This is a genomic window from Stenotrophomonas sp. GbtcB23 (genome assembly GCF_019091045.1).
GTDB lineage: Bacteria > Pseudomonadota > Gammaproteobacteria > Xanthomonadales > Xanthomonadaceae > Stenotrophomonas > Stenotrophomonas rhizophila_A.
The window spans coordinates 1-51,836 of sequence record NZ_JAGXKC010000031.1; the positions used below are offsets into that span (position 1 = coordinate 1).

Genomic DNA, 51,836 nt, shown 5'->3' on the forward strand with positions numbered 1-51,836 from the left:
CCGAAGGCCTGAAGACCACGCTCAACGGCGTGCTGCTGCTCGGTTTCCCCAAGCTGTTCCTGGTACTGGCGGTGGCGATCATGGGCATGCCCGGCTTCGCCTTTCTGAAGTCGCTGATTGGCGCACGTCTGCGTCGGTTCGCGCCGCCGGCCTCGGTCAGTCCGGTGCGTTACCGGATCGGGCTGATCCTGTTCATCGCGGTCATCGTGCTCAGCTCGATAGGCCCGTACGTCGTGCCGGAGTCGGGGTCACTGCGCATGCAGCACCCGCACCTGATGGCGATGAGCGGCGACCTGCTGCTGATCGTCAGTCTGTTCATCCTGGGCGGCGACTTCTGGGACAAGCTGCGCGCCCTGTTCGTGCGCGACGCCAAGGCGGTGTTCCCGCCGGCGTGATCCGCACGGAAAAGTTCAGGGCTCGTCGGCGGGCGACATTCCGGGCGGGCGCGACAGCCACACCGGGCCTTCGCGGGCCCGGTCGTAGCCGACCTGGTAGAGCACGGTCATGCGCGCTGGATCGAAGCTGGCGGCGTCGGCCAGCGCAAGCCGCGAATCGATGGTGACCCAGGCAAAACGCGCACCGTCGCGCCGGGCGTAGGCGTACTCGCGGAACAGGTCGCCGATCATCCCGGCGCGGCCGGCGACGTCGATGGAACGGAAGGCAATGCCGCGCAGCGAACGCTCCGCCGGGTCCGACGCCGCAGCCAGCTGGCCGTTGTGGATCATGAAAGTATCGTAGGTGGCGGGTGCGCGCGACAGTCGGTTGTAAATCCGCTGCGGATCGATGATGCCCGCATGCAGGAAGATGTTGGCGGCGACGAACCCGTCCACGTGCATTTCGTCGTAGCGCTTGCCGAGCACGTCCACCTCGATCAGTACCGGCGGAAAGGCGATCGGGATCGAGGCCGACGCCAGCATCACCCGTCGGAACAGCCTCAGCGCCTCGGGCGATCCGCGCGTGGCGATCAGGCCCATGTTCCAGACCACGAACTGCCGCGAATCCAGGTCTGCCGTGCCCATGTAGAGACGACGCCCGGCGCGGTGTTCGGCGGCGATCCTGGCCAGCAGCGGCGCGTCGATGGCGCGTGCGATCAGAGCCTCCAGCGGCGCGGTGTTCGCCAGTGCATCGCGGCGCAGCAGCGCCATCAGCGGGTTTCCGGCGGCGAACACGTCGGCGTCGGAGGTGGTGGTGTAGAACCGTCGCAGCGCCTGGTCGTGGTCCGGGCCGAGAAACGCATAGGGCGCCATCAAGGCGCCGGTGGATACGCCGGTGACGATCTTGAAGGTGGGGCGGGTGCCGGTCGCGGTCCAACCGTTGAGGAAGCCCGCGCCGAAGGCACCATTCGCGCCTCCGCCGGACAGGGCCAGATGTGGATAGTGGATGCGCCCGTCGGCGGCCACTGGAAACTGATCCGCGCGCTCATCGCGGATGGACTGCTCGAAGTCGAGCTCCATGTCGCGGTTCGGCCGGCCGGCCCAGGCACGCACGTCCGGCATGCCGGGTACCACGGCCCAGGCGATCTGGTCGGCGGGCACCGGGGTGCGGGGCAGGGTGGCGCAGCCGCCGAGCAGCAGGCACACCGCCAGGACAGCGGCCAGAAGCGGGAGGCGGCGGTAGGCATGGATCGCATCCATGCGCCCAGCGTGGCATCCACCCGGACCCGGTTCCACAGTAATTCCCGCAGCGTCTCTACAGATCCCAGGCGGGTGGGGTGCCGAAGCCTTCCAGCAGGAAAGCGGTCACCTCGCGCACCTTGCGCGAGCGCAGCTTGTTCTCCGGTGACAGCAGCTGGATGTAGGAGGTCTCGGTCGAAACCGAGCCTTCCCACGCCCCGAGCAGCGGCACCAGCTGCTGCTTCGCAAAGCTTTCGCGGTGGTACAGCCAGCTGGGGAAGAGCACTACGCCGTGGCCTTCCAGGGCCGCGGCAAGCAGCACTTCGGCGTTGTTGCTGCAGAGCGGACCGCTTACGTTGATGCCTTCGAACGGCTGTGAAGGTGACTCGCGGAAGTACCAGCGTTGCCTGCCGAACTGTCCCTTGTAGAGCAGGCAGCGGTGGTCGAGCAGGTCGGCCGGTGTTTCGGGCGTGCCGTGCTCGGCCAGATAGGCGGGGCTGGCTGCGACGATCTGCTGCTGCGCGGCGAGGGTCCGGCCGATCAACCCGGAATCGACCCGCGGCCCTATCCGCACCGTGATATCCACGCCTTCCTGCACCGGGTCGATGTACGCATCGGTGAGCTGCAGCTCGACCTCCAGCGCCGGGTGCGCGGCCTGCAGCGCGTTGAGCAGTCGGGCCACGTGCAGCCGCCCGAAGGCTTCCGGCGCGTTGATCCGCAGCCGGCCACTCAACCCTCCGTCATCGCGCCCCAGGTCGTCCACGGCCGCATCCAGCAGCTCGATCGCCTCCCGCACCTGCTGGTGGAAGCGCTCGCCGTCCTCGGTGAGCCGCACCGCGCGGGTGCTGCGGTAGAACAGCTGGCGGCCCAGGTCTTTTTCCAGCGCGGCGATGAAGCGCGACACCGAGGAGGCCGGTACACGGAAATGCCGGGCGGTGGCCAGGAAGCTGCTGGTACTGGCCACCATCAGGAAGTAGCGCAGGGCCTTGAGCTGCATGGGTTTGCTCCATAAATGCCATTTGAGCAATTGTGATTTGCCCGTTGGCTGGATTGTAGCTGTATCGGCATCTGCCTAGCATGCAGACCTGCCCGCACTGGCGGGCCCCTCCCCAGGAACACCGCAATGACGTCCTTGTTCACCCCGTTCGATCTCGCCGGCACGCCGCTCCGCAACCGCGTGGTGATGGCCCCGCTGACCCGCGCCCGCGCGCCCAACGACATCGCCGACGAGCGCATCGCGCTCTACTATGCCCAGCGCGCCACCGCCGGCCTGATCGTCAGCGAAGGCACCCCCATCTCGCAGGAAGGGCAGGGTTACCTGTTCAACCCGGGCATCTTCCGCCCGGAACAGATCGAGGGCTGGCGCCTGGTGACCAACTCGGTACATGCCGTGGGCGGCCGCATCGTGGCCCAGCTCTGGCACGTGGGCCGGGTTTCGCACCCGACCATCCAGGCCGACGGCCGCCTGCCGGTGAGCGCCAGCTCCAAGCAGCCGGTGGGCGCGCAGGCGTTCGGCCTTGACGATGCCGGCAACCCCGCGCTGATCGCGCCGCCGGCGCCGCGCCAGCTGGCCACCGACGAGATCGCACGCATCGTGGGTGAGTTCGCGCAGGCGGCGGCCAATGCGATCGACGCCGGCTTCGACGGCGTGGAAATCCACGGCGCGAACGGCTACCTGTTCGAGCAGTTCATGAACCCGCTGGTCAACGACCGCACCGACCAGTACGCGGCAGACACCATGGAAAACCGCCTGCGCTTCACCCTGGAGGTGATCGACGCGGTGGTGGCCCGCATCGGTGCGGCGCGCACCGGCATCCGCCTGTCGCCCTACGGGCAGCTGTTCGACATGCCGTTGCACGACGGCATCGACGAAACCTACGGCGTGCTGAGCAAGGCCATCGGCGAGCGTGGGCTGGCCTTCGTCCACCTGATGGACCAGTCCGGGTTCAAGGTGGGCGATGTGGTGGTCGACCCCGGCGCCGAAGGTGGCTTCCAGGGCCTGCTGCGCACCATCAAGGGCAACCTGCCCAACACCGCGTTGATCCTCGCCGGCGGGCTGGACCGTGCACGCGCCGAGCAGTTGATCGACGCCGGCCTGATCGACCTCGCGGCCTTCGGCACGCCGTTCATCGCCAACCCGGACCTGGTGGCACGCCTGCAGAACGGCTGGCCGCTCAACACCCCGGACCGCACCACATTCTACGGCGGTGGCGCGAAGGGCTACACCGATTACCCGGCGTACGCCGCGGCCTGATCGGCGAACGCATCGGTGGCGCGCACCAGCGCGTCCACCGTGGCCGGCTCGGTCGCGCTGTGGCCGGAGAGCACCATCTCCAGCTTCGCTTCCGGCCATGCCTGGGACAGGTCCCAGGCACTGCGCGGCGGGCAGATGATGTCGTAGCGCCCCTGCACGATCACCCCGGGCAGGTGGCGGATGCGGTCGATGTCGCGCAGCAGCTGGCCGTGTTCGAGAAAGGCGTTGTGGCGGAAGTAGTGCGCCTCGATCCGCGCCTTGGCCAGGGTCTCCTGCGGGTCGGCGTCGGACACGGCATTGACCTCGTGCACCAGCGTGGCGGCGAAGTCTTCCCAGCCGAGCCAGGCCTGCGCGGCCGCGATGCGGGTGGCGCTGTCGTCGCTGTCCAGGCGTTGCCAATAGGCTTCAATCATGTTGCCGTGCGCTTCCTCCGGCAGATGGGCGGCATAGCGCGCCCAGCGCTCGGGAAACACCCAGCGCGCACCGCCATCGGCTTCATTGAACCAGCGGTTCTCTTCTGCACGGCCCAGGTAGACGCCGCGGACGATCACGCCGGTGGCACGGTCGGGGTGCGCCTGCGCATACGCCAGTGCCAGCGTGGAACCCCACGAGCCACCGAACACCAGCCAGCGTTCGATGCCCAGCCGGGCACGCACGGTTTCGATATCCGCCACCAGATGCGCGGTGGTGTTGTCGCGCAGTTCGCCGAACGGCGTGGAGCGGCCGCTGCCGCGCTGGTCGATCAGCACGATCCGGTAACGCGCCGGATCGAAGAAGCGCCGGTGCGTCGGCGATACGCCTGCGCCGGGGCCGCCATGCAGGAACACCACCGGGATGCCGCCTGGGGTTCCGCATTCCTCCACATACAGCGTATGCAGGTCATCGACCGGGAGGTGGTGCTCGCGGAACGGGGTGGTCGGCGGATAGAGCGTGCGCATGGCGAAAAACCTTGGGACGGGTGCCTGGCAAGGATAGCCCAGGCATCAGTCAGTCGCGGTCCACGTCGACATCGACATCCCGTGCGGTATCGCGCAGCAGTTCCACGGTAAAGCGCGGTGAGCCGCGCTGCGCCGTGATGACGACATCCTCACCGTCCACGACGACGGCCGCATAGCGTTCGCCAAGCCGGTTCGCCAGTGCATCGCGGGCGGCACGCGCGATCTCGCGGTCTGACTCGCCCTTGCGGATGGGAACATCGACGTGCATCGGCGACTCTTCCTGTACCCACAGGCGGAAGCTGATGATGCCGTCTGAATCGGCTGCGTCGTGGAACTCCAGCCGCCAGCGCTCGGCCGGCTCCGGCCGCGGTGCCTGGTTCGCGTTCGGCATGAGGAGCGGAGCAAACTGCGCATACGCAGGCGCATCCGGGGCAGGCAGCGCGCACAGGGCGATCAACACCACCGCCAGGGTGCTTCTGATCGCCTGCGGATTCATGCTGGACGCTCCGCTGTTGGCCGAGGGAACAACCCAGCGTGAGCCTTGCATGAAAAAGGGTCGGCCGCATCGGAAAATCTGCGCGGCCGTGATCGGTATTTCTACGCAGCGGCAGGTAAGGTGGGCAGCCATGACGCCTTCGCCCGCTGCCGCCCTGACGTTGTTCGAACCCGCCACCAGCGCCTGGTTCGCCTCGGCGTTTCCCACGCCCACCCCGGTACAGACCGCGGCGTGGCGCGCCATCGGTGCGGGCGAGCACACGCTGGTGATCGCGCCGACCGGATCGGGCAAGACCCTGGCGGCGTTCCTGCACGCCATCGACCAGCTATACCGCGCACGGCAGCAGGAGGCCGCGCGCGCCGGCGCGTCGAAGGCGGCGCCGCGCCGCACCCGTGTGCTCTACCTGTCGCCGATCAAAGCGCTTGGCGCCGATGTCCAGCGCAACCTGCAGGTGCCGTTGCAGGGCGTGGACGCCGAGCGGGAACGGCGGGGCGATCCCGCGGTAGCGCTGACGGTCGGCATCCGCACCGGCGACACTCCCGTGGCTGAACGTGCGCGAATGCTGCGGAGGCCGCCGGACATCCTGATCACGACGCCCGAATCGCTGTTCCTGATGCTGACCTCGAAGGCGCGCGAGACCCTGCGCGAAGTCGATACCGTGATCGTGGATGAAATCCATGCGGTGGCCGGCAGCAAACGCGGCACCCATCTGGCGCTCAGCCTGGAGCGGCTGGACGCATTGCTGCAGGTGCCCGCGCAGCGCATCGGCCTGTCGGCCACGGTGCGCCCGGTGGAGCAGGTGGCGGGGTTCCTGGGTGGCGACCGGCCGGTCACCGTGGTCGACCCGGCCAGCCCGCGCAAGCTGGACGTCAGCATCGTCGTGCCGGTGGAGGACATGGCGGACCTGCCACCGCACGCAGGGCCGGGCGCGGAACGCGAGCCGAGCGGACGGGTGGGCTCGATCTGGCCGCACGTGGAAGCAAGCATCCTCGACCAGGTGCTGGCGCGGCGCTCCACCATCGTGTTCGCCAACTCACGCGGGGTGGCCGAGAAGCTGACCGCGCGGCTCAACGAACTGCATGCCGAACGCACCGCACGCGCGGCCGGCCAGCCGCCTGCCGCGCCCGTACCCGAGCAGTACGGCTCGTTCACCGGCAGCACCGTGTCGCGGGTGGTGGCCAGCCCAGAGCTGATCGCGCGCTCCCACCACGGCTCGGTCTCCAAGGAACAGCGGCGCGACATCGAGCAGTCGCTCAAGGACGGTTCGCTGCGCTGCGTGGTGGCGACCTCCAGCCTGGAGCTGGGCATCGACATGGGGCTGGTGGACCTGGTGATCCAGGTCGCGGCGCCGCCGTCGGTGGCCAGTGCGCTGCAGCGGATCGGCCGGGCCAGCCACCAGGTCGGCGGTACCTCCACCGGGCTGGTCTACCCGCGCACGCGACGTGACCTGATCGACGCCACCGTGGCGATCGAGCGGATGCTGGAAGGGCGCATCGAAGCGGTGGATCCGCCGCGCAACCCGCTGGACGTGCTGGCCCAGCAGACCGTGGCGGCGGCCTCGATGGAGCCGCTGGATGTCGACGCCTGGTATGCGCGCGTGCGTCGCGCGGCGCCGTACCGCAGCCTGCCGCGCAGTGCGTTCGATGCCACCCTGGACATGCTGGCCGGGCGCTACCCGTCCGACGACTTCGCCGGCTTCCGCCCGCGCCTGGTGTGGAACCGGCAGAGCGGTGAACTGAGCGCACGGCCGGGGGCCAAGCAGCTGGCGGTGACCAGCGCCGGGACCATTCCCGACCGTGGCATGTACAGCGTGATGCTGCCCGAAGGCGAAGAACGTGCCGGCTCGCGCCGGGTCGGCGAGCTGGACGAGGAAATGGTCCACGAATCACGGGTGAATGACGTGATCACGCTGGGCGCCACTTCCTGGCGGATCGAGCGGATCACCCATGACCAGGTTGTGGTCACGCCCGCGCCCGGGCGCTCGGCACGGCTGCCGTTCTGGCGGGGCGAAGGCGTGGGCCGCCCGGCGGAACTGGGTGAGGCGGTGGGCGCGTTCCTGGCCGCGCTGGACGCCGAAGCGGGGAACGACACGCTTGCGCCGGCGTTGCTCACGCGGCTGCAGGGTGCGGGTCTGCAGCCCAATGCGATCGCCAACATCATTGGCCTGCTGGATGAGCAGCGCGCGGCAACCGGCGTGCTGCCGACCGACCGCCGGCTGGTGGTGGAACGGTGCCGTGACGAATCCGGCGATTGGCGGGTGATGCTGCATTCGCCCTATGGACGGCGCATCCACGATCCCTGGGCGCTGGCACTGGCAGGGCGCATCCAGGAGCGCTGGGGCGTGGACCCGGCGGTGGTGGCCAGCGATGACGGCATCATCGTGCGCATTCCCGATTCGTCTGGGCGGCTGCCCGGCGCCGAGCTGTTCCTGTTCGAGCCCGAACGGCTGCGCCGTGAGGTGACGCTGGCCGTGGGCGGTTCAGCGCTGTTTGCCGCACGGTTCCGCGAGTGCGCGGCGCGGGCCCTGTTGCTGCCGCGAAGCAAGCCGGGAAAGCGCTCACCGCTGTGGCAGCAGCGCCTGCGCGCCGCCGAGCTGCTCGCCATCGCGCAGCGCTATCCGGAATTCCCGATCCTGATCGAGGCGGCGCGCGAGTGCCTGCAGGATGTCTACGACCTGGATGCGCTGGACACGCTGATGCAGCGTCTGGCCGACGGCCGCATCGAGATTGCCGAGGTCACCACCGAGGTGCCGTCTCCGTTTGCCGCCAACCTGCTGTTCGGCTACGTGGCCGAGTTCATGTATGGCACCGATGTGCCGCTGGCCGAGCGCCGCGCGTCGGTGCTGTCGCTGGATGCCGGGCTGCTGGGTGACCTGCTCGGCCAGGTGGATCTGGGTGAACTGCTTGATCCCGCCGTTGTGGAACAGGTGACGCTGGAGTTGCAGCGGTTGGCACCGGGGCGGCAGGCGAACGGCAGGGAAGGGCTTGCCGACCTGCTGCGCGAGCTGGGCCCGCTGAGCGCGACGGACATCGCAGCGCGCCTCATCGATGCAGACAGCGTCGGCACGCATCTGCGTTCGCTCCAGGGCGAGCAGCGCATCGTTTCCGTCCAGGTGGCCGGGCGGCCGGTCTGGGCCGCCGTGGAGGACGCCGCCCGCTTGCGGGATGCGCTCGCCGTTGAACTGCCAGGCGGCATACCCGCCGTGTTCCTGCAGCCTTCCAGCGACCCGTTGGGCGAGCTGCTTGGACGCTACGCGCGCACCCATGCGGCGTTCACCACGGGCGATACAGCCCGCCACTGGGGGCTGGGCGTGGCCGTGGTGGATGCGGCGCTGGAGCATCTGGCCGGACAGGGCAAGGTGCTCAGTGGTCATTTCGGCGCGGGGAACGCGCGCGACGACGGCGCCGATGCTGCAACGGTTCCGTTGGCGCGCCGCGAATGGGTGGGCGAAGCGGTGTTCCAGCGCCTGCGCCTGCGCTCGCTGCAGGCCGCGCGTGAAGCGACCCGTCCGGCCAGCCGTGAGGCGTATGCAGCGCTGCTGCTGGAGCGGCATGGGCTGGTGGCCGACGCGACGGTGGCATCGCGCTCCAGCGCGGTACCTGCGCACGGCGCACTGGAAGGTGGCGATGGCGTCCTGCGCGTGATCGAGCTGCTGGCCGGCGTTCCGATGCCGGTGTCGGCGTGGGAGCACCAGATTCTGTCGGCACGGGTAGCCGACTACACCCCGACGATGCTGGACGAGCTGCTGGCGACCGGCACGGTGGCGTGGGTGGGTCATGGCCGCCTGGGCGAGGATGACGGTCTGGTGTCGCTTCACGTGCAGGAGGGCATGGGCGAAACGCTGCCTGTCGTGCAGGCGATCGAACCTTCGCCCCTGCAGGCCGCGCTGTTGACGGTAATGTCCGATGGCGGTGCGTTCTTTGCACGCCAACTGGCCACTGCGGTGCAGGCGCGCCTGGCTGCTGCCGGCGTGGACGATGTCGTGGTGGATGCCGAGACGCTGCACACGGCGCTGTGGGAACTGGCATGGGCCGGTCGGGTGACCACCGATCTGTGGACGCCGCTGCGGCACCTGTCGGCCTCGCGACCCGCGCGCCCGCGGGCGACGACCTCTGCGCGACAGAACCGCTACGCGCGGGGCAGGGCGATGATGGATCCGCTCGGCGCTGCGGGCGGCCTGCAGCCGATGGCGACCACGTTGGCCACGCCTACGCTCGCGGGTCGATGGTCGCTGCTGCAGCGGCCGTTGGTCAGCGATACGGTGCGTGCGGTCGCGCTGGCGAACGGGCTGCTGGAGCGCCACGGTATCGTGACGCGCGGCGCGGCCATTGCCGAAGGCATCGCCGGGGGTTTCCCCGCGCTGGTGCAGGTCTATCGCGGCATGGAGGATGCCGGCCGGGTGCTGCGCGGGCGGTTCGTGGACGGGATGGGCGGCGCACAGTTCGCTGAGCGTGGCATGGTCGATGCCCTGCGTGAGGTGGCCGAGGCGCAGCAGCCCGGGCGGGTCGGGTTCAGCGTGGGACTGTCCGCGGCGGACCCTGCCAATCCGTTCGGTCCGGTGCTGCCATGGCCGGCGCACCGCGTGTCACAGCGGCCGGTACGACGGCCCGGTGCACTGGTGGTGATCGGCGGCGGGCGCCTGCGCATGTACCTGGCCCAGGGCGGGCGGCAACTGCTGACGTGGTTCGAGCCGGGCGCGCCTGGCGAAGACGCGGCGCTGACCGCGGCCGCCCAGGCGCTGGTCATCGCACTGCGACGCGGGCGGCGGATGACGTTCACCCTGGAATTGATCGACGATGCGCCCATCCAGCGCGACGCGGTGACCGAGGCACTGCGGGCAGCGGGTTTCTCCAGCGCGCCACGCGGGCTCGACTGGCAACCCTGAAGCCACGGCGTCAGTCGTCGATCAGGCCGAGCTCGTGCGCGGCGCGCAGATCGTCCGGGGTATCGATATCCAGCGCGAGGGCAGGGGCGTGCAGCACGCCGACCGTTCCGGGTTCGAGCGCGCGCAGCCGTGCGCGGAAGCCGCTGTCACCCTGGCCGTCGGCGAGATCGGCGAACCACGCGCCGGGCACCACCGCCGGCACGCCGAGCGTGCCCAGCAACAGGGTGGCCGCGCAGCCTGAGGTTGACTGGCTGGCACTGTCCAGCAACGCCTGCAGATGCGCAGCCTCCAACGCGGGCTGGTCGCAGGCGACCACAAGCACCCGTGCGGAGGCCTGGACCATCGGCGCAGCGACCACCAGGCTGCTGCCCATGCCGCGCTGCGGCTGTGGATTGAGCGCCTGCACGCATTCGAGGTCGGCCACCGCATCGGTGAGCGGTCCAGACGCCTCGGGCAGCACCACCACCAGCACCGAAGGTACGGTGCCTGCTGCCAACCGGACCATGCGGTGCAGCAGGGTCTCGCCATCGCGGCGCAGGAGCTGTTTAGGGCGGCCCAGCCGCGTGCTCGCGCCTGCGGCGAGCACCACGGCGGCATGGGCGTTCATCACGGCACTTCCGGCACGCCGTGCCGCCATGCCTGCAGCTGGGCGGCAATGCTCAGTGCAATGGCCTCCGGCCCCCGCCCACCCAGCCCCAGCCCGATCGGCGAACGCAGGCGGGGGGACAGCGCTGCCCGTGCTTGCGGGGACAGCAGTTTGAACAGGTCGTCGCGCCTTCGCCCCGGCCCCAGCAATCCGATGAAGGGAATCGAGGTGGCCGCCAGGGCGTCCAATGCTTCCCGGTCCATCTCGAAATTGTGGTGCATCACCAGCACCGCATCCGGAAATGGCCCGTTGGTCCACCGCGTGCGGAAATCGGTGGACGAACCCGCGCTAACACCGGACCGTTGGGCGGGTGGCACGACAGCAGCAAGCCGCCCCTGCCACCGCGGGCGCGGCTCACGCACCTCAACCCGCCATCCCAGGCCCACCAGCAGGGGCAGCAACGGCGCGGCCTCCGGGCCCGCGCCCAACACGACCACGCTCGGCGCACGCCGCCATTGCAGCTGCCACTCCCGGCGAGGCGCTTCCCAGTCGACCGGCGGACTGGCGATGCCATGGGAAAGGCCCATGTCGCCACAACGCCATTGCAGCGTTCCGTCACCGTGCAGCCTGAGCTCCAGCGTCTCCTCTGCCCGCAGCCACGGATCAAGCACGCTGTGGATGCCGGCAAGCGACGCCAGCGGAATCAACACCACCCGTTGCCGCCCGCGGCAGCCCACCGCGTTGCCGGCAAACAACGCGTCATCGTCGCGGGTATCGATCTCCATCCATGCCAAGCTGTTGTCGTCCACGGCCTGCATCGCGTGGCGTTCAATCTCCGGCTCCAGGCAGCCACCGCTGAGCCAGCCGACGTGACCGTGATCGGAAAACAGCACCACCGTGCCGGCGCGCGTATAGGTGGAACCTTCGGTTTCCAACACCACCGCCAGCGCCGCGCGGCGACCCTCGCGCAGGGCATCGAGGGTCGCCTCGAACACGAGGCCGGGGTTACCGTCCTCGGCATCCAGGGGCGTACTGGCCAGGCCGGCACTCATCCCAGCGCGGGCAGCCCGGCCAGCAGTTTGTCCAGCGTGATCGGATATTCGCGCACGCGGGTGCCCGTGGCGTTGTAGATCGCATTCGCCACCGCCGCACTGACACCGCACAGGCCGAGCTCGCCCACGCCCTTGGCCTTCATCGGCGACGACACCGGGTCGGTCTCGTCCAGGAACACCACCTCCTGGTGGGGAATGTCGGCATGCACGGGCACTTCGTAGCCGGCCAGGTCGTGGTTGACGAAGAAGCCCAGCCGCGTGTCCACCGCCAGCTCTTCCGACAAGGCCGCGCCCACGCCCATGGTCATGGCGCCGATCACCTGGCTGCGCGCGGTTTTGGGGTTGAGGATGCGCCCGGCGGCGCACACCGCCAGCATGCGCCGGATCCGGCTTTCGCCGGTGGCGACATCCACGCCTACTTCGACGAAATGCGCGGCGAAGGTGGACTGCTGGAACTTCTCTTCCAGTTCGGCGAACTCGATGGTGTCTTCCACCACCAGCTCGCCGTCGGCTGCGGCCTTGCCCAGCGCGAAGCGCTTGCCGCCGGCGCTGACCTGGCCGTCGGCAAAGGTCGCGGTGGCCGGGTCCAATCCCAGTTTCGTCGCTACCGCCTCGCGCAGCTTGGTGCACGCCGCGAACACGCCGGCAGTGGAACTGTTGGCGCCCCATTGGCCGCCGGAACCCGCCGAGGCCGGGAAGCTGGAATCGCCCAGCTTCACCGTCACCTTCTCAAGGGGCACGCCCAGCATCTCTGCGGCGGTCTGGCCCAGGATGGTGTAGCTGCCGGTGCCGATGTCGGTCATGTCGGTTTCCACCGTGACCTGGCCCGTGGCATCCAGGCGCACGCGCGCACCCGACTTCATCACCAGGTTGTTGCGGAAGCCGGCGGCAACGCCCATGCCCACCAGCCAGCGGCCATCGCGCTGCTGGCCGGGGCGCGCATTGCGCTTGTCCCATCCAAAGCGCTGCGCACCGTCACGCAGGCACTGCACCAGCTGGCGCTTGGAGAAGGGTCGTTCCGGATTGGCCGGGTCCACCTGGGTGTCATTGCGGATGCGGAACTCGACCGGATCCAGGCCGAGCTTCTCGGCCATTTCATCCATCGCGATTTCCAGCGCCATCAGCCCCGGGGTTTCGCCCGGCGCGCGCATGGCGTTGCCTTCCGGCAGGTCCAGGTGCGCCAGGCGCAACCCGGCCAGCCGGTTTGCGCCTGCATACATCAGCTTGGTCTGCTGGAGTGCTTCTTCGGGGGAGCCGCCGGGCAGGTTGCCCGACCACGATTCGTGACCGATCGCGGTGAGCGTCCCCTGCGCGGTGGCACCCAGCCGGATGCGCTGCAGCGTGGCCGGACGATGGGTGGTGTTGTTGGCGATCTGCGGGCGCGACAGCGCGACCTTGACCGGGCGCTTCGCTGCGCGCGCACCCAATGCCGCCAGCAGCACGTCCGAACGGACGAACAGTTTGCCGCCAAAGCCGCCGCCGATGTACGGCGAAACCAGGCGCACGTTCTCCTTCGGCAGTCCCAGGGTCTTGGCCAGGTCGGTCTTGCCCCAGTCGATCATCTGGTTGGAGGTCCACACCGTGAGCTTGTCGCCTTCCCACGCGGCAAGGGTGGCGTGCGGCTCCATCATCGCGTGCGACTGGTCGGGGGTGTGGTAGAGCGCGTCCAAGGTGACCGGTGCCTCGCCGAAGGCCTTCTCGAAATCGCCCACGCGCGCGTCCGGGTCGGTCTTCTGGAAGTTGGTGCCGGCCTTCTTCGCCGCGGCCAGGTCGTAAGCGCCTTTTTGCGTGGTGTAGCGAACCTTGACCAGGCCGGCCGCGGCGCGCGCCTGTTCAAAGGTCTCGGCCACCACCAGCGCCAGCGCCTGGTGGTAGTGCGAGATCTCCGGCCCGCCCAGCAGCGCGGCGGTATTGCGTTGCGACTTCTGCAATGGCCCGGCGTTGTCGGCGGTGACGATGGCCAGCACCCCCGGGGAGCGGCGTGCGGCATCCAGTTCCATGCTGCTGACCCGGCCCTTGGCGATGCCGGCCGTGACCACGTAGCCGTATGCCGGCGCGGCCACCGCGTCGTGGCGTTCGTAGGCATACGGGGCATGGCCGGTGGTCTTGAGCGGACCGTCGATACGATTCAACGGCTGGCCGACCACCTTGAGCTGGTCGATCGGATTCTTTCCTGCAGGCGTGTCGAATCTCATGGCTTATCCCTTCGCCTCCAGCAGCACGGCGGCGAGCGTGCGTTCGGCCAACTGCACCTTGAAGGCGTTCTGTGACGAGGGCGTCGCGCCTTTCAGCAGCGAGGCCATGACAGCAGCCGCGCCCTGCGGCAACAGCGCGTCGGCTTCCGGCGTGCGCCAGGGCTTGTATGCCACACCGCCCAGGGCGACCCGACCACTGCCGTCGCGCTGGACCACCGCCGCCACCGACACCAGCGCAAACGCGTACGAGGCGCGGTCGCGCACCTTGCGGTAGATGTGGGTCCCGCCAAGCGGAGCAGGCAGCACCGCAGCGGCGATCAATTCGCCCTTGTCGAGCACGGTTTCCACCTGCGGCGTGGTGCCGGGCGCGCGGTACAGGTCATTGAGCGGGATGCGCCGGCTGGAGCCGTCCGGGCGGATGGTTTCCACCACCGCGTCCAGCGCCATCATCGCCACCGCCATGTCGCTGGGATGGGTGGCGATGCAGGCCGGGCTGGCGCCAACCACTGCCAGCTGCCGGCTGATCCCGCCGATGGCCCCGCAGCCACTGCCCGGCAGGCGCTTGTTGCACGGCTGCGCGGTGTCGTAGAAATACGGGCAGCGGGTACGCTGCAGCAGGTTGCCGGCGGTGGTGGCCTTGTTGCGCAGCTGGCCGGAGGCGCCGGCGACCAGCGCGCGGGTGAGCAGGGCGTAGTCGCGACGGATGCGCGGGTCGGCCGCCAGGTCGGTGTTACGTACCAATGCACCGACGCGCAGGCCGCCTTCGGCAGTGGCTTCGATGGTATCCAGCGACAACCCGTTGACGTCGATCAGGTGCGCCGGCGTTTCGATCTCCAGCTTCATCAGGTCCAGCAGGTTGGTGCCGCCGGCAATGAAGCGCGCGCCCTGGGTGCGGGCCGCGGCAGCGGCCGCTTCGGCCGGCGTAGTGGCACGCTCGTAAGTGAAGGCCCTCATGCGCGCGTTCCTCCGACGTCTTCGATCGCTTCGACGATGTTGGAATAGGCGCCGCAGCGGCAGATGTTGCCGCTCATGCGTTCGCGTATCTCATCGGCGCTGAGCGTGGCGCGGGCGCCGAGGTCATCGGTGACGTGGCTGGGAATGTTGTCGCGCACTTCCTGCAGCACCGCCACCGCCGAGCAGATCTGCCCGGGGGTGCAGTAGCCGCACTGGTAGCCATCATGTTTGACGAACGCAGCCTGCATCGGGTGCAGTTTGTCCGGGGCGCCCAGCCCTTCGATGGTGGTGATCTTCGCGCCCGGGTGCATCACCGCCAGGGTCAGGCAGGCATTGATGCGGCGGCCGTCCACCAGCACCGTGCAGGCACCACATTGGCCGTGGTCGCAGCCTTTCTTGGTGCCGGTCAGGTGCAGGTGCTCGCGCAGTGCATCCAGCAGGGTGACGCGGGTGTCCAGCTGCAGCGTGCGCGGCTTGCCGTTGACCTCGAAGGCCACCTCGGCGGTCACCGGCGCGCGTGCGCCGGCGGTGTTTCCCTGGGCTTCTGCGACCACGGTGGGGATGACCATGCTGGTGGCCGAGCCGGCGCCGAGTTTCAGCACGTCGCGGCGGGAAAGGGAAAGCTGGGGGGGCGTGCTCATGGTGTGGCTCCTCGTTGGCTGCTGCAGCCTGGCTCACGGGATCGGTACGATGATGATGGTTCAGGGGTGGTCGGCATGCGGTGAAGCGCCATGTGAATGGGGGTTGCCGCCGTGCGAGCAGACCACCCACTCGCTGTCGCCTTCCACGTACAGCTCTTTCTTCCAGACCGGCAGCCGGTGCTTGATCGCATCGATGATGTAGCGGCATGCACCGAAGGCGGCGTCGCGGTGGGGCGAGGAAACGCCGACCCACACGGCCAGCTCGCCTACCTCCAGGCGTCCGCTGCGGTGGACCCCGATCGCATCGATATCGCCGAAGCGCTCGCGGGCTTCGGCCAGGATGGTCTCGCCCTCGCTCTGCGCCAGGGCGGCGTACACCTCGTATTCCAGGCCTTCCACATCGCGGCCGTCGTTGCGGTTGCGCACCCAGCCTTCGAACGCACAGAACGCGCCGTGCGCGGGATTCTGCAGGGCCGAGCGCAGCGCCGGCACATCCAGCCCCACCGCGCTTACCGAGAACCCGCTCATCCGCCGTTGACCGGTGGGATGAACACCACGGTGTCGCCGTCCTGCAGCGGGTGGTCCCATCCACAGAAGCGCTCGTTCACGGCTACCCTGAGCGTGGACGCCGGCAGGGTGAAGCCATGCCTGGCCTGCAGCTGCGCGTAGAGCGTGCCCAGCGAATCGGCGTCGGTCTCCACGCGTTCGGCGCCCCTGTTGGCCTGTTCGCGCAGTTGCGCGAAGTAATTGAGTTCCACCTGGGGCATCAGCTGGTTTCCAGTTGTTGGCGTGCCTGCAGCAGCTCGCCGGGGGTGTTGACGTTGTCCAGGGCACTGCCAGGCGAGGGCAGCGCGTGGATCTGCAACTGCAGCAGCGCTTTGCGCGGGCAGTAGTTCCCCGCGTCGAAGCGCTCGCGCAGCAGCGGCGCGGAGGAGGGTTCCCAGATCGCACAGAGCGGCTCGGGCAGGTCGTCGTGGCGGCTGACGAACGCCGTGGCGTCCTTCATGGGTTGCCGGGCCGCCACCAGCGCGCGCAGCGTGCGCGCATCCAGCAGGGGCAGGTCGCAGGCGATCACCAGCCATGCATGACCGGGGAACGCCTGCTGCGCGGAGAGGATGCCAGCGACGGGACCCACGCTGTCGACACTGTCCACCAAGGTTGGCAGGCTGCCCCTCAGCGTTTCGCCGCGCTGGTCCGGGCGAAGCGAGACGAAGGCCTGCACCACCTCTACATGCCTGAGCAGTGCCCAGGCACGCAGCAGCTGTGGCTGTCCGGCATAGTCGAGCAGTGCCTTGTCGGCCTGCATGCGGCGGCTGGCACCGCCGGTCAGCAGCAGGGCAGACAGCGGTGCGTTCATGACGGGTACGCCAGGTCGGACTTGCCGCCGCGTTTGGCCACCAGCCGCACCTGCTCGATCACGATGGCGTGCGACAGCGCCTTGCACATGTCATACAGCGTGAGCGCGGCAATGCTGGCCCCGGTCAGGGCCTCCATCTCGACCCCGGTGGTGCCGTGGCAGGCGACCGTGCAGTCGATCACCGCACTGTCGCCCTCCATCTCGATGGTGATATCGCAGCGCTGCAGGGCAAGCGGGTGGCACAGCGGAATCAACTGCGAGGTGACCTTGGCGCCCATCACCCCGGCAATGTGGGCCACGGTCAGCACCGCGCCCTTGGGCAGCACGAAGCCGGCCTCGCGCAGCTGGGTGGCGACCTCGGGCGGGAAGCGCACCCGGGCCTGGGCGTGTGCAACGCGGTCGGTGGCGGTCTTGCCGCCCACATCGACCATGCGCGGCCGTGCATCGGCATCCAGGTGCGAGAGCAGGGGAGGGTTGGGTTCCATCATCCACCTATGTAGTGCATTTCGATGCGGCGTCCTGGCGTTGACGCCGGGCGGCCGCGCAGTTCGCTGTAACGGTCGTTGCGGGCCGACCACACCCCCGCCAGCACCGCGCGCAGGGTGGCGTCGTCCGCGCTGGCGCGCAGCAGGCCGCGCAGGTCGGTACCACGGGTGGCGAACAGGCAGGTGTAGAGCTGGCCTTCGGAGGAAAGGCGCGCCCGCGTGCAGTCGCCACAGAAGGGCGTGGTGATGGACGAGATCAGGCCGATTTCACCGCCCCCATCAACGAAACGGTAGCGGGTGGCGACTTCGCCCGGATGGCGCGGCGGCAACGCCATCAGTGGCCAGCGGGCGTGGATGCGCGCGTGCAGTTCCTGCGAGCTGACCACGCTGTCCACTGACCAGGCGGTGCGGTTGCCCACGTCCATGAACTCGATGAAGCGCAGCACCACGCTGCTGCCGCGGAAGCGTTCGACCAGCGCCAGCGCGCCGGCGTCGTTGAGCCCGCGCTGCAGCACGGCGTTGATCTTGACCCCGTCACGGAAGCCAGCGGCGCAGGCCGCGTCGATCCCGCGCAGCACGGCGTCCACGTCGCCACGCCCGCCGCTGAGCTGGCGGAACAGCGCGGGATCCAGCGTGTCCAGGCTGACCGTGACCCGGTCCAGGCCCGCATCCGCCAATGCCTGCGATTGCCGGTCGAGCAGCACGCCGTTGGTGGTCAGGGCGATATCGTCGATGCCGTCGATGCGACGCAGGCGCCGGATCAGGTCGGGCAACTGCGGGCGAAGCAGCGGTTCGCCGCCGGTCAGGCGCAGCTTGCTCACCCCCAGCGACGCGGCCTGGCGGCACACGCGCTCGATCTCATCAAAGCTCAGCCGCGCCTCCGGCGGCAGGAAGGCATAGTCCTCGCCATAGGTCGCCGCCGGCATGCAGTAAGTGCAGCGGAAATTGCAGCGGTCCATGACCGAGATGCGCAGGTCGCGCAGGGGGCGGTTGCGGCGATCCAGGAGGGGTGCGTGGACGCTCATCTCACCACCGGTGCAGCCGCAATGGCTGGCCTGCCTGGCCCGCGCTGCCGGCAACCAGCTCCAGCACGCCGGCAGTGCCGGCCAACGCCGTGAAGTCACCGGAGTTGCGCGAGGCCACGGGCTCGGCCACCGCATTGCCGGCGCCATCGTCGCGCAGATGGACCGGAATGAACTGGGCCAGTGCAAAAGCGGGCAGGGCGGTGGCGAGGGACACCTGCTCCGGTGCAGCGGGCGCAGCGCCCATGCCCGCCAGCAGCGCCGGGCGCACGTAGCGGATCAGGCAGACCAGCGACGAAACCGGATTGCCCGGCAGCGCGAAGACCCGCTGTCCTTGCGGCCCCACGCCGAACCACATGGGCTTGCCCGGCCGTTGTGCGATGCCGTGGAAGTGGCAATGCACGCCCAGCGCCTCCAGCGTGTCGGGCAGGTAATCGCGCTGTCCCATGGAAACGCCGCCGGACAGCACCAGCGTGTCGTGCGACGCCAGCAGCCGGCCCAGCGCCTCGGCAAGCAGGGTGGGATCGTCGGCGAGGTGGTGCAGGGAGGCGCGGCCGAGGCCGGCCGCCTTCAGCGCGGCCATCAAGGCCAGGTCGTTGGAACGACGGATGCGTCCGGGCGGCAGCGCTGCGTCCACGTCCACCAGTTCATCGCCGGTCGCGACGATGGCCACCTTCGGCAACCGCGCCACGGTGACCCGGGCCACGCCGTTGGCCGCCAGCAGCGCCATCTGGGGCGGTCCTATGGGGATGCCCGGCGCCAGCACCGGCGTGCCGGCGGCGCAATCGCTGCCACGGCGGTGAATGAACCGGCCGGCGACCGGCACGGCGGTGGCGCGCAGCGCATAGCCGCCAGCGGCGCGCTCCAGCTGTTCGATCGGCACGATGCAGTCGCACCCCTCGGGCAGGACGGCACCGGTGGAAACCTCGATGCAGCTGCCGGCATCTTCCAGCACCTGGCCGTGCATGCCGGCCATCTGCGCACCGACAACGCGGAGCGCGGTGGGCATCACCGGCTGCCAGCGCGTGGCCACGCCATCCATCATGACCCGGTCGAACGGCGGCTGCGCGCCTTCAGCTACCACCGGCTGTGCCAGCACACGGCCGACCGCATCCGGCAGGGCGATCTGTTCGGTGACAACGTCGGGGGTGCTGGAACGAAGCACGGCATCGGCTTCCTCTACGCTGATCAACGGCCTCATCAGTGTGTGTGGGTGGCGGGGGATGGCCCAGTCTGGCGATTCCGGCGTGATCGCCATTTCACGTCAGCGCATCACCTTGTCCGGGGTGATCGGGGTGCTGCGGATGCGCTTGCCGGTGGCGTGGAAAATCGCATTGCTGATCGCGGCCGATACCCCCACCAGGCCGATTTCGCCCACGCCCTTTGCGCCCAGGCTGCTGACCACGCGGTCATCCTCCTCGACGAACAGCACGTCCACGTCGTGGATGTCGGCGTTGACCGACACGTGGTACTGGGCGAAATCCCGGTTCATGAAGCGGCCGAACCGATGGTCGGCCTCGGTGTGCTCGTGCAGGGCCGCGCCGATGCCCCAGACCACGCCGCCGATGATCTGGCTGCGTGCCGTGGTCGGGTTGAGGATGCGCCCGGCGGCAATCGCACTGACCACCCGCATCACCCGCACGGTGCCCAGGTCTTCGTCGACCCGCACCTCGACGAACACGGCGCTGTGGGTGGCGCGGGTGAACTTCCGTTGTTCCAGCAGGTTGGGCAGCAGCAGGTAGCTGGCCTCGACGCTGGCGCGCTCAGCGCTGGCCAGCAGCGCGGTCAGCGGCACCGCGCTGGCCGGGTCGTCGCGCAGCGCCAGGCTGCCATCGCGGAACACCACATCCTGCAGACGGGCGCGCGCGAACGCGGTTCCCGGCGCCAGCCGCGCCAGGGCCAGCAACCGGCGGCGTAGTTTGGTGCAGGCGCCTTCCACCGCCGAGCCGACGGTGCTTACGTGCGACGAGCCCCCTTCGATTGGGGCCACCGGCAGCGTCGAATCGCCCAGCTGGAAACTCACCTGCTCCAGCGGAAGTCCCAACGCCTCGGCGGCGATCATGCTCATCACGGTGTAGGTGCCGGTGCCGATGTCGCTGGCGGCGCTGCTTACCACCAGCCGTCCGTCGGCGTGCAGCACGGCGCGCGCGCGGGCGAACATCTGCATGGCATCCCATTGACCGGTAGCCATGCCCCAGCCGACCCACTCATTGCCTTCGCGGCGCGAACGCGGCTGCTGCGGGCGGTCGGCCCAGCCGAAGCGGGCTGCACCCTGCTCATAGCATTCACGCAGCGCCTTGCTCGAATAGGGCTTGCCGTCGGCCGGGTTGACCTCGGCATAGTTCTTCAGGCGCAGTGCCAGCGGGTCCATGCCGAGGCCTGCAGCGAGCTCGTCCATCGCCACTTCCAGCGCATGTACGCCGTGTGCCGCACCGGGAGCGCGCATGTCGATGGGGGTGTACTGGTCCAGGTCCACCACTTTGTAGCCCAGGTGCACGTTGTCGCAGGTGTACAACTGGCCGCTCCAGTTCACCACCACTTCCACGTAATCCTCGATGCGCGAGGTTTCGCCCACGGCTTCGTGCCAGATCGAGCGCAGGGTGCCGTCGGCGTCCGCGCCCAGCTTCACCCGTTGCACGGTCTCGGCGCGGTGGCCGAAGGTGAACATCTGCTGCCGGGTCAGCACCACCCGCACCGATCTCTCCAGCGCCAGCGAGCCCATCACGGCCAGCGGCAGCTGATACTGCGGGCGCAGCCCCGCCCCGAAAGCGCCACCCACATACGGGTTGCGCACCGTCACTTTCCGCTTGGGCAGGCCGAACACATGCGATACGTACCACCGGCTGTTCTGCGACCCCTGGGTCTTGTCGTAGATGGTCAAGTGTCCGTCGTCGCCGCGGATCACCGTGCTGGCGAACAGCTCCATCGGGTTGTGGTGTTCCACGCCGTGGTAGAAATCGGCGGTGACCTGGAAGGGCGCCTGCGTGAATGCGTCGTCGGGCTGGCCCTTGTCCTTGGGCGGGGCCGAAAAGCCTGCCTTCAGCTTCTTCGGTGGGCGTGCCCGGGCCATGGCGGCCACCAGGTTGGTGTCGTGCTCGTCGACCTCGTAGTGCACTTCCACGCGTTCGGCAGCCTCGCGGGCGGCTTCAAACGTCTCGGCCAGTACCAGCGCGACCGGCTGGCCGCTGTACAGCACGGTGGCGTCGTACAGGGGGCGGAACGGGCTGCCAGCGGGCGCGGTCATGTCCTTGTAGAACAGACCTGCGCTGCGCATCCGCGGGCGGTTGTCGTGGGTGAGAATGCGCAGCACGCCGGGGACCGCCTCGGCGGCATCCAGGCTGAAGCCCAGAATGCGCCCCTTCGCGATGGTGCTGTTGACCGCCACGCCGTATACCAGGTCCGGTGCAGGCCACTCGGCGGCATAGCGCGCCTGGCCGCTGACTTTCGCACGCCCGTCGATGCGGGGCGTACCGGTGCCGGTGGGCACGTGTCCGGTACCTGCCGGGGCCACCGGCGGATGGAGCGGGTTGGGAAGATTCATGCCGGCGTCTCCGGTTGGGGGCGCGAGCTGCCCTGGTTGTCGACGGTGCCGCGTGCGGCGGTTTCGAGCGCGCGGATCACCGTGCGGCGGGCCAGCGGGATCTTGAAGGCGTTCTGGCCCTGCGACACCGCGCCCTGCACAAGTGCCTCGGCGGCGGCAGCGAAGGGCTCGGGTCCAGGTTTCGCGCCTTCCAGTACCGCTTCGGCGGCAGCTACCCGCCACGGCTTGTGCGCCACGCTGCCCAAGGCCAGGCGCGCCGCGCGGATGGTGCCATCCGGCGCGATATCCAGTGCGGCCGCGACCGAGACCAGCGCGAATGCATAGGACAGGCGCTCGCGAACCTTCAGATACGCGCTGTGGGCGGCAAAGCGCGTGGCCGGTGGCAGCTCGATGCGGAGGATCAGTTCATCGGCGGCGAGCGAGGTGTCGACGTCGGGCGTGTCCCCCGGCAGGCGATGGAAATCGGCGAACGGAATCTCGCGCTCGCCGCGCACGCTGGCTACGTGCACCACTGCGTCCAGGGCGGCCAGCGCCACGCACATGTCAGACGGATGGGTGGCGATGCAGTGCTCGCTCGCGCCCAGGATGGCGTGGTGGCGGGTCAACCCGCCGATGGCGGAGCAGCCGCTGCCCGGCTCGCGCTTGTTGCAGGGCGTGGCCCGGTCATAGAAGTAGGTGCAGCGTGTGCGCTGCAGCAGGTTGCCACCGTTGCTGGCCATGTTGCGGATCTGCGGCGATGCCGCTGCAAGCATGGCGGCGGACAGCAACGGGTAGTCGCGCTCGACCAGCGGGTGCCAGGCCGTGTCGGCGTTGCGCGCCGTCGCGCCAAGACGCAGGCCGCCGTCCTCGCGCGCCTCGATCCGGTCCAGCGGGAGCCGGTTCACGTCGATGAGTGCGCCCGGAGTGACCAGCTGCAGCTTCATCAGGTCCAGCAGGTTGGTGCCGCCTGCGATGGGCCGGGTATCGTTGCTTCCCAAGGAGCCGGCCAGGGCCTGCAGGGCGTATGCGATCGAATCGGGTCGCTGGTAGGTGGCGGGAATCATGCGGGCACCGTGCCCGGAACCCATTCAGACGCCGGGGATTCGGCCGCCAGTGGTTGTTCGGTCCCCAGCACGGACATCACCGCGTCGGTGATCTGTGGGTAGGCGCCGCAGCGGCAGACGTTGCCGCTCATCAGCTCGCGCACCTGGTCGCGGCTGCACGCCTTGCCTTCGTTGATCAAGCCCTGCGCCGAGCAGATCTGCCCCGGCGTGCAGTACCCGCATTGCAGCGCGTCGCAGGCGATGAAGGCCTGCTGCAGCGGATGCAGGTCGTCGCCGTCGGCGAGACCTTCGATGGTCTGCACCTGTGCGCCATCCTGCATCACCGCCAGGGTGAGGCAGCTGTTGATTCGCCGCCCATCCACCAGCACGGTGCACGCGCCACACTGCCCGTGGTCACAGCCCTTCTTGGTGCCGGTCAGCTGAAGGCGTTCACGCAACAGGTCAAGCAGGCTTGCCGAGGATTCGACCTGAAGCGCATGCGGGGCCCCATTGATGGTCAGGCTGAGCGGGTACAGCACGCGCGGTCGGGGGGCAGGGCGTGGGGGAGTGGCGGCAAGCAGGGGGGCGACAGACTCGCTCATGGCAGTTCCGGCTGGGGCGATGCGTCCCACCGTGCGCCATGCCGCGTCCAACGGGGGTGGAGGCGCAGTGCAGTACACGCGAAGATGCAGTTGGCTGCCCTCACGTAGACTTACTGAGCCATCCGATGGGCTGAACGATCGGTATTGGGCTGACAAGCGTTCTCAAGTGCACGTGCGTGCAGCAGGATCGAGCCGGATGGACACCATGGTGCGGGTCCTGTCGGGGTTGAATCGAAGGTCGATCCGGTGGCGTTCGCACAGGCGATGGACAATCGACAGCCCAAGGCCGTAACCGCTGCTTGCCGCGCCTTTGGTGAAGGGCTGCAGGGCGTCCGCATCGATGCCGGCACCCGGGTTGGTGATCTGCAGCCAGCCCGCTTCCACCGTAATGCTTACCTCTCCCTTCAGCGTGTGCGCGAAGGCATTGCCGATCAGGTTGGACAGGATGACACGAAGCGCGGTGGGCGGCAGGCAGGCCTTTGCATCGCCCGCCACGTCCAGCGCCAGGTGCACCGGGCGATCGCCAAGAAGGCCGGTCTGGTCCACGATCACCCGCTCGATCAGTGGCAGCAGGGTGATAGATTCGGCGGCTTCCTGCAGATGCTGTTCGCGGGCCAACATCAGCAGTGCGCTGATGGTGTGTTCCAGTTGCAGCACCGATTGGTTCATGTGGCCGAGCTGCAGGTGGAGCGCAGGGTCCAGATCGGCACGGGCCTGCATGCGCTCGCACGCACTGCGGATGACAGCCAGCGGCGTGCGCAGTTCATGACTGGCATCCCGCGTGAACTCGCGTTCGCGGTCCACGAAGGCCTCGATGCGTACCAGCAGCTCCTGCAGCGTGCGGGCCAGTGCGCCAACTTCATCGTCGGGAAGGCTCTCGGCGAACCCGGTCGGCAGATGCGTGGGACTGGCGCCGGCGACCACGTCGGAAAGCCGTGACAGCGGCGCGGTCATCCGTCGAGCCAGCCATGCGCCCAGCAGCAGGGCGATCCCTAGCACGCCAAGGCTCGACCAGCCCAACCATTGCAGGATGCCACCCCGCATCGGCCGCACCACCAACTGCTGGCTCACCTCCGCCACCAGCCACGCATCCGTTGGCTCCAGCCGCCGCAGATGATAGTGGCGACCTTGGTCACCGGCGAACTCCCGGCGCCAGGGTTCCTCAACCAACCGCGCGCCGAGCCCTTCGGGCAGGCTTGCAGCAGTCTCATGCACCGACATGCCCGGCAATGCCGGTCGCGCCCATCCCCCCTGGCTGGCGTGATGATGCAGCTGCACCTTGGCTTCCTGCTCCAGGAGCCCATTGAACATCTCGTCCTCGACCAGATAGACGAACAGCACCACGTAGAAGCCGTACAGCACCGCCACCAGCAGCGCGAAGCCGGAGAAGGCCAGCATCAGGCGGCGGCGGAGGCGACGACGCGGACGCGGTGCGGCGCTCACGTGTCCGCCTCCAGGCGGAAGCCCACGCCATGCACGGTCTTGAGCAGGGGCACCGGGAACGGTTTGTCGAGCACCTGCCGCAGGGTGTACAGGTGCGTGCGCAGCGGATCGGACTCGGGCGGGCTGGCGCCCCACAACCGCTCGACAAGCTCGCTTCGGGTCAGCGTCCGTGGCCATGCTTCGGCCAGGAGCAGCAGGAGCTGCAGGGCGGTGTGGTGGAGCACCAGTGTCTGGCCGTGTCGCTGCACCAGGTTGCTGCGCCGGTCAATGCTGAGGGTGCCAACCGTCAGCAGGTGCGGGGTGCCTGCGCGGTGGCGCTGCGACAGGGCCACACACCGCGCCACCAGTTCGGCACCGGCAAACGGCTTGACCAGGTAGTCATCGGCACCACTTCGGAACCCGGCCAGCTTGTCCTCCAACGCATCACGCGCGGTCAGCATCAACACCGGCACGTGCCGGTCGCTGCGCGCGCGCAGCTGCTCGCACACGCGCATGCCATCCAGGCCGGGAAGGCCCAGGTCCAGCACCAGCACATCGGGCGGCTCGGCCAGTGCCTCCTGCAGCCCGGAAAGGCCATCGGCGGCGAAGCGGCTGTCGATGCCCTGGCCGGCGAACAGCAGCTCGAGGTTGGCGCGCAGCGCCGGGTTGTCCTCGATCACCAGTACGCGCAGGGCAGGGCAGGTTGTCATGTCAGCTGTCGATCCGTTTCAGCAGGTCACCAGCCTGTTGCATGCCGGGCGAGGCGTCCAGTACCTCCAGCACCAGTGTCCGTGCCCGGCTGCGGTCGCCCAACCGCAGGTGCGCCTCGGCGATGCCCAGTTTCAGCTGCGGCTCGGCCATGTAAGGCATGGCCAGCTCCATGGTCTGCAATGCAGGGCGCAGTGCCGCGAGGTCCACATCCGCCGCCTTCGCCTGGTAGAAGCCCAGCATGCCGATCAGCTCGACGTGGTAGGACGCAGGATCCTGCTTCAGCGTGCGGGCCGCACCGGCCGCATCACCGCCGCGCAGGCGCTCGACCAGCGCCATGGAACGCTCGTCGCGCCCGGGCGTACGTGCCACCGGGGTCCGCCCCAGCCCGCGTACTATCGCCTCGGCCACGCCGACGGTGGAGTAGGGGTTCTGGCCCGTGACCAGGCGCCCATCGACGACCACGTGCGGCATCATCAGCGGCGCTTCGCTCCACTCACCGCCGCGTTGGCGAAGCGCGTCCTCCAGCAGCCACGGGAATTCCTTCGCCCATTTCTTGCCGAACAGAGCTTCCTCCTCGTTGGTGAAGCCGGTCAGCTGCCGGCCTGCGACCAACGGGCTGCCGTCCGCAAGCCGCACCTCGGCCAGTGCGGCAGGCCCGTGGCACACCGCCGCGATCACCGCGCCGTTGGCCCATGCGGCGCCGATCAACTGCTGCAGTGGCTGCGAGCGGGGCAGGTCGAACATGGCCCCTTTGCCGCCCACCACATAGACCGCGCGGTAATCGCTGGCACGCAGCCCGGCGATGGGCCGGGTGGCGGCAAGCTGCGCCATGGCAGCGCCATCGGCCAGCAGCTGTGCGTTGAACGGTTCGTCGGGATTGTATTTGTCGGGCTCGACCGGGCCACCCTGGGGGCTGGCCACCTCGACCGCCAGCCCGTTGGCCTTGAAGACCAGCCAGGCCTGCGAGAGCTCGTCGAATTCATACCCGGGCCGGGTCTTGCCGGCATCGCGGCCCTCGCCACTGAGGACGATCAGGACCTTGTCGGCCGCCAGTGCGGCGGGCGGGAACAGCAGGGCGGCGCCCAGCAGCAGGGCAGGAAGGAAGCGGTGCATGGCAACTCCAGATCGGATGGTGATCGGGAGCATGCACCGCGCCCTTCAAGCAGACTTCAAGTCACGGTTGTCGCGTCAGTTGGCGCTGTCGCCATGGCGCACGGCAAAGATGATTTCCTTGCGGTGCATCTCCGCCAGCTCCGACCGGGCCACCACGATTTCATCGTCCATATCCCACACGACCTCCTTGAGGTCGCCACGCAGCTCGCGCTTGGCCGACATTTCGTCATCCCAGGCGCTGCTGTCGGTGACCACGGTGACGGTGTCCGGCTCGACCTTGATGACCTTCAGCAGGCCGTAGGCCTTCTCGCCCGGCTGCTGGAACTCGGCAAACTCCGAAAGCACCGCTGCATACAGGTCACCGACCTTCGGGTCGTTCGTCTCGGCGGCCTTGTCGCCGCCACGGGCGCAGGCGGTGAGAAGGCTCAGCGAGGTGAGCAGCAGGGCAAGGAAGGCAAGCTTCTTCATGGCTATCCATAATCTGAAGGGTAGAAAGTGGCGGCATTCTACCTCACCCGCTGTTGCGCACGACCCGCTTGCGGTACTCGCGCACGTTGTCGCCACGGATCCGCGTTTCCTGCGTGCCGGTGATGGTATCCACCTGCCGGTCCGAGCCGGTCACCGGTTTGGCCTCCACCGTGGTCTCACGCTCGAACGCATGCGACTTGTCGGTGTTGCGGTAGTACCGGTACAGGCCCCAGTACAAGGCGGTTGCGCTGGCGGGACCCGCCAGCAGCAACCAGAGACCACTGTCATCGCTCATGAGGCAGCTACCAGGAACCAGAGGGTGATGGCTTCAACGATGGTGCCGGTGGTGAGCGCGGCCAGCAGCAGCTTCCACTGCTGCACCGGCACGCTGCCCATGGTTTCACCGGTACGCCCGTTGACCGCGATGTAATGCAGCATGCCGCCGTTGCGGCCGGGCTGGTGGTACGAATACAGCCACACCGGCAGGTACATGGAGACCCAGCGCGAGCCGTGCAGGTCCACGCGTTCCTGCTCCCAGCGCACGCCACGGTCGTAGCGGCGCACCGAACCTTCCACCTGCGCGCGGGCGATGGACAGTAGCTGGTCTTCCAGCCGAGGCTTCATCTTCTCGACGTCCAGGTTGCGCTTCTCGGACGAGAAGCCCAGCAGGTACGACGCGTTCCACTTCAGCGCATTCTTGGTGTCGAACGGCAGGATCGCATTGATGATGTTGTTGGTGTTGGCCTTGGTATCCAGGTTGCCGCGCTCGGCCGACGATTCCAGCGGCAGGTCATCCACGGTGAAGTCCACCGCACGGTCCACCTGGTATACATCGGCGTCGTAGTAGGTCTTCTTCTTGTCACCTTCGCCGCGGGTGTACTGGCGGGTCTTGATTTCACCCTTGCCGGACACGCTGGCGCTGACATTGCTGTCCACGATCATGTAGGGCATGTAGACACCCACCACGTTCTCGGGCGTGAACTGGTCCTTGAAGGCCTTCAGCGCGAACAGCCGGCGCTTGTCCACGAACTGGCGGATGCGCGCCACTGCATCGTCTTTCGTGATGCGGAAGGGCAGCACAGCATCGGGCACCGCACCGTTGGCGACCTGCTCGTTGACCCCGAACACATGGCGGCACCAGTGGCAGCGCGCGGTCATGGTGGTTTCGGTGTTGATGGTCACTTCGGCGCCGCAGCCGGTGCACTTGAAGCTCATCAGGCTGGCGGTGCCGGCCTCGATGTCGCGCGCGCCCGACGCGATGATGGTGCCGCGCAGCTGGTCCAGGCCTTCGCCCAGCCCGAACTCCTGCTCGACCAGCGCGCCATGCCATTCGTTCCGGCAGAACTGGCAGACCAGCACATCGGTGCCCAGCTTCAGGCGCACATCGGTGGAGCCGCACTTGGGACAGCGGTTCAGGCCGTCCTTGAGCTCTTCGGCACGGGTGTCGAGTGCGACCGGGTCGGGCGCCTCGATCTCGGCGCGGATCGGGTCGGGCAGGGTGGCCGGGTCAAGCGGGAAGCTGCCCGGCAGCGGCGGCACATCGCGCGGCGAGCCAGGGCCGGTTACGGCGTTCGGCAACGGCGGCGGGCCCCCGGGTAGCGGGGGCGGGGTTCGGGGGTCGGACATGGTTATCGTGTGTCCGCCTTACAGACCCAGTGCCTTGGCCTTGAGCGCGTTGTAGTCGTCCTGGGTGATCAGGCCGAGGTCCAGCATCTCCTTGGCCTTCTGCAGCTTGGCCACCGGGTCATCGGCCGCCGGGGCTGCCGGGGCGACCGGCTGCTGCATCGCGCCGGCGCCGAACATGCCGGTCGCCATGCCCACACCGACCAGGCCCGCCGCGCCGCCATTCTCACCGGCCGACTGGATGCCCTGGGCCACGCTGGCCTGCAGGTTGGAATTGCCACGCCCACCCGAGAGCGCATCGGCGCGCTGCACCGTCTTGAGCAGTTCGCGGGTGTTGGCGTCGTATTCGATGGAAACGATGGCGGTCTTGACGATGGCCAGGCCACGGTCGGACTTCCACTGGTAGCCCTGCTCAACCGCCGCCGACAGGCTCTGGGCAAAGCCCAACGAATCCTGCTGCAGCTTGGTGATGCGGTTGCCCTTGCCCGGGTCGTTGGTATACAGGCTGAAAGCCGGCGCGAGCGAGCCAACGACTTCATTGAACAGCTGGCTGGCCGCCGCGTTGTCCAGGTCGGTGAAGTCGAATACCTTGCCCGGCTGCAGGTAGCTGGCCGGCACGAAATTCTTCACGAACAGGATCGGGTCGACAATCTTCAGCGTGTACGAGCCACGGGTAACCGCGCCTACCTGGGTGTTGAGGAAGCCGTCGTCCCAGTAGATCTCCGACTGGGTGCCAAAGCGGTTGTCGGGCAGTTCCTTCAGCGAGACGAAGAATGCCGCCTGCTGGCCGCCCGGCTGGCCGCCGAACTTGAAGCGCTCCCAGCTCTGCTTGATGAGCGGGGTGACGATGCCGTCGCCGGCGAAGATCGACTGCGAGTTGAGGTCATCCGACCGCCACTCATAGCCACCCGGTTCGGCGACGAAGCCGGTGATGGCCCCGTCCTGGAACAACAGCAGGCCGTAGCCTTCCGGGACCACGATCCTGGAGCCGTTGGTGATGATGTTGGACGAGCCGCTGGTATTGGAGCCACGACCGGCATTGGTGCCCTGCGGCACGGCCGCGAACAGCGCCGCGGTGGCCGGCAGGCCGGCCGGCACGGTGTAGAAGTCCTTCCACTGGTCGGCCAGCACGCCGCCCACTGCACCTTTCACTGCCTGGATGAGACCCATGACCCGCTCCCTGAGATCCAACGACGGGCGGGGTGCCCGTCACGATGGAGGGACTATAGCAGCGGGGCATGGTCCGGGGATGGGCGTTTCCGGCAGTGGAGGCCTTACGGCAGGTCGCACTTCATCTTACCGTCCACATAGTACGGCTTGGGCACGTTCGGGTTCTCGCTGGTCTTCTCGAAAACCACCTCAAAGGAGGCCGCATCCGGCGTGCCCTTGCGCTCGGTGCAGGCGTCCTGCAGCTTCTTCTTGACCGCGGCGATGCCCGCGTCGCGGTTGGCGCCGTCGGCGCTGTTGGTCAGGTTGGCGACCTCCGCGAAGGCGAGGGAACTCATGCCCAGCAGGCATCCGGCAAGAATGGCAGCGTGCAGCTTCTTCATTGCGACTCCTTTGCAGTGTTCGATTGCTTCCCTCGATCAAGCCGAGCGGAACGATTGATGCGCCGGGCGTTGTGCCTGCAGCGCGCTGCTAGGATAAGCAAGGCAGGTTAAGGCTTCGTGGTCGGTACTGGACGGAAGGGGTGATGCAGGATGCTTATCAAGGTGATGGCGTGGTTGCTGGTGCTGGCGGCGGCATTCTTCGCGATGGTTGGAGCCGCGCCGTTCGGTGGCGGCGTGTTCTTCCCGATCATCTCGTTGCCGGCGGCCGCGTTCTTTGCATGGCGCGGAACGGTGGTGGCGCCGCTGCTGGTCGTCGTCCTGGCGTGGATCGGCTTCCGTATCTCGGTCATCCCGCGCGAAGAGATATTTGATGGGTGGGTATTGCCTGCATGGCTGGCGCTGTGGGTTGCGGTCCTGGTTGTGGGGCTGTTTCACTCCGGTCGCTCGCGGCGGCGGCGCTCATAGAGCTTCATGTCGGCGCGGTTGATCGTATCGGCTACGGTTTCGGAGGGGCGGCTGATGGCGCAGCCGCCTGAGAAGCGGACCGGTGCGAGGTGGGCGCGCGCCTGGTAGGTTTCTTCCAGCACCTGCAGCCGCTCCATCCTGGCGCCGGGTACGAACACCAGGAACTCATCGCCGCCCAGCCGTACCACCACCTCGTTTTCTTCCAGCGGGCTGGAAAGGAACGCCACGAACTCGACCAGTACCGAGTCGCCGTGCGCATGCCCCTGGGTGTCGTTGATTTCCTTGAAGTGGTCCAGGTCGAACACCAGGCAGCCCCACGCTTCCAGTTGCTGCTGCGCGAGTTCGGCCAGGTAGCGCCGGTTGAACGAGCGGGTCAGCGGATCGCGGATCGCCATCTCCAGCAGCTGGCGCTCCTGCAGGTGCTGGGTGGTGATGTCCTGCGCGTGGCCCAGCACGTACGGCGGGTCAGCTTCGGTATCGAGCACGTTGTGGTACGCCCAGTAACGGCGTGAGCCATCGTCTGCCACCAGCTCCATCAGGCCGGAGTCGCTCTGGTTCTCCGCGACGCGTTGCAGGTAGTACTGGAGCTGATCCTGGCGTTCCAGCGGAATGATCTCTGCCAGCGAACGACCCAACAGTTCGGCTTCCGGGCGGCCCAGCGACAGCGAGGCTGCAGGATTCACGGACGTGATCTCCCCGGACAGCGTGTGCGTGCAGATCAGGCCCAGGCTGTGCTGGAACAGCCGGCGGTAACGCGCTTCGCTCTGCGCCAGTGCATCGACGGCGGAGCGTTGTTCCGTGACGTCCTGGATGGCGCCGATCAAGCGTGCGCCGGTCGCGTCCTCAACGCGCTTTCCGACGATATGCAACCAGCTGCGTTCGCCCGCAGCGGTGATGGCGCGAAGCGTCAGGTCGATGGGCGAGCCATCGGCGGCGCATGCGGCGATCGCTGCCTCCAGCTGCTCTTGGCCCGGTTGCGGGTAGAAAGACAGGGCGGCACCCACATTCGGATCGAAGTCCTCGGGTACGCCATGGATCAAATGGGTCTCACGGGTCCAGGACAGCGTATTGGTGTCCAGCGCCAGCTCCCAGCCGCCCACCTTGGCCAGTGTATTGGTCTGCTCCAGGAAGGCTTGGCTTCTCAGCAACTCCTGGTGCAGGCGTGCACGTTCGGTCATGGGTTCCTCCGCAGCATCTGCCGCCATCGTAGGGACCGGGCCGGAAGCGGTTGGTGAAGCTGCTGCAGAATTACCAGGATGTAATGTTATAGTGTCACACTACGCGCCCAGGCCGGCATCAGGCCTCCCCTCCAGATCTGTGACGCCCTCCTCTAAATGAAACGCCTTGCCTTGGTGACGGCCGTCGCCGCCGTCGTTTTTGCCCCCGAATCCCGCGCCCAGTCGTCTGACTCCGCACTCACCCTCGGCAAGGTCGATGTGCACCAGCACACCGAAGGCCAGCTCACCGCCCACCAGGTGCTGACCTCTGTGGACGTGCTTGGCGCCGACCAGATCGAGGACAAGAACGTCTCGCACAGCTGGGAACTGCTCGGCCAGATGCCCGGCATCCAGCTCACCGAAACCCGCCAGGGCGCCGAATCGGGCAAGGTCAGCTTCCGCGCCTTCAATGGCGAGGGCTACCTCAATGCGATCAAGACGCTGATCGACGGCGTGCCCAGCAACGTCAACAGCGGCAACCAGCGCTTCATCGACATGCTCTTCCCTTTGGAAATCAGTTTCATCGAAGTGGTGCGTGGCACCAACGACCCGCGTTATGGCCTGCACAACATTGGCGGCAACGTGAACTTCGGCACGCGCCAGGGGGGCAACTACACAGATGGCAGGTTCGGCTACGGCAGCTACAACACCCGCGATGCGCAGTTGGCCATCGGCAGTGAGAGCAACGGATTTGCGCAGAACTACTTCATCGGCACCCAGGCGTCGGACGGGTACCGTGACCATGACAGCTCACGCAAGTACGCCATCGGCGGCAAGTGGTTCTACGGTGACCTGGACGACGGCATGCGCATTGGCCTCACCGCACGCGCCTACCACCACGAAGCCGATGAACCGGGCTTCATCACGGCTGAGGAACTGCGGACCGACCGCCGCGGCTCACAGCTGCGCAACGCCAACGATGGCGACGACCGCGACATGCGCCAGATCGGCGTGCACATGGACCTCAAGCTGGCCGACACCCTGTTCCTGGGCAGCAGGCTCTACTACAACCGCTACGAAGATGACCGCCGGGTAACCTTCAGCGACCTGCGCACCGGCAATGCGCCGCGCCAGCGCCGTGTGTGGGACGAAAAGCAGACCGGCATGCTCACCACGCTGACCTGGCAGCCCGGCGCCACGCTTACGCTGGAAGGCGGGGTAAATGTCGAGCACCAGGACAACGGCTACATCCGCGAGCGTTTCAGCTACGCCGAGCCCACCGACTTCAGCGCCACCCCCGCACGCGTGCAGAACAACGACCGCCACACCTTCGACAACTACGGCGCGTATGTGCAGGCGATCTACCAGCCCATCGAGGCGCTGAAGATCGTGCCGGCCTACCGGGTGGACCGTTTTGACGGAGATACCCAGTTGCCGGGCGGCATCACCGGCCCGCTGCAGCGCTACGGCACCATCGAGCAGCCCAAGCTGAGCGTGGTCTATGCCCTCACTGACAGCACCAACGTCTACGCCAACTGGGGCCGGACCTTCCAGGTGCTGACCGGCTCCACCGCGCCGGCTTACCTCACGCCGGGGCAGGGCGCCATGAACCCGTCCACCAACACCGGCATGGAGCTGGGCATGAAGTTCAGCCCGTTCGCCGGCAGCCAGGCGCGCATCGCGGTATGGCAGCAGGATGCGGCCAACGAGGTCTCCAACATGCCCGCCACCGGCACCACCGTGACCCTGGGCAAGACCCGCCGCCGTGGCCTGGATGCGCAGATCAGCGCGCAGGTAGGCGAGAAGTGGACGGTATGGGCGTCCCACGCGTACCAGGAGGCCAAGATCGAGCGCGATGGTCGCGATGCCAGCGTGTCGCTGGACGGTCGCGAAGTGGCCGCCACCCCGCGTTACATCAGCAACATCGGCCTGGATTACCAGGCTACCGAAGCACTGCAGTTTGGGCTGCAGGGCAGGGCGCAGGGCGATTACTACCTCGAAGAGCGCAATGTGGCCGGCAAGTACGGCGGTTTCGCCGTGCTCGACCTGAGCGCCCGCTATGACATCAATCCCCGCTGGAGCGTGGATCTGCAGATGAAGAATGCCACCGACCGGAAGTACGACTATGCGTGGTACGACAGCTTCTTCTGGGAGCAACCGCAGCCGATGTTCTCACCGGCTGCGGGGCGCTCGCTCCATATCGCCTTCAACATGAAGCTCTGATGGATCAGAACCGCGCAGTAGCGCCGACGAAGAAGGTGCGCGCACCGCCGTCGTAGTTGTTGCCTTCGTCGATGGTGGAGACGTCGCCGGCGTTCAGCACGCCTGCGCGCAGGGTCAGGTTCTCGTTGACGTTGAACCCGGTCACCAGGTCCCATGTGGTGTACGCCTTGGCAAACGTGGAGCTGGTGCTGGAGACCAGCTGTTCGCCGATGTGCTGCGCGCTCAGGTTCAACGACCACGCCTCGGTCACCTGCCAGTCCAGTGAGGTGTTGGCGGTGATCTTCGGCACCACCAGCAGGTTCGCGCCGGTGGTGCGGTTCTTGGATTCCAGCATTCGGGTGGCGTTGGTGGTCCAGCTCAGGCGCTCGTGCAGGGGCACGGTGACGCTGGCTTCCACGCCGCGGGTGCGTGCCTTCTGGATGTTCTGCGCCACCGTCCACCAGAAGCCGTTGACGAAGCTGGAGTCGTAGCCGGCAATCTCACGCAGCGGCACCTGCTCGATCTTGTCGTCGAAATCGGTGAGGAAGTAAGTGGCCGAGGCCGACCAGCCGCCGCGGTCGAAGCCGACGCCCAGCTCGTAGTTGGTGCTGGTTTCCGGTTCCAGATTCGGGTTGCCGGCCATGTAGCAGCCGGTGGTGCCATCGGCGCTGACCGAGCGGTTGGTCCAGCCTTCGACGGTGAGGCTGCGGCAGCCGTTGCCGCCGGACTGGGTGGCGGCACCGGCGCTGCCCTGCTTCAGGTTCGGCGCACGGAAGCCCTGCGATACGCCACCGCGCACGGTCCAGTCATCGGACGGGTGCCACACGCCGTAGATGCGCGGGCTCAGGTTGTCGTCGTAGTTTTCGGTGTTGTCCCAGCGCAGGCCCAGGGTGAGCGTGAAGCGCTCATGCAGGGTGATGTGGTCTTCGGCGAACAGCGCCCACGAATCGGCCTCGTTGGTCGGGCTGATCCGTCCGCTGCCGCTCCAGGTCACGGGCACGGTGCCGATGGTGTCGGTGTTCTGCAGTTCTTCGCGCTTCCACTGGCCACCCACGTTCAAGCGGTGCTCGAAGCCCAGGTGGAAGCCGGTGGCGAAGGCGCTATCGAACACGGTTTCCTTGGCGTGGTTGCCCACCTGGCTGCCCTTGTCCTCGTAATCGTTCTGGGTCAGGGTGGATTTCGAGGTGCTGGCATCGCCATAGCGGCCGTCATGGGTTACCACGTAACCGGTGTGCACCAGCTTGGACAGGCCCCATGCGCCGACATCGCCACCCCCACTGTTGCGCTGCACGCCATGGACGGCTTCGAAGCCCATGGTGTGGTCGCCGTTGATCGCCCAGTTGAGCAGCGCGTTGGCGTTCTCGGCCTTGGTGCCCGGGGTCTGGCCACGGCCACGATCGGATTCGCGATCGGTCACGTTGGCGCCGATGCGCAGGCCCAGGTTTTCCGTGAGCGGGCCGCTGAACAGCGCGCCCATCTGGGTGGTGTTGCCGCGCGTGGACGAATCGGGCTTGCTGTAGTTGAAGGTGACCGAGCCACCCCATTCCGGAGCGATCTTGCGGGTGATGATGTTGATCACCCCGCCCATGGCGTCGGAGCCGTACAGCGACGACATCGGGCCACGCACCACTTCGATGCGTTCGATCATGTCCGGTGACAGCCAGTTCAGATCCTGCGGGCCCAGGTCATCGCGATAGTTCACGCCGGAGGAATTGCCCTGGCGGCGGCCGTCGATGAGGATCAGCGTGTACTGCTCGGGCAGGCCACGCAGGCGGATCTTCGATTGCGCACCAGACAGCGCGTAGCCACCGGTCACGCCCGGCACCGTGCTGAGCAGTTGGCCGATGCTGGTCACCGGCTTGCGCTCGATTTCCTGGCGGGTGATCACGCTGATGCTGGCCGGGGCGTCCTTGATCCACTGCTGGGCACCGGTGGCGGTGACCACTACCGTGTCCATGTTTTTGGCGTCGCCCGCGGCATCAGCGGCCGCATGGGCCTGGGGGGAGAGCGCGAGGGTGATCGCGGCGGCCAGAACGGCGGCGGCGTGAGCGGAACGGGGGGAGGAAACGTGCATCGAGCAAACTCCTGAGTAAGAGGGTCCGCTGGCGATGGCTGGGACGTCCGTGTGCGTTGTTCAAACAACTTTAACAATCGTATCACGAATCATTCGCATCAGATACATTGCGACATGAAGGCGCCAGCATCCTGCCGGCGCCTTTGCGCGCCTCACCAATCGGTGGGCGCGTAATCCTTCAGGAACTGGCCCCACACGTGCTCACCCGTGTTGAAGCCGTGGATGATCGGGTCGACGATCCGCGCGGCGCCATCAACGATATCCAGCGGCGGGTGGAAGCGTTCTTCCTCCACCTTGCGCGCGGCGATCTCTGCCGGATCCTCATCGGTCACCCAGCCGGTATCCACGGAATTCATGTGGATGCCATCGTTCTGGTAATCGGCCGCCGAGGTGCGCGTCATCATGTTCAACGCGGCCTTGGCCATGTTGGTGTGCGGGTGGCGGGTGGTCTTGAAGTTGCGGTAGAACTGCCCCTCCATCGCCGACACGTTGACGATGTGCTTGTCGCGCTCGGGCGAACGCAGCATCAGCGGCTTCAGGCGCGCGTTGATGATGAAGGGGGCGATGGCGTTGACCAGCTGCGTTTCCAGCAGTTCCACCGACGGCACTTCGGCCATCAGCAGGCGCCACGAATTGCGCCCACGCAGGTCGACCTGCTGCAGGTCCTGGTCCAGCCGGCCTTCGGGGAACAGGTGCTGCTGGCCCAGCAGTTCGTCGGCCAGCAACGGCACCTGCGAGAGTTCGGCGGCGCGGGTCAGGCCATCGGCCCCCACCAGCGCCTGCTCCTGCAGCGACGGCACGTTGGCATCCGAACCCAGGCCCAGCATCTCGGGGCTGCGCAGCCCTTCGTACTGGCCCACCAGCTTGCGGATCGTTTCCGGCAGGTCGTGCAGGGCGGCGGTTTCGCCGGCCATCATGTGCGCGTAGAACTGCGGCGGGCGACGCACGGTCTGGCAGGCGTTGTTGATGATGAAGTCCAGCCGCGTGCGGGTGGCCAGCAGCTCGTTGCAGAACGCTTCCACGCTGGGGGTGTGGCGCAGGTCCAGGCCGTATACCTGCAGGCGGTGGCCCCATTCGGCGAAGTCGGGCTCTTCGGCATAACGTGCCGCCGAATCGCGCGGGAAGCGCGTGGTCACGATCAGTTCGGCGCCGGCGCGCAGCAGCTTCAGGCCCGCCTGGTAGCCGATCTTGACCCGGCCGCCGGTGAGCAGCGCCACGCGGCCGCGCAGGTCGGCGGTTTCGGTGCGCTTGATGAAGTTCAGCTCGGCGCAGGCCGGGCACATCTGGTCGTAGAAATGGTGCAGCTGGGTGAACTTCTGCTTGCACACGTAGCAGTGGCGCAGTTCCGGCGAATGCACCGGCTCGGGCGTGGCTTCTGCGTTCCCACCGTTGTGCGCGTCGTGCAGGCCGGCCTTGTGCGGCGGGAAGTAGTTCGGCGTGCTGAACACCGGCTTGCGGCGCAGGGCGCGGATGCCGGTCTGTTCCAGCAGCGCTTCGGCCTTGCGCACCTTTTCCTGGTGGCGAACCTTGGCCTGCTGCTTGAGCATCGCCCGGCGTGCCTTGGGTTCGGGGTGGTAGACCTTGGCCACTACCTGGTGGAAACGCACGCGGTCCTCTTCCGGCAGCGTATCCAGCACGGCGCGGTCGGCCTCGATCGCCTCCAGCAGGTCCAGCGCGGCGCGCAGGCGGTCGGTCAGGGGCAGCTCGTCCTGGGGCAGGGCGTCGGCGGGAGAAGAAGCGATGGCGTTCACGTTGGATCCGGAGGTAGCGGCGGGAGGGCGGCCGGCAAGGCCGTCAACCGCGGGGGAGCGGCCCCTGCCGTTGCAGGGCAGGGGCGCTCGGAGGGCCGCTATTCTCCCCGATCCGGGGGTTTCGTGCAGGCGGGGCCTGAACCGCCGGGTTATTCCGCGTCTTCGCCGCCACGGGCCGCAGTGGGATCGTGCGCGTCCTTGGCCGCCTTGGCCTCGTCCTGCAGGTGCTGGCGGACCTTTTTTGCCTGGTCAGCGGTCACCGCGCCGGCCTTGTTGCCGAAGTCCTGGCGGATGAAGGTCGCCAGCTGCGCGATCTCGGTGTCCGACAGGCGCTCGGCGAACCCGGGCATGCCCAGGTTGGACGGACGCACGGCGGTGGAGGGCAGTTCGCTGCCGGCCAGCAGCAGGCGGATCACCGAGGTCGGGTCATCGGCCAGCACGGTCGGGTTGCCGGCGATGGCCGGGAACACATCCGTGTAGCCCTTGGCATCGGTCCGGTGGCACGCCGCGCAGTTGTCGACGAACAGCTCGGCGCCGCGGCTGTCGTTGATGCCGGTCTGCAGCTTGCGCGCGGTGGCATCGCTGGCGGTGTACGCAGAAGGATCATGCGCACTGGCCGGCAACTGCTTCAGGTACACGGCGATCGCCTTCAGGTCCTCGTCGGTGAGCTTCTGCGTGCTGTGCCGGACCACGTCGGCCATCGGCGTGCCCACCACCGCGCTGTGCGCATTGCGGGCGGTGCGCAGGGTGTCCACGATGTCCTGCTCGGACCAACGGCCCAGGCCATCGGCCGCGTTGCCGCGCAGGTTCACCGCGTTCCAGCCGTCAATCACCTGGCCGCCGGAGAGATAGGCCGTGCCCGATTCGTCCAATGCCTTTTCCTGCAGCGCGAAGCCACGCGGCGTGTGGCAGCTGCCGCAATGGCCCAGGCCCTGTACCAGGTAGGCACCGCGTGCCAGCTGCGGGTCGCTGTAGTGGCTCGGATCAAATGCCATCGCTTCCGCGTCCGGCGCGAAGGTCTTGCGCCAGATCGCCAGCGGCCAGCGCATCGACAGCGGCCAGGTGATGTCCACGCCCCGGTTTTCCTGATGTACCGGCGCGATATCGCCGTGCAGGAAGTAGGCGTGCAGCGCCCGTACATCGTCATCGGTAATGCGCGCGTAGGAGGGGTACGGCATGGCCGGGTACAGCGTGCGGCCGTCGGGGGCGATGCCGTGCCGCACCGCGCGGTCGAAGTCGTCCAGCGAGTACGCGCCGATGCCGGTTTCCTTGTCCGGGGTGATGTTGGTGCTGTAGATGTTGCCCAGCGGCGAGGCCACCGGCAGCCCACCGGCGAACGGCTTGCCGCCCGGCTTGGTGTGGCAGGCGGTGCAGTCACCGGCCGCGGCCAGGTAGCGCCCGCGCTCGATCAGCGCCGCATCGGCGGTCGGCCCGTCTGCCAGTACCCGGGTTTTGGTGGGAATGTAGGCATAGGCCAGCGCGGCCAGCAGCACGACCAGGCCGATCACCACGATCCAGAGAAGAAGCTTTTTCATGCGCGCCTCCTCAAGCCTGGACCAGGGGGCCCGGATCGGGCAGGTACTTCTCGCGGATGGCCTTGGCCGCCCAGTACGCCAGCCCGCCCACCAGTCCGGTGGGGTTGTAGCCGTTGTTCTGCGGGAAGGCGTTGGCGCCGATCACGAACACATTCGGCACGTCCCAGCTCTGCAGGTAGCGGTTCAACGCCGAGGTCTTCGGGTCTGCGCCCATGATCGCGCCGCCGCAGGTGTGCGTGCTCTGGTACTTGGTGATGTTGTAGTGCTCGCCGTTCTTCTTGGCGTCACCACTCATCGACAGCGGATTGAGCGTGCGGCTCATCTGCATGGCCTGGTCCACGAAGAACTGCGATGCCTTGATCTCGTTGGGGTGCCAATCGAAGGTCATGCGCAGCAGCGGGCGGCCGAAGGAGTCCTTGTAGTTCGGGTCCAGGCTCAGGTAGTGCTGCCGGTAGGACATGCACGCACCCTGCACCTCGTAATAGAAGTTGTGACGGAAGTTGTCGGCCGCCGCCTTCTTCCACGCCGCACCCCAGTTCGGCGTGCCGGAGGGCACGTTGATGCCGCGCACCGGGCCGGCGCCGGGCTGCCGCGCCCAGACCAGGCCGCCACCGACGAAGCCGGCCTTGGCGTTGTCCAGCTGGTTGCCGTTGAGGTCGTCCATGGTGGTACCCGCGCCCCCGATGCCGATGAAGCCGTTGGCCTGCACGTCCTTGTCGAAGAACAGCACCACCCGGTTGAGGTTCTGGTAGGAGTAGTTGCGCCCCACGGTGCCGGTGTTGGTCTGCGGATCGTAGGCTTCACCGATGCCGGAGACCAGCATCAGGTGCACGTTATAGAGCTGGAAGGCGCACAGCAGCACCATATCGGCCGGCTGCTCCACTTCACGGCCCTGCGCATCCAGGTAGGTCACGCCGGTAGCCTTGGCCTTGGTGCTGTCCAGGTTCACCCGCAGCACCTGCGAATGCGTGCGCAGCTCGAACTTCGGGCGCTGGCGGAGCACCGGCAGGATGCAGGCGTTCGGGCTGGCCTTGGAGTAGTTGAGGCAGCCGTAGTCGCTGCAGAAACCACACGCATTGCACGGGCCCAGCTGGCAGCCGTACGGGTTCACATACGGCCCGGAGGCATTGGAAGCCGGAATCGGGTAGGGGTGCCAGCCCATTTCCTTGGCCGCCTTGTAGAACTGCTCGCCGCCGAGGTAGTTCGGGTTCGGGCCGAGCGGATACTCGCCCGAGCGTGAGCCTTCGAACGGATTGCCGCCTTCCTGCACCACGCCGTTGATCACGCCGGCCTTGCCGGAGGTGCCGCACACCAGCTCGAACATGTTCAGATGCGGCTCCAGTTCGGCATAGGTGACCGGGAAATCCTGGATGGTCATGTCCGCCGGGATGAAGTTCTTGCCGTAGCGCTCTTCCACGTTGGTGCGCAGGATCAGGTCTTCCGGCAGCGGCCGGAAGTGCGCGCCGGACCAGTGGCTGCCCGCGCCGCCCACGCCGGTGCCCGGCTTGAACGAGCCCATCTGCCGGTAGGGCACGGCGGTATCGGCCAAGGTGTGCCGCACCGTCACCGTTTCCTGGTTCAGGCTCTGCAGGTACTTGCGGTGCACCGAGCCTTCCAGCTCGTCCACCACCTTCGGGTAGGCGAAATCAGGCTGGGTATCGCGGTCGCCGCCACGTTCCAGCGCCACCACGTGCAGGCCGGCGTCGGTAAGTTCCTTGGCCAGGATCGCTCCGGTCCAGCCCATGCCGACGATGACCGCATCCACTTTCGGTTTCGTGATTGCCATGCCTCAGCCCCTCCGCCCGGACAGATCCACCGGCGGCAGGGGGTAGGCCTTGTCGCGGACGCTGATCCAGTCTATGTAGTCCGCGCGCATGCCTGGGTAACCGATCATCTTCCAGGCGGCCATATCCTTGTTTGCGCCGTACTTGGGATCGGCGAAGTAGCCGTTCTTCACTTCGCCCAACAGGTTGGAGAAGAACAGCTTGCTGGAGATCGCCTCCAGCTCCAGCTTGCCGCCCTCGGCCGCCTTGAGCAGGGTTTCCTGCTGTTCGTGGCTCAGCTGGGCGAAGGTCTTGCCATCGAACTGGCTGCGGCAGTGCGCATCGAAGGCATCAATGCCGACCTTCAGGATGTCACGCAGGGCCAGCTTGCCCTGGTAGCCGAACTCGCTGGGCGCTTCCAGGAAGGGGCCCTGCATGTACCAGATGGCGCCGGCCGCGTAGGGGGTCTGCATGTGGCGGTCGAGGAACTCGGGTACGCCCGATTCCACCGCGCCGGGGCCGGTTTCATCGGAGGGGATCAAGCGGTCGCAGGCGGCGGTGATGAACGCCCACTCGGCCGCGTTGAAGAATTCGGGGGTGTAGTCCTTGGCGGCCGGGGTAGCCGGGGTGCCGGTCCCGGTGGGGGTGCCGGGGGCGCAGCCGGGCAGGGCGGCGGCGACGGGGAGCAGGGTAAGGCCCTGGAAGAAGCGGCGACGGGTCAGCGTCGGCCGGTTCTGGTCGGCATCATCTTTCATTGTGTGGCTACCTGGCGGGTGGCTGTGGCTGAGCATGGCGCGGGTCCTGTCGCGGCAGCGTGCTCGCCGAATGCGGCCGGCCCTTCCGCGGCTGGCATGAATGCGACCATTGTGTGGATGTGCGACTGTTTCCGTAATGGCAATATGGGAAAGGAACTCTTGCCAAACTGGAAACATCGGCGTGATCGACGACCTCAACGAGCTGCGCACCTTCGACCGCATCGTGCATGGCGGCAGCCTGTCCGCCGCCGCGCGCGACCTGGGCATCTCGCTAGCCGTGGTCAGCAAGCGGCTCACCGCACTGGAGCGTCGCGTGCAGGTGCGGCTGTTGAACCGCAGCACGCGACGCGCCTCGCTCACCGATGAGGGCAGCCTGTTCCACCTGCACTGCCGCCGCGTGCTGGATGCGGTGGAAGCGGCCGAGGCGGCGCTGGAGCAGCGCCAGGACGTGGTGGCCGGCGTGCTCAAGCTCACCGCGCCCAATGGATTCGGACGCCGTCATGTGGTGCCGGCGGTGCGCAGCTTCCAGCAGGCGCATCCCGGGGTGCGCGTGCACCTGTCGCTGCGCGATGAGCTGGTGGACCTGGTCGGCGAAGGCGTGGAGCTGGCGCTGCGCTATGGCGCGCTGGACGATTCCCGCCTGGTGGCGCGCGAGCTGGCGCCGAACCGGCGCATCCTCTGCGCCTCACCGGACTACCTGCAACGGCGTGGCACGCCGTCGAGCATCGACGACCTGCACGGCCACGATCTGATCGCTTCGGGCAGCCCGCCGGTATCGCAATGGGTGTTCGCGCAGCCCGGCGGCACCATCGCGTTTCCATTGGACGCCAGTACGCTCTGCGACGATGGCGAGGCGGCGCAGATCCTGGCGGTGCAGGGCGCCGGCATCGCCCGCAAATCGATCTGGGACGTGGCCGATGACCTCGACGCGGGGCGCCTGAAAGAAGTGCTGCCCAACTGCGCGCTGGCGACTTCACCGTTGAGTGCCGTGTACGCCCCCGGGAAGCAGGTTGCACCCCGGGTCCGTGCATTCCTTGGCCACATGGTGCAGCAGCTGCAGCAGTCGGCCGGCTGGCGGCATGCCAACCGGACGATGCCCGCCATTGCACTGACCGGGAGTTAATCGGCCTTGCGCTCAACCGGCGTCAATGCCGGTTTCTGCCAGCTGCGGTCCAGCACGGCCTGGCCAGGGCTGTAGTTGCGCAGGATGACGTAGAACGGTCCGGCCGGCGCCGGCAGCCAGTTGGATTCCTTGTCCTTGCCGGGCGACGCCTGCTGGATGTACAGGGTCAGGCCGCCATCGGCATCCCGCTTGAGCGTGGGCAGCATGGCCGAGTTGATCAGGTAGCGGTCCAGCGGGTTGTCCACCAGCAGCTTGCTCTTGCCGTCATACAGGGTGACCGACCAGAACGCGTTGGTCGGCGGCAGCTGGTCCTTGGCGAAGCGCAGCACGTAGTCGTGCTGGCTTCCATCGGCGGGCCTGCCCTGCGCATCCACGAAGTAACTCTGGTAGTCGGCCTCTGAAGCGGAGTTGCCGTAGATGCCCAGCTTGGCGCCGGCAAAACGGTACAGGTAGTTGTCCTTCAGCGCCGCGCGGGTGCCGAACATATCCGCACTCGAGACCTTCTCGGTGTTTATTTCAGTGGCGATGAACTGTTCCAGTGCCTGGTTGGCATCTGCGATGCCTGCGGTGATGGCCTCGCGGTCGGCCGGCGGCAGGGCGGCTGCATCGAAGGGCTTGCCGGCCTCAATGCCGATTCCCGCGAACCGTTGGCGAAGCGCGGCTTCGCTGTCCACGGTGGGCGCGAACTGCAGCAGGAAGTTGAGGTAGGAGAAGAAGCCCAGGCCATTGGCCTGTTCCGGGTCATACGGCGGGAAGGTGATCGGCGGGGCCGGCGGCGGTGCCGGCGTGCCAAGGAACGCGCTCAGCGGCTGCACCTTGTACTGCGCCTGCAGGCGCTTGACGTTGTCCAGGTCCGACGGCGAAAACAACTGGGTGCGGAACAGGCCATAGGCCAGCTGGGTTTCGGCGCGGAACACCTCGCGCACGCCCTTGGGTGTCTCGCCCTTCCAGTCCGGCCCGGCGACCATGAACACGCTGGCCTTGCCGTCGGTCGCGGCGCGGTTGATGTAGGCGAAGTTGTAGGTATACAGGTCGATCAGCTGCACGGAGAAGTAGCGTTTGGCATCGATCGCCGGCACGCTGATGACCAGCGGTTCGGCGCGCAGGTCCATCCACAGGAACGAATACGGCGTGTCCGAGTTGGGCGTGATGATCGAGGTGTCCTTCGGGGTGGCCACCTGGGCGACGTTGCCGATCTGGTTGAAGCCGGCGTGGAAGTTCGCACCCTTGGCATCCACGGCCTGCTGGTACATGGATTTGTAGCCTTCCACGATCGGGTAGCCCCAGATGTAGGCATCCTTGGCGGTGGCGCGCAGCTCGCTGATGCGGGTGGCATCAGCCGCGGCCGGGGCGGCGGGCTGCGCTGCCGAGGCAGGGTCGGGTGTTGGGGCGGCGCTTTCCGGTTCACGCTTGCCGCAGGCGACCAGCGCGCACGCGCTGATCAACAGGGCGGCCAGCCGGAGGCCGGCAATGAACGGTGAGCGAGCCTGGTTACGGGGCATGGCCATATTGTTCGCCTCCTGCGGCAAGGGATGCGGAGAGCATGACGGCGCGCTCATCCGCACTCCACCGAAATAGGTGCAGGCCGGCTGGGTAAAACTACTTAGCCCGGATCAGACCCGGGCAAGGCTGGCAATGGCGAGGATGACGGTCGCGGTGGTGACCACGGTGAAGTACAGCCATCCCAGCGCGACGAACTTGAGCGTGGTCACCAGCCGGGATTGTGCGTACACCCGCCGTTGCATCAGCCAGAGATACAGCGGCATCCACAGCAGCAGCGCCGTGATCAGCAGGCCGATGACAACCCCCGCGCCAGGCACGGCGGCAAGCTGCCCACCCAGCATCGACAGCAGCAGGATGCCCAGCAGCGCCACGCACAGGAACGCGTGGCTGTACAACGCCACCACCAGGTGCTCCAGGTACAGCCTTCCACTGCCCAGGTAGAACACCTTCAGCAGCACGGCAAACAACGGCACCAGCACGAACAGCGCCGAAGGCACCGAGCCGAAGAACGCGTTGACCAGCAGCTGCGGCCGTTCGCTGATGCGGGGCAGGTTCTTGCGGATGATCTCGGCCTGGCCGGTCAGCCAGCGGTTGGCGAACCCGGGCAGGAAACCGATCTCGACCGGGTCTGACTTCTGTGTCGCCATGTCCTGCACGGTGAAAGGTTTGGCGGCAGCGGGCTTGCGCGCGGACGCGACCGGTGGATGCTCCTTCAGTTCGCGCTCGCGCTTTGCGGCCTGCCTGTCCACCTTGGCAATGGCACTGTCGATCGGCGCGCGAAGGGACTCGGGCATTGCCTCACGCGATTGCTGCAACGGCGCCAGCAGCGCGCGGCGGACCTGCTGGACCTCGTCGTGGGTGGTGGCATCACGGAACGCACCCGGCACTTCCGGCGGGCGGGGCGTCTGGCTTACCAGGGCACCTGCGTCCACGTGCACTGCCAGCCGTGCCACGAAGAAGGTCAGCACGCTCAGGATCACGAACAGGCGGATCGGCGGGATGTAGCGGGTACGGTGCCCGGCCAGGTAGGCGGCCGCCAGCCGGCCGGGCAGCAGCAGCTGGTGCAGGGTGCGGAATATGCGCCCATCCAGGTGCCAGAACGATTCGAACACCTCTTCCACCGCGTGCCCGAAACTGCGCACCGGGCTGTGGGCGGACTGGCCGCATTCATGGCAGAAATCGCCCTGCAGCGGGGTGCTGCAGTTCTCGCAGGCGGCATGGTGGGCAAGGGCGGAGTGCATCAGTGCGCGGAGCCGGGCAGGAAAGGCGCCTACGATAGTGGGGGCGGGGTGCCGGTGCCAGTGCCGGCATGCATCAATCACTGGGCGGGGGGCGGTAGAAGTACCGAAGCAGATCCGGGGGCCATCGGCCATCCTCGAACGCACGTTCGCGCACTGCGGATGCTGTTCCCGTTCGCCCTGTTCGCGGCGGGGTTGCTCGGTTACGAGCAGGTGCGCCAGCGCACTTCCATCACCTTGTTGCTGTTGGGGGTTTGCCATGCCTGTTTCACCACGTTGCACCCGCCCGCTGCGCCGGCGCCATGGTTTTGTGTCGCTGTTCCTGGCGGCAGCGCTGGCAGGACTGTGCCAACCGGCGTGGGCGCAGGATGCCGATGCCCTGGCCAAGAAACTGTCCAACCCCGTCGCGGCACTGATCAGCGTCCCGTTTCAGTACAACTACGACGACGGCTACGCCAATGGCGGTTATCGGCATACGCTCAACATCCAGCCGGTGGCACCGTTTGCCATTTCCGAAGAATGGAATGTCATCTCGCGCACCATCCTGCCGGTGGCCTACCAGAAGGACGTGATTCCCGGCACCGACCAGGCCGGCCTGGGCGACGTGACGCAAAGCTTCTTCTTCTCGCCGAAGGAAACCGGCCCGTCCGGCGTGGTCTGGGGCATCGGGCCAGCGCTGCTGCTGCCAACCGGTACCGATGATCTGGGCGCCGATACCTGGGGTGCCGGTCCCACCTTCGTGCTGCTCAAGCAGGAGAAGAGCTGGACCGTGGGCGCGCTGGTGAACCACATCTCGGACATCGCCGGTAGCGGCTCGCGCCGGCGCGACATCAGCAACACCTTTGTCCAGCCGTTCCTGGCCAAGGCCTTCCCGGGCGGCCGCACGCTGGCCTTCAACATCGAGTCCACCTACGACTGGAAGGCCAGCCAGTGGACCGTGCCGCTCAACATCCAGTACTCCAAGGTGAGCAAACTGGGCAGCCAGATGATCAGCTACCAGGGCGGCGTGCGCGCCTACCTGGATGGCCCACGTGGCGGGCCGGACTGGGGGGTCCGGTTCACGGTCACGTTGCTCTACCCGAAGTAGAGTCGGCTCACCCCCTTACGGAACGCCGACCATGCCACTGACCGACAAGCAACTTGCCATTCTGCGGGCCATCGAGGCGACCGACCCTGTGTCAGCCGACGATGCCACCTGGGCCGTCTCCGAAGGTCTGGCGGTGCAGGCCGAAGACAGCGATATCGACCTGACCCCTGCTGGCAAGGGCGCATTGGGCGAGGTGTAATACCGGCAAGCCTTTCGCGCGCACTGCATGCCGGCTGCACGCGCGCTCCACACCGCGCTGCCTACAGTGGCTGCCATTCCACCGACGGCGCCCACAGCGTGAACCTGCAGACCTCCATGTCCCTTCCGCTCCCGCGCTGCCCGCTGCCGGACAGCTGCCAGTTCGAACTACTGGATGTGAACGCGCTGCAGGACCCGTGCAGCGGGCGCATCGTGCACCTGTACTCGATGGTGGCGCGCTGCCTGTCGTGCGAGGTGGTGTTCAAGGCGCAGGAAGGCGAGGGCTTCGTCAGCACCTCGGCCGCACGCGTGCTGCGCTGCCCGTCCGGTTGCGGCCAGCAGTCGCTCAGGGGCGCCGCGCTTCGCCAGTGGGGCGCGCAGGCAACGAGCGGCTGTGGATCGACACCGCTTCCACAATCTGTTCGGGCGTAAACGCGCAATGTCCTTCGCCGGTGGGCGGTAGCGTCCTCGGCTGGGGCGTCGCACCAGCCTTGGCGGCAAGTGCCGGGTAGACCGGCTCGAAGCGGGGCGTCACGGACGGGTCGTTAAGGTTGTACTGCAGCAGCAGCGGCCGGCGCAGCGCACCGGTGAGGCGCAGGTCGCGGTCAAGCTTCGTCTTTGCGTCGGGATCCGCGGCAATGCGCCGGACGCCGGCGTTGAACGCCTTGTCATCGCCAAAGCCGGCATACACCGTGTCCTTGTTGCTGACCGGAATGCCGCCGCTGATCTTGACCAGCTGCTGGAACACCAGGGCATGCAGGCTGACGGTGCCAGCCAGCTCATCCACCTTCAGCTCCAGGCGTTTTGCCAGTACTGCGGCTGCCTCCGGGCGGGACTGCACGGCAGCGGTGATGGCGTCGACCATCTCCCCTTGCGGCAACGTCGCAGCGGCAGGCGAGCTCAACCCACCCTCGGGCAGGCCGTTGGCGCCAGGGAAGAAGTACTCGAACGCGACCAGCGAGGTGAGCACTTCGGCGGCCAGCACATCGCCGGGCAGGTTGGCGCCGCACATCGAGATGCCACCGCTGTAGTGCTCCGGCATCCGCTCCAACGTACCGATCGCCACCGCGCCCCCCATCGAAAAGCCCAGGATCCAGCTGCGTTTCGTGTCTGGATGGCGGGCCACGAACTGCGCGCGCAGCCGCTCAAGGTCATCGATGGCCCCGCGCACGGCCCAGCCCTGGTCGGCGTACCCACTCTGCGCCACTGCATAGCCGGCCTTGACCAGCGCCTCGCTCCACGGGTTGCCCGGCCAGGGGTCCGGGCGCGGCGTTCCGACCGGCTCGAAGCCATGGGCGTACATCACCAGTTCGCCGTTCCAGTGGGCCGGCACGTCGATGCGCCAGGGGGCGTCCTGCAGCGTGCCCGTTTCGCTGTGGGTTTCCGGCGTTACCGGGGCCTTGGCCCAGCTCGGCGGAAGGAGCAGGGCGGTGCACAACCCCAGGCACAGCGAGACGGTCGCAGCAGTACGCATCCAGATCATCCTCGGTCAGGTGCCGGCGCAAGATCGACCAGCAGCGTGGGAATCAATTCGGAAACCGTGGGGTGGATCGGCACCGCCCAGCGCAGCTCATCCAGCGGCCGGTCGGCACTGATCATGTCGAGGATGCCGTGGATGGCCTCATCGCCGCTAGTGCCAAGGATCGCCGCGCCCAGGATCCGCCGGGTTTCGGCATCGGCCACCACCTTCATGAAGCCCTTGGACTCCCCCTTTTCCACCGCACGACCGACGCGGGTCATGGGCCGCTTGGAGAACAGCAGGGGGCGGCCGGACTTCATCGCCTCGGCCTCGGACATGCCCGCCCGGCCCAGCGGCGGGTCGATGTACAGCGCGTAGCCGGGCACCCGGCTGCTGACCCGGCGGTCCTCGCCATCCAGCAGGTTGGCGGCGACGATCTCGAAGTCGTTATAGGCGGTATGGGTGAACGCCCCACGGCCGTTGCAGTCACCCAGCGCCCAGACACCGGGCGCCGAGGTCTGCAGGTGGTCATCCACCGTAATGTACCCACGTTCGTCCCGCGCGATGCCGGCGGTGTCCAGACCCAGGTCGTCCGTATTGGGGCGGCGCCCGATGGCCATCAGGACGTGGCTGCCGACCACGCGCGCATCCTTGCCGCCGGCCTGGAAGGAAACGGCGATGTCTTCTTCCACGCGCTCGAACGCGACCCTGTCCGCGCCGGTGTGAACCTCGATGCCCTCATCCTCCAGGATGCCGCGTACTGCCTCCGATACATCGGCGTCCTCGCGCGCGATCAAGCGCTCACCCCGCTCGATGATCGTCACCTGCGCGCCGAAGCGCCGGTACATCTGTGCGAACTCCAGCCCGATGTAGCTGCCGCCCACCACCACCAGATGGGCGGGCAGGGCATCCAGCGCCACGATGCTGCTGTTGGTCAGGTACGGAACGTCCTGCAGGCCGGGCATATCCGGCACCGCTGCACGCCCGCCCACGTTGATGAAGATCCGCGGCGCGGTAAGCCGCTCGCCGTTGACCACGATGGCGCCGGGCCCATCGAAGCGGGCGTGGCCACGGATCAGCTCCACGTTGGCCATCCCGGCAAGCCAGTCTTCATTGCCCTTGCGCGAATCCATGATCACTTTGCGGGCACGGGCCTCGACCACGGTCATATCCACGCTGACGGGGCCGGCGCTGAAGCCGTACTCAGCACCACGCCGCGCCATCTGTGCGGCATAGGCGCTGGCCACCAGCGTCTTGGTCGGCTTGCAGCCGGTGTTGACGCAGGTGCCGCCCACCAGATGACGCTCGATGATGGCCACGTGCATACCGGCCGCGTCCAGCCGCCCGGCCAGTGAGGGTCCCGCCTGGCCGGTGCCGATGATGATGGCATCGAAGGCGCGGGCGGCAGCGGCGGGGCCCTGCGCGGAAGAGGGATTGGACATGGCAAGACCCTTGTTGTGTGTACCAATGGCCATTCAATACACTCGTTGGCGTGAGCGCCACGCAGATCCAGCATCGCGGATTGGCGTTCTGGACGATTTTGCCTGCACATCATGGAGAGAGCGTTGAACAAACTGGTTACAGGCGTGCTGCTTGCACTGATTCTCACCGGGTGTGACAAGACGCCTGAGACCCCGGATTCCAAGCCGCTCGCCGAAGCACCGTTGGCGGCCCCACCGATACCGGCCAAGGCTTCGGCCCTGGGCGGCCAGCGTGGCGAAGGCGCGCCTTATGAAGTGGTGGGAAGCGAAGTCTGGAATGTTCCCGACCCGGTTTCCGGGCGGACGTACCAGGTGTTCGTTGCGCTGCCGGCGTCCTACGCGGACAGCCCGGAGCGCAGATACCCGGTCCTCTATGTCACCGATGCCGACTACGCGTTTCCGCTGGCGCGGCAGATCGGCCGGCGACTGAACGTGGAAGGCCCCAAGCTGGAAGAGTTCATCCTGGTGGGCCTGTCCTATTCGTTGGGTGACGAAGGCATGCCCAGCCGCCGCCGCGACTACACCCCGACACCCAACGGCCCGAGCAGCGCACCGGCCGACGCGGTGCATGGTGGTGCTGCGCCTTACATCACCTACCTGCGGGAGCAGGCACTGCCGTTCGTCGCCGGCCGCTACCGCACCGACGAAAGCCGGCGCCTGCTGCTGGGCCATTCCTACGGCGCGTTGCTGGGCACCCAGATCCTGTTTACCGACCCGGGCATGTTTGCCGGCTACATCGTGGGCAGCCCATCGTTCTGGTACGACCGCAATGTCATGTCGCGGTTCGAGAAGGACTACGCAGGCAGCCACAACGATCTGAAGGCATCGGTGTACATGTATGTCGGCGAGCGTGAAACGCCGGCCTTCGGCAACGACGCGGACATGGTGGCCGATGCGAAGAACATGCAGGCCGCGTTGCGCGCGCACAACTACCCGTCACTGCGCCTGAAGCTGGATGTGCTCAACGACGAGGACCACTTGAGCGTGGCCCCGCGCGGGTTGACGCACGGGCTGAAGTACCTTCTCGGGAGGCCTCCGCGGACCTGAGGGGACTAGGCGAACATGGCGCGGCCGGGGGCGAAGACGGTCAGTGCGCCTCTATCAGCGTGTCCGCAACCCCTCCCTGCGCGCGAATTCGTAGATGTCCAGGTCGGTGTACAGCGAGAGTTTCTCCATCGCGCTGATCTTCTGCCGGCTGATGGTTTTCGGACTCTTGTTGAGCTGGGCGGCGATGGCGCCGACGGACAGGCCCGACGCATATAGCCGAAACACCTCGCTTTCGCGTAGCGACAGCGCCGGTTTGGTTGCCTGTCCCAGCATGTCGCCCTCGGGCCCAAGCATGAGCACCCGGATGCTGGTGCCGAGATATGTCCTTCCCAGCAGGGCGGCCTGCATCGCCTGGATGAGTTCATTGACGCCATCGGCTTTGCCGACGATTGCCTTCGTTCCGCTCAGCAGGATCGAACGGATGATGTGCACGCTGCTGGCCATCGTGAGCATCTGGGCCTGCGCCTG

General features: G+C 67.5%; 46 protein-coding genes and 1 pseudogene. 10 read left to right on the top strand and 37 right to left on the bottom strand.

The annotated features are described in order from the left end of the window. The coding region (locus KVS69_RS13190) for a hypothetical protein (RefSeq protein WP_217538444.1) at positions 1-395 on the top strand (395 nt) is incomplete at its 5' end. Between the two features lie 15 nt (positions 396-410). Here KVS69_RS13190 and KVS69_RS13195 read toward each other — a convergent pair. Further along, on the bottom strand, positions 411-1,634 hold the full coding sequence (locus tag KVS69_RS13195) for a patatin-like phospholipase family protein (protein ID WP_217538446.1): 1,224 nt from the start codon (positions 1,632-1,634) through the stop codon (positions 411-413). A gap of 55 nt (positions 1,635-1,689) precedes the next feature. Further along, the gene (locus KVS69_RS13200; protein ID WP_217538447.1) at positions 1,690-2,610 is read right to left on the bottom strand and encodes a LysR family transcriptional regulator; all 921 of its coding nucleotides are present in this window, start codon (positions 2,608-2,610) and stop codon (positions 1,690-1,692) included. A gap of 126 nt (positions 2,611-2,736) precedes the next feature. Here KVS69_RS13200 and KVS69_RS13205 point away from each other — a divergent pair, with 126 nt between their 5' ends. Beyond that, positions 2,737-3,867: an alkene reductase gene (locus KVS69_RS13205; RefSeq protein ID WP_217538449.1), complete on the top strand. Its 1,131-nt coding sequence runs from the start codon at positions 2,737-2,739 to the stop codon at positions 3,865-3,867. Here the strand turns inward: KVS69_RS13205 and pip are convergent. Both pip and KVS69_RS13215 read right to left on the bottom strand, forming a co-directional pair. Further along, positions 3,843-4,805 carry a prolyl aminopeptidase gene (gene pip / locus KVS69_RS13210; RefSeq protein WP_217538451.1) on the bottom strand — a complete coding sequence of 321 codons (963 nt, stop codon included), beginning with the start codon at positions 4,803-4,805 and terminating at the stop codon, positions 3,843-3,845. The genes KVS69_RS13205 and pip overlap by 25 nt on opposite strands. 49 nt (positions 4,806-4,854) lie before the next feature. Next, complete coding sequence (locus KVS69_RS13215; protein WP_217538453.1) at positions 4,855-5,301, bottom strand: hypothetical protein; 447 nt, start codon at positions 5,299-5,301, stop codon at positions 4,855-4,857. 130 nt (positions 5,302-5,431) lie between these two features. Here KVS69_RS13215 and KVS69_RS13220 point away from each other — a divergent pair, with 130 nt between their 5' ends. Next, entirely contained in the window at positions 5,432-10,186 is a 4,755-nt protein-coding gene (locus tag KVS69_RS13220) for an ATP-dependent helicase (RefSeq protein ID WP_217538455.1), read from the top strand. 10 nt (positions 10,187-10,196) lie between these two features. Here the strand turns inward: KVS69_RS13220 and KVS69_RS13225 are convergent, their stop codons facing one another. From KVS69_RS13225 to KVS69_RS13330, 22 genes and pseudogenes are all read right to left on the bottom strand, one after another. Next, entirely contained in the window at positions 10,197-10,793 is a 597-nt protein-coding gene (locus tag KVS69_RS13225) for a nucleotidyltransferase family protein (RefSeq protein WP_254622174.1), read from the bottom strand. Next, positions 10,793-11,824, bottom strand: a complete 1,032-nt coding sequence (locus tag KVS69_RS13230; protein ID WP_217538458.1) for an XdhC family protein — start codon at positions 11,822-11,824, stop codon at positions 10,793-10,795. The genes KVS69_RS13225 and KVS69_RS13230 overlap by 1 nt, the downstream gene beginning before the upstream one ends. Then, complete coding sequence (gene paoC, locus KVS69_RS13235; RefSeq protein ID WP_217538460.1) at positions 11,821-14,019, bottom strand: aldehyde oxidoreductase molybdenum-binding subunit PaoC; 2,199 nt, start codon at positions 14,017-14,019, stop codon at positions 11,821-11,823. Before paoC ends, KVS69_RS13230 begins: the two co-directional genes overlap by 4 nt. Positions 14,020-14,022: 3 nt before the next feature. After that, complete coding sequence (locus KVS69_RS13240) at positions 14,023-14,973, bottom strand: xanthine dehydrogenase family protein subunit M (RefSeq protein WP_095363963.1); 951 nt, start codon at positions 14,971-14,973, stop codon at positions 14,023-14,025. Continuing rightward, positions 14,970-15,614, bottom strand: a complete 645-nt coding sequence (paoA, locus tag KVS69_RS13245; protein WP_093535663.1) for an aldehyde dehydrogenase iron-sulfur subunit PaoA — start codon at positions 15,612-15,614, stop codon at positions 14,970-14,972. The genes KVS69_RS13240 and paoA overlap by 4 nt, the downstream gene beginning before the upstream one ends. 60 nt (positions 15,615-15,674) lie before the next feature. Beyond that, entirely contained in the window at positions 15,675-16,142 is a 468-nt protein-coding gene (locus KVS69_RS13250) for a molybdenum cofactor biosynthesis protein MoaE (RefSeq protein WP_217538462.1), read from the bottom strand. After that, entirely contained in the window at positions 16,139-16,384 is a 246-nt protein-coding gene (locus KVS69_RS13255; RefSeq protein WP_208856145.1) for a MoaD/ThiS family protein, read from the bottom strand. Before KVS69_RS13255 ends, KVS69_RS13250 begins: the two co-directional genes overlap by 4 nt. Further along, positions 16,381-16,971: an NTP transferase domain-containing protein gene (locus tag KVS69_RS13260; protein WP_217538464.1), complete on the bottom strand. Its 591-nt coding sequence runs from the start codon at positions 16,969-16,971 to the stop codon at positions 16,381-16,383. Before KVS69_RS13260 ends, KVS69_RS13255 begins: the two co-directional genes overlap by 4 nt. Next, a complete protein-coding gene (gene moaC, locus KVS69_RS13265) occupies positions 16,968-17,456 on the bottom strand; it encodes a cyclic pyranopterin monophosphate synthase MoaC (protein WP_254622175.1) in 489 nt (162 codons plus the stop codon). The genes KVS69_RS13260 and moaC overlap by 4 nt, the downstream gene beginning before the upstream one ends. Next, on the bottom strand, positions 17,456-18,481 hold the full coding sequence (moaA, locus tag KVS69_RS13270; RefSeq protein ID WP_217538468.1) for a GTP 3',8-cyclase MoaA: 1,026 nt from the start codon (positions 18,479-18,481) through the stop codon (positions 17,456-17,458). Before moaA ends, moaC begins: the two co-directional genes overlap by 1 nt. A gap of 1 nt (position 18,482) precedes the next feature. After that, a complete protein-coding gene (locus KVS69_RS13275; RefSeq protein ID WP_345776808.1) occupies positions 18,483-19,736 on the bottom strand; it encodes a molybdopterin molybdotransferase MoeA in 1,254 nt (417 codons plus the stop codon). Positions 19,737-19,742: 6 nt separating this feature from the next. Beyond that, positions 19,743-22,019 carry a xanthine dehydrogenase family protein molybdopterin-binding subunit gene (locus KVS69_RS13280; protein ID WP_217538472.1) on the bottom strand — a complete coding sequence of 759 codons (2,277 nt, stop codon included), beginning with the start codon at positions 22,017-22,019 and terminating at the stop codon, positions 19,743-19,745. After that, positions 22,016-23,086, bottom strand: a complete 1,071-nt coding sequence (locus KVS69_RS13285; RefSeq protein WP_217538473.1) for a xanthine dehydrogenase family protein subunit M — start codon at positions 23,084-23,086, stop codon at positions 22,016-22,018. The genes KVS69_RS13280 and KVS69_RS13285 overlap by 4 nt, the downstream gene beginning before the upstream one ends. Then, positions 23,059-23,574, bottom strand: a pseudogene (locus tag KVS69_RS13290) ((2Fe-2S)-binding protein); the annotation flags it as partial. The gene KVS69_RS13285 and the pseudogene KVS69_RS13290, both read right to left, overlap by 28 nt. Positions 23,575-23,805: 231 nt before the next feature. Continuing rightward, the gene (locus KVS69_RS21325; protein ID WP_217538477.1) at positions 23,806-25,086 is read right to left on the bottom strand and encodes a HAMP domain-containing sensor histidine kinase; all 1,281 of its coding nucleotides are present in this window, start codon (positions 25,084-25,086) and stop codon (positions 23,806-23,808) included. Continuing rightward, positions 25,083-25,757, bottom strand: coding sequence for a response regulator transcription factor (locus tag KVS69_RS13300; protein ID WP_217538510.1), 675 nt, complete (start codon positions 25,755-25,757; stop codon positions 25,083-25,085). The genes KVS69_RS21325 and KVS69_RS13300 overlap by 4 nt, the downstream gene beginning before the upstream one ends. Positions 25,758-25,776: 19 nt before the next feature. Continuing rightward, positions 25,777-26,889: a DJ-1/PfpI family protein gene (locus KVS69_RS13305; RefSeq protein WP_184123448.1), complete on the bottom strand. Its 1,113-nt coding sequence runs from the start codon at positions 26,887-26,889 to the stop codon at positions 25,777-25,779. A 75-nt stretch (positions 26,890-26,964) separates the two neighbouring features. After that, positions 26,965-27,357, bottom strand: a complete 393-nt coding sequence (locus KVS69_RS13310) for a hypothetical protein (RefSeq protein ID WP_068852234.1) — start codon at positions 27,355-27,357, stop codon at positions 26,965-26,967. Between the two features lie 43 nt (positions 27,358-27,400). Continuing rightward, entirely contained in the window at positions 27,401-27,652 is a 252-nt protein-coding gene (locus KVS69_RS13315) for a hypothetical protein (protein ID WP_093535649.1), read from the bottom strand. Then, entirely contained in the window at positions 27,649-28,983 is a 1,335-nt protein-coding gene (locus KVS69_RS13320; RefSeq protein WP_217538479.1) for a TFIIB-type zinc ribbon-containing protein, read from the bottom strand. The genes KVS69_RS13315 and KVS69_RS13320 overlap by 4 nt, the downstream gene beginning before the upstream one ends. An 18-nt stretch (positions 28,984-29,001) precedes the next feature. After that, entirely contained in the window at positions 29,002-30,150 is a 1,149-nt protein-coding gene (locus tag KVS69_RS13325) for an SPFH domain-containing protein (RefSeq protein WP_093536375.1), read from the bottom strand. Between the two features lie 104 nt (positions 30,151-30,254). Continuing rightward, entirely contained in the window at positions 30,255-30,530 is a 276-nt protein-coding gene (locus tag KVS69_RS13330; protein ID WP_217538481.1) for a hypothetical protein, read from the bottom strand. Between the two features lie 150 nt (positions 30,531-30,680). On the opposite strand from KVS69_RS13330, the gene KVS69_RS13335 reads away from it, so the two are divergent. After that, a complete protein-coding gene (locus KVS69_RS13335; RefSeq protein ID WP_217538483.1) occupies positions 30,681-30,995 on the top strand; it encodes a hypothetical protein in 315 nt (104 codons plus the stop codon). Here the strand turns inward: KVS69_RS13335 and KVS69_RS13340 are convergent. Next, positions 30,962-32,173, bottom strand: coding sequence for a sensor domain-containing diguanylate cyclase (locus tag KVS69_RS13340; RefSeq protein WP_254622176.1), 1,212 nt, complete (start codon positions 32,171-32,173; stop codon positions 30,962-30,964). The two genes, KVS69_RS13335 and KVS69_RS13340, sit on opposite strands and share 34 nt — an antisense overlap. A gap of 156 nt (positions 32,174-32,329) precedes the next feature. Between KVS69_RS13340 and KVS69_RS13345 the strand changes: the two genes are divergently transcribed. Next, entirely contained in the window at positions 32,330-34,375 is a 2,046-nt protein-coding gene (locus KVS69_RS13345) for a TonB-dependent receptor (RefSeq protein ID WP_217538487.1), read from the top strand. Positions 34,376-34,379: 4 nt separating this feature from the next. On the opposite strand, the gene KVS69_RS13350 is transcribed toward KVS69_RS13345, so the two are convergent. From KVS69_RS13350 to KVS69_RS13370, 5 genes are all read right to left on the bottom strand, one after another. Continuing rightward, a complete protein-coding gene (locus tag KVS69_RS13350) occupies positions 34,380-36,428 on the bottom strand; it encodes a TonB-dependent receptor (RefSeq protein ID WP_217538489.1) in 2,049 nt (682 codons plus the stop codon). A gap of 152 nt (positions 36,429-36,580) precedes the next feature. Further along, entirely contained in the window at positions 36,581-38,146 is a 1,566-nt protein-coding gene (locus KVS69_RS13355; protein ID WP_217538511.1) for an SDR family oxidoreductase, read from the bottom strand. Between the two features lie 182 nt (positions 38,147-38,328). Further along, complete coding sequence (locus KVS69_RS13360) at positions 38,329-39,714, bottom strand: c-type cytochrome (protein WP_217538491.1); 1,386 nt, start codon at positions 39,712-39,714, stop codon at positions 38,329-38,331. A gap of 10 nt (positions 39,715-39,724) precedes the next feature. Continuing rightward, positions 39,725-41,500 (bottom strand): GMC family oxidoreductase, encoded by a 1,776-nt coding sequence (locus KVS69_RS13365; protein ID WP_093536449.1) that lies wholly within the window; start codon positions 41,498-41,500, stop codon positions 39,725-39,727. Positions 41,501-41,503: 3 nt separating this feature from the next. Beyond that, on the bottom strand, positions 41,504-42,232 hold the full coding sequence (locus tag KVS69_RS13370; RefSeq protein ID WP_217538493.1) for a gluconate 2-dehydrogenase subunit 3 family protein: 729 nt from the start codon (positions 42,230-42,232) through the stop codon (positions 41,504-41,506). Between the two features lie 181 nt (positions 42,233-42,413). Between KVS69_RS13370 and KVS69_RS13375 the strand changes: the two genes are divergently transcribed. Then, positions 42,414-43,355: a LysR family transcriptional regulator gene (locus KVS69_RS13375; RefSeq protein ID WP_217538495.1), complete on the top strand. Its 942-nt coding sequence runs from the start codon at positions 42,414-42,416 to the stop codon at positions 43,353-43,355. On the opposite strand, the gene KVS69_RS13380 is transcribed toward KVS69_RS13375, so the two are convergent. Together KVS69_RS13380 and KVS69_RS13385 are read right to left on the bottom strand one after the other, a co-directional pair. Beyond that, positions 43,352-44,863 (bottom strand): DUF1254 domain-containing protein, encoded by a 1,512-nt coding sequence (locus KVS69_RS13380; RefSeq protein WP_217538497.1) that lies wholly within the window; start codon positions 44,861-44,863, stop codon positions 43,352-43,354. The genes KVS69_RS13375 and KVS69_RS13380 overlap by 4 nt on opposite strands. 105 nt (positions 44,864-44,968) lie before the next feature. Beyond that, positions 44,969-46,099 (bottom strand): DUF3667 domain-containing protein, encoded by a 1,131-nt coding sequence (locus tag KVS69_RS13385; RefSeq protein WP_217538499.1) that lies wholly within the window; start codon positions 46,097-46,099, stop codon positions 44,969-44,971. 256 nt (positions 46,100-46,355) lie between these two features. On the opposite strand from KVS69_RS13385, the gene KVS69_RS13390 reads away from it, so the two are divergent. The 3 genes from KVS69_RS13390 (at position 46,356) to KVS69_RS13400 (ending at position 47,813) form a co-directional block, all read left to right on the top strand. Next, positions 46,356-47,183 (top strand): transporter, encoded by an 828-nt coding sequence (locus KVS69_RS13390; protein WP_254622178.1) that lies wholly within the window; start codon positions 46,356-46,358, stop codon positions 47,181-47,183. A 31-nt stretch (positions 47,184-47,214) separates the two neighbouring features. Continuing rightward, positions 47,215-47,382, top strand: a complete 168-nt coding sequence (locus tag KVS69_RS13395; protein WP_217538501.1) for a hypothetical protein — start codon at positions 47,215-47,217, stop codon at positions 47,380-47,382. 116 nt (positions 47,383-47,498) lie between these two features. Continuing rightward, a complete protein-coding gene (locus KVS69_RS13400) occupies positions 47,499-47,813 on the top strand; it encodes a hypothetical protein (RefSeq protein ID WP_217538503.1) in 315 nt (104 codons plus the stop codon). Here KVS69_RS13400 and KVS69_RS13405 read toward each other — a convergent pair. Continuing rightward, on the bottom strand, positions 47,728-48,855 hold the full coding sequence (locus KVS69_RS13405; protein WP_217538505.1) for a lysophospholipase: 1,128 nt from the start codon (positions 48,853-48,855) through the stop codon (positions 47,728-47,730). The genes KVS69_RS13400 and KVS69_RS13405 overlap by 86 nt on opposite strands. A gap of 5 nt (positions 48,856-48,860) precedes the next feature. Continuing rightward, entirely contained in the window at positions 48,861-50,282 is a 1,422-nt protein-coding gene (locus KVS69_RS13410) for an FAD-containing oxidoreductase (RefSeq protein ID WP_217538506.1), read from the bottom strand. A gap of 111 nt (positions 50,283-50,393) precedes the next feature. Here KVS69_RS13410 and KVS69_RS13415 point away from each other — a divergent pair, with 111 nt between their 5' ends. After that, positions 50,394-51,368: an alpha/beta hydrolase-fold protein gene (locus KVS69_RS13415; protein ID WP_217538508.1), complete on the top strand. Its 975-nt coding sequence runs from the start codon at positions 50,394-50,396 to the stop codon at positions 51,366-51,368. A gap of 54 nt (positions 51,369-51,422) precedes the next feature. Here the strand turns inward: KVS69_RS13415 and KVS69_RS13420 are convergent. Next, the coding region (locus KVS69_RS13420; protein WP_217538509.1) for a LuxR C-terminal-related transcriptional regulator at positions 51,423-51,836 on the bottom strand (414 nt) is incomplete at its 5' end.

Excerpts from the sequence above, each read along its gene's own strand:
- KVS69_RS13250 (WP_217538462.1), bottom strand. The coding sequence starts at position 16,142 with ATGAGCGGGTTCTCGGTAAGCGCGGTGGGGCTGGATGTGCCGGCGCTG.
- KVS69_RS13315 (WP_093535649.1), bottom strand. The coding sequence starts at position 27,652 with ATGAGCGATGACAGTGGTCTCTGGTTGCTGCTGGCGGGTCCCGCCAGC.
- KVS69_RS13380 (WP_217538497.1), bottom strand. The coding sequence starts at position 44,863 with ATGGCCATGCCCCGTAACCAGGCTCGCTCACCGTTCATTGCCGGCCTC.
- KVS69_RS13195 (WP_217538446.1), bottom strand. The coding sequence starts at position 1,634 with ATGGATGCGATCCATGCCTACCGCCGCCTCCCGCTTCTGGCCGCTGTC.
- KVS69_RS13340 (WP_254622176.1), bottom strand. The coding sequence starts at position 32,173 with ATGACCGAACGTGCACGCCTGCACCAGGAGTTGCTGAGAAGCCAAGCC.
- moaC (WP_254622175.1), bottom strand. The coding sequence starts at position 17,456 with ATGGAACCCAACCCTCCCCTGCTCTCGCACCTGGATGCCGATGCACGG.
- KVS69_RS13225 (WP_254622174.1), bottom strand. The coding sequence starts at position 10,793 with ATGAACGCCCATGCCGCCGTGGTGCTCGCCGCAGGCGCGAGCACGCGG.
- KVS69_RS13365 (WP_093536449.1), bottom strand. The coding sequence starts at position 41,500 with ATGGCAATCACGAAACCGAAAGTGGATGCGGTCATCGTCGGCATGGGC.
- KVS69_RS13405 (WP_217538505.1), bottom strand. The coding sequence starts at position 48,855 with ATGCGTACTGCTGCGACCGTCTCGCTGTGCCTGGGGTTGTGCACCGCC.
- KVS69_RS13325 (WP_093536375.1), bottom strand. The coding sequence starts at position 30,150 with ATGGGTCTCATCCAGGCAGTGAAAGGTGCAGTGGGCGGCGTGCTGGCC.
- KVS69_RS13240 (WP_095363963.1), bottom strand. The coding sequence starts at position 14,973 with ATGAGGGCCTTCACTTACGAGCGTGCCACTACGCCGGCCGAAGCGGCC.
- KVS69_RS13410 (WP_217538506.1), bottom strand. The coding sequence starts at position 50,282 with ATGTCCAATCCCTCTTCCGCGCAGGGCCCCGCCGCTGCCGCCCGCGCC.
- KVS69_RS13330 (WP_217538481.1), bottom strand. The coding sequence starts at position 30,530 with ATGAAGAAGCTGCACGCTGCCATTCTTGCCGGATGCCTGCTGGGCATG.
- KVS69_RS13200 (WP_217538447.1), bottom strand. The coding sequence starts at position 2,610 with ATGCAGCTCAAGGCCCTGCGCTACTTCCTGATGGTGGCCAGTACCAGC.
- KVS69_RS13275 (WP_345776808.1), bottom strand. The coding sequence starts at position 19,736 with ATGGCGATCACGCCGGAATCGCCAGACTGGGCCATCCCCCGCCACCCA.
- KVS69_RS13345 (WP_217538487.1), top strand. The coding sequence starts at position 32,330 with ATGAAACGCCTTGCCTTGGTGACGGCCGTCGCCGCCGTCGTTTTTGCC.
- KVS69_RS13220 (WP_217538455.1), top strand. The coding sequence starts at position 5,432 with ATGACGCCTTCGCCCGCTGCCGCCCTGACGTTGTTCGAACCCGCCACC.
- KVS69_RS13350 (WP_217538489.1), bottom strand. The coding sequence starts at position 36,428 with ATGCACGTTTCCTCCCCCCGTTCCGCTCACGCCGCCGCCGTTCTGGCC.
- KVS69_RS13415 (WP_217538508.1), top strand. The coding sequence starts at position 50,394 with ATGGAGAGAGCGTTGAACAAACTGGTTACAGGCGTGCTGCTTGCACTG.
- KVS69_RS13400 (WP_217538503.1), top strand. The coding sequence starts at position 47,499 with ATGTCCCTTCCGCTCCCGCGCTGCCCGCTGCCGGACAGCTGCCAGTTC.
- KVS69_RS13335 (WP_217538483.1), top strand. The coding sequence starts at position 30,681 with ATGCTTATCAAGGTGATGGCGTGGTTGCTGGTGCTGGCGGCGGCATTC.
- KVS69_RS13260 (WP_217538464.1), bottom strand. The coding sequence starts at position 16,971 with ATGAACGCACCGCTGTCTGCCCTGCTGCTGACCGGCGGTGCCAGCCGC.
- KVS69_RS13230 (WP_217538458.1), bottom strand. The coding sequence starts at position 11,824 with ATGAGTGCCGGCCTGGCCAGTACGCCCCTGGATGCCGAGGACGGTAAC.
- KVS69_RS13360 (WP_217538491.1), bottom strand. The coding sequence starts at position 39,714 with ATGAAAAAGCTTCTTCTCTGGATCGTGGTGATCGGCCTGGTCGTGCTG.
- KVS69_RS13390 (WP_254622178.1), top strand. The coding sequence starts at position 46,356 with ATGCCTGTTTCACCACGTTGCACCCGCCCGCTGCGCCGGCGCCATGGT.
- KVS69_RS13280 (WP_217538472.1), bottom strand. The coding sequence starts at position 22,019 with ATGAATCTTCCCAACCCGCTCCATCCGCCGGTGGCCCCGGCAGGTACC.
- moaA (WP_217538468.1), bottom strand. The coding sequence starts at position 18,481 with ATGAGCGTCCACGCACCCCTCCTGGATCGCCGCAACCGCCCCCTGCGC.
- paoC (WP_217538460.1), bottom strand. The coding sequence starts at position 14,019 with ATGAGATTCGACACGCCTGCAGGAAAGAATCCGATCGACCAGCTCAAG.
- KVS69_RS13385 (WP_217538499.1), bottom strand. The coding sequence starts at position 46,099 with ATGCACTCCGCCCTTGCCCACCATGCCGCCTGCGAGAACTGCAGCACC.
- KVS69_RS13305 (WP_184123448.1), bottom strand. The coding sequence starts at position 26,889 with ATGCACCGCTTCCTTCCTGCCCTGCTGCTGGGCGCCGCCCTGCTGTTC.
- KVS69_RS13205 (WP_217538449.1), top strand. The coding sequence starts at position 2,737 with ATGACGTCCTTGTTCACCCCGTTCGATCTCGCCGGCACGCCGCTCCGC.
- KVS69_RS13310 (WP_068852234.1), bottom strand. The coding sequence starts at position 27,357 with ATGAAGAAGCTTGCCTTCCTTGCCCTGCTGCTCACCTCGCTGAGCCTT.
- KVS69_RS13370 (WP_217538493.1), bottom strand. The coding sequence starts at position 42,232 with ATGAAAGATGATGCCGACCAGAACCGGCCGACGCTGACCCGTCGCCGC.
- paoA (WP_093535663.1), bottom strand. The coding sequence starts at position 15,614 with ATGAGCACGCCCCCCCAGCTTTCCCTTTCCCGCCGCGACGTGCTGAAA.
- KVS69_RS13395 (WP_217538501.1), top strand. The coding sequence starts at position 47,215 with ATGCCACTGACCGACAAGCAACTTGCCATTCTGCGGGCCATCGAGGCG.
- KVS69_RS13320 (WP_217538479.1), bottom strand. The coding sequence starts at position 28,983 with ATGTCCGACCCCCGAACCCCGCCCCCGCTACCCGGGGGCCCGCCGCCG.
- KVS69_RS13215 (WP_217538453.1), bottom strand. The coding sequence starts at position 5,301 with ATGAATCCGCAGGCGATCAGAAGCACCCTGGCGGTGGTGTTGATCGCC.
- pip (WP_217538451.1), bottom strand. The coding sequence starts at position 4,805 with ATGCGCACGCTCTATCCGCCGACCACCCCGTTCCGCGAGCACCACCTC.
- KVS69_RS13285 (WP_217538473.1), bottom strand. The coding sequence starts at position 23,086 with ATGGGTTCCGGGCACGGTGCCCGCATGATTCCCGCCACCTACCAGCGA.